The 57671-nt window shown below is 71.5% G+C and carries 45 protein-coding genes and 1 riboswitch (1 of these 46 running past the window's edge); of the genes, 33 read left to right on the forward strand and 12 right to left on the reverse strand.

Annotated features, from left to right (window positions below):
* The first annotated feature begins 184 nt into the window (after positions 1-184).
* The 10 genes from ACFY8O_RS33135 (at position 185) to ACFY8O_RS33180 (ending at position 10152) form a co-directional block, all read left to right on the forward strand.
* Positions 185-793: a CDP-alcohol phosphatidyltransferase family protein gene (locus tag ACFY8O_RS33135; protein WP_145812420.1), complete on the forward strand. Its 609-nt coding sequence runs from the start codon at positions 185-187 to the stop codon at positions 791-793.
* Positions 794-906: 113 nt separating this feature from the next.
* Entirely contained in the window at positions 907-3402 is a 2496-nt protein-coding gene (locus ACFY8O_RS33140; RefSeq protein WP_145812418.1) for a sugar phosphate nucleotidyltransferase, read from the forward strand.
* 98 nt (positions 3403-3500) lie between these two features.
* A complete protein-coding gene (locus tag ACFY8O_RS33145; RefSeq protein WP_387908951.1) occupies positions 3501-4421 on the forward strand; it encodes a DUF881 domain-containing protein in 921 nt (306 codons plus the stop codon).
* On the forward strand, positions 4418-4750 hold the full coding sequence (locus ACFY8O_RS33150; protein ID WP_003970459.1) for a small basic family protein: 333 nt from the start codon (positions 4418-4420) through the stop codon (positions 4748-4750). The genes ACFY8O_RS33145 and ACFY8O_RS33150 overlap by 4 nt, the downstream gene beginning before the upstream one ends.
* A 5-nt stretch (positions 4751-4755) precedes the next feature.
* Positions 4756-5580: a DUF881 domain-containing protein gene (locus ACFY8O_RS33155; RefSeq protein WP_145812415.1), complete on the forward strand. Its 825-nt coding sequence runs from the start codon at positions 4756-4758 to the stop codon at positions 5578-5580.
* A 190-nt stretch (positions 5581-5770) separates the two neighbouring features.
* On the forward strand, positions 5771-6559 hold the full coding sequence (locus ACFY8O_RS33160; protein WP_145812413.1) for an FHA domain-containing protein: 789 nt from the start codon (positions 5771-5773) through the stop codon (positions 6557-6559).
* 17 nt (positions 6560-6576) lie between these two features.
* Positions 6577-7314, forward strand: coding sequence for a transcriptional regulator FtsR (ftsR, locus tag ACFY8O_RS33165; protein WP_145812410.1), 738 nt, complete (start codon positions 6577-6579; stop codon positions 7312-7314).
* 53 nt (positions 7315-7367) lie between these two features.
* Positions 7368-7841 (forward strand): bifunctional nuclease family protein, encoded by a 474-nt coding sequence (locus tag ACFY8O_RS33170; RefSeq protein WP_006123076.1) that lies wholly within the window; start codon positions 7368-7370, stop codon positions 7839-7841.
* Positions 7842-8010: 169 nt separating this feature from the next.
* Positions 8011-8628 (forward strand): MerR family transcriptional regulator, encoded by a 618-nt coding sequence (locus ACFY8O_RS33175; protein ID WP_145812407.1) that lies wholly within the window; start codon positions 8011-8013, stop codon positions 8626-8628.
* Positions 8629-8703: 75 nt separating this feature from the next.
* Complete coding sequence (locus tag ACFY8O_RS33180; RefSeq protein ID WP_387908954.1) at positions 8704-10152, forward strand: DNA polymerase IV; 1449 nt, start codon at positions 8704-8706, stop codon at positions 10150-10152.
* On the opposite strand, the gene ACFY8O_RS33185 is transcribed toward ACFY8O_RS33180, so the two are convergent.
* On the reverse strand, positions 10074-10445 hold the full coding sequence (locus ACFY8O_RS33185) for a PRC-barrel domain-containing protein (RefSeq protein WP_145812402.1): 372 nt from the start codon (positions 10443-10445) through the stop codon (positions 10074-10076). The two genes, ACFY8O_RS33180 and ACFY8O_RS33185, sit on opposite strands and share 79 nt — an antisense overlap.
* Positions 10446-10578: 133 nt before the next feature.
* Positions 10579-10674, forward strand: a riboswitch (glycine riboswitch).
* A 194-nt stretch (positions 10675-10868) separates the two neighbouring features.
* Between ACFY8O_RS33185 and gcvP the strand changes: the two genes are divergently transcribed.
* The gene (gcvP, locus tag ACFY8O_RS33190; protein WP_387908956.1) at positions 10869-13754 is read left to right on the forward strand and encodes an aminomethyl-transferring glycine dehydrogenase; all 2886 of its coding nucleotides are present in this window, start codon (positions 10869-10871) and stop codon (positions 13752-13754) included.
* Between the two features lie 70 nt (positions 13755-13824).
* Here the strand turns inward: gcvP and ACFY8O_RS33195 are convergent, their stop codons facing one another.
* Positions 13825-14031 (reverse strand): DUF5999 family protein, encoded by a 207-nt coding sequence (locus ACFY8O_RS33195; RefSeq protein WP_145812397.1) that lies wholly within the window; start codon positions 14029-14031, stop codon positions 13825-13827.
* Between the two features lie 294 nt (positions 14032-14325).
* Positions 14326-14940 (reverse strand): hypothetical protein, encoded by a 615-nt coding sequence (locus tag ACFY8O_RS33200; protein ID WP_387908958.1) that lies wholly within the window; start codon positions 14938-14940, stop codon positions 14326-14328.
* Positions 14941-15430: 490 nt separating this feature from the next.
* Here ACFY8O_RS33200 and ACFY8O_RS33205 point away from each other — a divergent pair, with 490 nt between their 5' ends.
* Both ACFY8O_RS33205 and ACFY8O_RS33210 read left to right on the forward strand, forming a co-directional pair.
* A complete protein-coding gene (locus ACFY8O_RS33205) occupies positions 15431-16936 on the forward strand; it encodes a glutamate-cysteine ligase family protein (RefSeq protein ID WP_387908960.1) in 1506 nt (501 codons plus the stop codon).
* 94 nt (positions 16937-17030) lie between these two features.
* Positions 17031-17810, forward strand: coding sequence for a CPBP family intramembrane glutamic endopeptidase (locus tag ACFY8O_RS33210; RefSeq protein ID WP_387908962.1), 780 nt, complete (start codon positions 17031-17033; stop codon positions 17808-17810).
* A gap of 22 nt (positions 17811-17832) precedes the next feature.
* Here the strand turns inward: ACFY8O_RS33210 and ACFY8O_RS33215 are convergent, their stop codons facing one another.
* Together ACFY8O_RS33215 and ACFY8O_RS33220 are read right to left on the reverse strand one after the other, a co-directional pair.
* Entirely contained in the window at positions 17833-18654 is an 822-nt protein-coding gene (locus ACFY8O_RS33215; protein ID WP_387908964.1) for a PhzF family phenazine biosynthesis protein, read from the reverse strand.
* A 76-nt stretch (positions 18655-18730) separates the two neighbouring features.
* The gene (locus ACFY8O_RS33220) at positions 18731-19186 is read right to left on the reverse strand and encodes a winged helix-turn-helix transcriptional regulator (protein ID WP_387908965.1); all 456 of its coding nucleotides are present in this window, start codon (positions 19184-19186) and stop codon (positions 18731-18733) included.
* Positions 19187-19270: 84 nt separating this feature from the next.
* Between ACFY8O_RS33220 and ACFY8O_RS33225 the strand changes: the two genes are divergently transcribed.
* The 4 genes from ACFY8O_RS33225 to ACFY8O_RS33240 all read left to right on the forward strand — a co-directional run bounded on the left by ACFY8O_RS33225 (position 19271) and on the right by ACFY8O_RS33240 (position 23059).
* Entirely contained in the window at positions 19271-20476 is a 1206-nt protein-coding gene (locus ACFY8O_RS33225; protein ID WP_387908967.1) for an MFS transporter, read from the forward strand.
* 167 nt (positions 20477-20643) lie between these two features.
* The gene (locus tag ACFY8O_RS33230; RefSeq protein ID WP_145812382.1) at positions 20644-21246 is read left to right on the forward strand and encodes a PadR family transcriptional regulator; all 603 of its coding nucleotides are present in this window, start codon (positions 20644-20646) and stop codon (positions 21244-21246) included.
* A 201-nt stretch (positions 21247-21447) separates the two neighbouring features.
* The gene (locus tag ACFY8O_RS33235; protein ID WP_387908969.1) at positions 21448-21990 is read left to right on the forward strand and encodes a peptidase; all 543 of its coding nucleotides are present in this window, start codon (positions 21448-21450) and stop codon (positions 21988-21990) included.
* A gap of 67 nt (positions 21991-22057) precedes the next feature.
* Positions 22058-23059, forward strand: a complete 1002-nt coding sequence (locus tag ACFY8O_RS33240; RefSeq protein WP_387908971.1) for an EamA family transporter — start codon at positions 22058-22060, stop codon at positions 23057-23059.
* A 28-nt stretch (positions 23060-23087) separates the two neighbouring features.
* Here the strand turns inward: ACFY8O_RS33240 and ACFY8O_RS33245 are convergent, their stop codons facing one another.
* The gene (locus tag ACFY8O_RS33245) at positions 23088-23783 is read right to left on the reverse strand and encodes a pyridoxamine 5'-phosphate oxidase family protein (protein ID WP_145812376.1); all 696 of its coding nucleotides are present in this window, start codon (positions 23781-23783) and stop codon (positions 23088-23090) included.
* Positions 23784-23818: 35 nt separating this feature from the next.
* Between ACFY8O_RS33245 and ACFY8O_RS33250 the strand changes: the two genes are divergently transcribed.
* A complete protein-coding gene (locus tag ACFY8O_RS33250; RefSeq protein ID WP_387908974.1) occupies positions 23819-25150 on the forward strand; it encodes an aminotransferase class I/II-fold pyridoxal phosphate-dependent enzyme in 1332 nt (443 codons plus the stop codon).
* Here the strand turns inward: ACFY8O_RS33250 and ACFY8O_RS33255 are convergent.
* Entirely contained in the window at positions 25141-26136 is a 996-nt protein-coding gene (locus ACFY8O_RS33255) for a DMT family transporter (protein ID WP_387908976.1), read from the reverse strand. The genes ACFY8O_RS33250 and ACFY8O_RS33255 overlap by 10 nt on opposite strands.
* Before the next feature lie 73 nt (positions 26137-26209).
* Between ACFY8O_RS33255 and ACFY8O_RS33260 the strand changes: the two genes are divergently transcribed.
* The gene (locus tag ACFY8O_RS33260; protein ID WP_387908978.1) at positions 26210-27142 is read left to right on the forward strand and encodes a LysR family transcriptional regulator; all 933 of its coding nucleotides are present in this window, start codon (positions 26210-26212) and stop codon (positions 27140-27142) included.
* Positions 27143-27151: 9 nt separating this feature from the next.
* Here the strand turns inward: ACFY8O_RS33260 and ACFY8O_RS33265 are convergent, their stop codons facing one another.
* Both ACFY8O_RS33265 and ACFY8O_RS33270 read right to left on the reverse strand, forming a co-directional pair.
* Positions 27152-27640 (reverse strand): pyridoxamine 5'-phosphate oxidase family protein, encoded by a 489-nt coding sequence (locus ACFY8O_RS33265; protein WP_387908980.1) that lies wholly within the window; start codon positions 27638-27640, stop codon positions 27152-27154.
* An 87-nt stretch (positions 27641-27727) separates the two neighbouring features.
* Positions 27728-28183, reverse strand: a complete 456-nt coding sequence (locus tag ACFY8O_RS33270) for a Rieske (2Fe-2S) protein (RefSeq protein ID WP_387908981.1) — start codon at positions 28181-28183, stop codon at positions 27728-27730.
* Positions 28184-28285: 102 nt separating this feature from the next.
* Between ACFY8O_RS33270 and ACFY8O_RS33275 the strand changes: the two genes are divergently transcribed.
* The gene (locus ACFY8O_RS33275) at positions 28286-28807 is read left to right on the forward strand and encodes a hypothetical protein (RefSeq protein WP_387908983.1); all 522 of its coding nucleotides are present in this window, start codon (positions 28286-28288) and stop codon (positions 28805-28807) included.
* A gap of 144 nt (positions 28808-28951) precedes the next feature.
* Entirely contained in the window at positions 28952-29335 is a 384-nt protein-coding gene (locus ACFY8O_RS33280) for a hypothetical protein (RefSeq protein ID WP_387908985.1), read from the forward strand.
* A gap of 294 nt (positions 29336-29629) precedes the next feature.
* On the opposite strand, the gene ACFY8O_RS33285 is transcribed toward ACFY8O_RS33280, so the two are convergent.
* A complete protein-coding gene (locus ACFY8O_RS33285) occupies positions 29630-30688 on the reverse strand; it encodes an ArsR family transcriptional regulator (protein WP_387908987.1) in 1059 nt (352 codons plus the stop codon).
* Between the two features lie 709 nt (positions 30689-31397).
* Between ACFY8O_RS33285 and ACFY8O_RS33290 the strand changes: the two genes are divergently transcribed.
* The 3 genes from ACFY8O_RS33290 (at position 31398) to ACFY8O_RS33300 (ending at position 33516) form a co-directional block, all read left to right on the forward strand.
* The gene (locus ACFY8O_RS33290) at positions 31398-31736 is read left to right on the forward strand and encodes a hypothetical protein (RefSeq protein WP_145812366.1); all 339 of its coding nucleotides are present in this window, start codon (positions 31398-31400) and stop codon (positions 31734-31736) included.
* A 218-nt stretch (positions 31737-31954) separates the two neighbouring features.
* Positions 31955-32404, forward strand: a complete 450-nt coding sequence (locus tag ACFY8O_RS33295) for a universal stress protein (protein ID WP_145812365.1) — start codon at positions 31955-31957, stop codon at positions 32402-32404.
* Entirely contained in the window at positions 32401-33516 is a 1116-nt protein-coding gene (locus ACFY8O_RS33300; RefSeq protein ID WP_387908989.1) for an adenylate/guanylate cyclase domain-containing protein, read from the forward strand. The genes ACFY8O_RS33295 and ACFY8O_RS33300 overlap by 4 nt, the downstream gene beginning before the upstream one ends.
* A 41-nt stretch (positions 33517-33557) precedes the next feature.
* On the opposite strand, the gene ACFY8O_RS33305 is transcribed toward ACFY8O_RS33300, so the two are convergent.
* Positions 33558-33929, reverse strand: coding sequence for a VOC family protein (locus ACFY8O_RS33305; RefSeq protein ID WP_145812361.1), 372 nt, complete (start codon positions 33927-33929; stop codon positions 33558-33560).
* 128 nt (positions 33930-34057) lie between these two features.
* Between ACFY8O_RS33305 and ACFY8O_RS33310 the strand changes: the two genes are divergently transcribed.
* The 3 genes from ACFY8O_RS33310 to ACFY8O_RS33320 all read left to right on the forward strand — a co-directional run bounded on the left by ACFY8O_RS33310 (position 34058) and on the right by ACFY8O_RS33320 (position 35351).
* On the forward strand, positions 34058-34474 hold the full coding sequence (locus tag ACFY8O_RS33310) for a hypothetical protein (RefSeq protein WP_387908991.1): 417 nt from the start codon (positions 34058-34060) through the stop codon (positions 34472-34474).
* Positions 34471-34836, forward strand: coding sequence for a hypothetical protein (locus ACFY8O_RS33315; protein WP_145812358.1), 366 nt, complete (start codon positions 34471-34473; stop codon positions 34834-34836). The genes ACFY8O_RS33310 and ACFY8O_RS33315 overlap by 4 nt, the downstream gene beginning before the upstream one ends.
* 170 nt (positions 34837-35006) lie before the next feature.
* Positions 35007-35351, forward strand: a complete 345-nt coding sequence (locus ACFY8O_RS33320; protein ID WP_145812356.1) for a hypothetical protein — start codon at positions 35007-35009, stop codon at positions 35349-35351.
* Positions 35352-35528: 177 nt separating this feature from the next.
* On the opposite strand, the gene ACFY8O_RS33325 is transcribed toward ACFY8O_RS33320, so the two are convergent.
* On the reverse strand, positions 35529-36152 hold the full coding sequence (locus tag ACFY8O_RS33325; RefSeq protein WP_387908993.1) for a class I SAM-dependent methyltransferase: 624 nt from the start codon (positions 36150-36152) through the stop codon (positions 35529-35531).
* Positions 36153-36469: 317 nt separating this feature from the next.
* On the opposite strand from ACFY8O_RS33325, the gene ACFY8O_RS33330 reads away from it, so the two are divergent.
* The 6 genes from ACFY8O_RS33330 to ACFY8O_RS33355 form a co-directional block, all read left to right on the forward strand.
* Positions 36470-36973, forward strand: a complete 504-nt coding sequence (locus tag ACFY8O_RS33330) for a DinB family protein (RefSeq protein ID WP_387908995.1) — start codon at positions 36470-36472, stop codon at positions 36971-36973.
* 712 nt (positions 36974-37685) lie between these two features.
* Positions 37686-39320, forward strand: a complete 1635-nt coding sequence (locus tag ACFY8O_RS33335; protein ID WP_387908997.1) for an AMP-binding protein — start codon at positions 37686-37688, stop codon at positions 39318-39320.
* On the forward strand, positions 39317-40570 hold the full coding sequence (locus ACFY8O_RS33340; RefSeq protein ID WP_387908999.1) for a type III PLP-dependent enzyme: 1254 nt from the start codon (positions 39317-39319) through the stop codon (positions 40568-40570). Before ACFY8O_RS33335 ends, ACFY8O_RS33340 begins: the two co-directional genes overlap by 4 nt.
* Positions 40563-41075, forward strand: a complete 513-nt coding sequence (locus ACFY8O_RS33345) for a cobalamin B12-binding domain-containing protein (RefSeq protein ID WP_145812346.1) — start codon at positions 40563-40565, stop codon at positions 41073-41075. Before ACFY8O_RS33340 ends, ACFY8O_RS33345 begins: the two co-directional genes overlap by 8 nt.
* Before the next feature lie 80 nt (positions 41076-41155).
* Complete coding sequence (locus tag ACFY8O_RS33350; RefSeq protein WP_387909003.1) at positions 41156-42415, forward strand: methylaspartate mutase; 1260 nt, start codon at positions 41156-41158, stop codon at positions 42413-42415.
* A gap of 435 nt (positions 42416-42850) precedes the next feature.
* A protein-coding gene (locus tag ACFY8O_RS33355; protein ID WP_387909001.1) for a type I polyketide synthase crosses the window boundary here: on the forward strand, positions 42851-57671 show its 5' portion. The gene runs 2018 nt beyond the window's last position; the window shows 14821 of its 16839 coding nt (coding positions 1-14821); the start codon lies at positions 42851-42853; the stop codon falls past the right edge of the window.

A 57671-nucleotide genomic window follows, 5' to 3' on the forward strand; every position in this document is an offset into this window, starting at 1 on the left:
AGGGGGGACCCTGTGGGAGAGTAGGACGCCGCCGAACAATTATTCCGGGAAAGCCCCGTGCCCTTGTGGCACGGGGCTTTTCTGCGTTCCGGGACCAGGCCCCGTACCCCTGTGCACCGGCGCTCGGAAGCTGAGGGTAAGGTCAGGGGGCATCATTGGCACGTTCTTCACAGGAGGCCCCCGGGTGGAGGTCCAGGAGACTCGAGTTCAGACGGACCGAGTACTCACCATCCCCAACATCCTCAGCATGGCCCGCCTCGTCGGCGTACCGCTCTTCCTGTGGCTGATTCTCCGCCCCGTGTTCGGCGGGCCCAACAGTGACGGCTGGGCCCTGCTGGTTCTGATGCTGAGCGGTGTCAGTGACTACCTCGACGGCAAGCTGGCCCGTAAGTGGAACCAGATCAGCAGTCTCGGCCGGCTCCTGGACCCGGCCGCCGACCGCCTCTACATTCTGTCCACCCTGGTCGGGCTGACCTGGCGGGAGATCCTGCCGCTGTGGCTGACGGCCGCGCTCCTGGCCCGTGAGCTGATGCTCCTCGTCATGGTGGCAATCCTGCGGCGCCACGGCTACCCGCCGCCCCAGGTCAACTTCCTGGGGAAAGCTGCAACCTTCAACCTGATGTACGCCTTCCCCTTGTTGCTGCTCAGCGACGGAAGTGGTTGGCTTGCTTCGCTGGGCACCATTTTCGGATGGGCGTTCGCTGGATGGGGTACAACGCTGTATTGGTGGGCAGGGATCCTTTACGTGGTCCAGGTCCGCCGTCTGGTCAAGGCGGATGAAGCAGCCGATTAGCTCGTTGACGTGGCGCCGTGCAGTGTCGCCGGCCCGCACCGGATAGTTGTGGTGTTGCCCCGACGGGCGAAGTCGGCTGGACCGTCGTCTCTTTCGAGGAGGACGTTTCCGACATGAAGGCCGTCGTGATGGCAGGCGGTGAAGGCACCCGCCTTCGCCCCATGACCTCAAGCATGCCCAAGCCGCTCCTGCCCGTGGCCAACAGGCCGATCATGGAGCATGTGCTGAGGCTGCTCAAACGGCATGGGCTCAACGAGACCGTGGTCACCGTTCAGTTCCTGGCCTCTCTGGTCAAGAATTACTTCGGTGACGGCGAAGAGCTCGGGATGGAGCTCAGCTACGCCAACGAGGAAAAGCCACTGGGCACCGCGGGAAGCGTGAAAAACGCGGAGGAGGCCCTGAAGGACGACACCTTCCTGGTCATTTCCGGTGACGCGCTCACGGACTTCGACCTGACGGATCTCATCGCCTTCCACAAGGAAAAGGGCGCCCTCGTCACGGTGTGCCTCACCCGGGTCCCGAATCCGCTGGAGTTCGGGATCACCATCGTGGACGAGGACGGCAAGGTCGAGCGGTTCCTGGAGAAGCCGACCTGGGGTCAGGTCTTCTCGGACACCGTGAACACGGGCATCTACGTCATGGAGCCCGAAGTCTTCGACTACGTACAGGCCGACACCTCGGTGGACTGGTCGGGCGACGTGTTCCCGCAGCTGATGAAGGACGGCAAGCTGATCTGCGGGTATGTCGCGGAGGGCTACTGGGAGGACGTCGGCACGCACGAGAGCTACGTGAAGGCCCAGGCCGACGTCCTGGAGCGCAAGGTCGACGTCGAACTCGACGGCTTCGAGATCTCCCCCGGGGTCTGGGTGGCGGAAGGCGCGGACGTCCACCCCGACGCGGTACTGAGGGGGCCCCTGTACATCGGGGACTACGCGAAGATCGAAGCGGGTGCCGAGATCCGTGAGCACACGGTCGTCGGCTCCAACGTCGTCGTGAAATCCGGCGCCTTCCTCCACCGCGCGGTCGTCCACGACAACGTGTACATCGGGCAGCACAGCAATCTGCGCGGCTGCGTGATCGGCAAGAACACCGACATCATGCGCGCCTCGCGCATCGAGGACGGCGCCGTCATCGGCGACGAGTGCCTGGTCGGTGAGGAATCGATCATTCAGGGCAACGTCCGGGTCTACCCCTTCAAGACCATCGAGGCCGGCGCCTTCGTCAACACCTCGGTCATCTGGGAGTCGCGCGGACAGGCGCACCTCTTCGGAGCCCGCGGGGTCTCCGGGATCCTGAACGTCGAGATCACGCCCGAGCTCGCCGTCCGGCTGGCCGGCGCCTATGCGACGACCCTGAAGAAGGGCGCCACGGTCACGACCGCCCGAGACCACTCCCGTGGTGCCCGTGCCCTGAAGAGAGCGGTCATCTCGGCGCTTCAGGCCAGCGCCATCGATGTCCGTGACCTGGAGAACGTACCGCTGCCGGTGGCCCGTCAGCAGACGGCGCGAGGAAGCGCCGGCGGCATCATGATCAGGACCTCTCCGGGCGTGCCGGACTCCGTCGACATCATGTTCTTCGACGAACGGGGCGCCGACCTCTCCCAGGCCCGCCAGCGGAAGCTGGACCGTGTGTACGCCCGGCAGGAGTACCGCAGGGCCTTCCCCGGCGAGATCGGTGACCTTCACTTCCCGTCCAGCGTCTTCGACTCCTACACGGGCTCCCTGCTCCGCAACGTCGACACCACGGGCATCGCCGAGGCGGGCCTCAAGGTGGTCGTGGACGCCTCCAACGGCAGCGCGGGGCTCGTGCTGCCCAGCCTGCTCGGACGCCTCGGCGTGGACGCCCTGACGATCAACCCGGGGCTGGACGAGTCCCGGCCGACCGAGTCCGCCGAGTCCCGTCGTGCGGGACTGGTCCGGCTCGGCGAGATCGTCTCGTCCGCACGGGCCGCCTTCGGCGTGCGGTTCGACCCCGTCGGTGAACGGCTCTCGCTGGTGGACGAGCGGGGCCGCATCATCGAGGACGACAGGGCCCTGCTGGTGATGCTCGACCTCGTGGCCGCGGAGCGCAGGAGCGGACGGGTGGCCCTGCCGGTCACCACCACCCGCGTGGCGGAACAGGTCGCGGCCTACCACGGCACGCAGGTGGAGTGGACGACCACGTCACCCGACGACCTGACCCGGGTGGGCCGGGAGGACACGACGATCTTCGGTGGGGACGGCCGCGGCGGCTTCATCGTCCCGGAGTTCAGCAGCGTCTTCGACGGAGCGGCTGCCTTCGTCCGGCTCATCGGCCTGGTCGCCAGGACCCAGCTCACCCTGAGCCAGATCGACGCCCGTATCCCGCGCGCCCATGTCCTGCGCCGCGATCTCGCGACACCGTGGGCCGTCAAGGGCCTCGTTATGCGCCGGGTCGTGGAGGCCGCGGGAGAGCGCAGCGTGGACACCACCGACGGCGTCCGGGTGGTCGAGACCGACGGCCGGTGGGTGATGGTCCTGCCCGACCCCTCGGAAGCGGTCACCCACCTGTGGGCCGAAGGCCCCGACGACGCCTCCGCCCAGGCGCTCCTCGACGAGTGGGCGGCGATCGTGGACAGCGCGGGCGAGTGAGCCCGGAGCCGTCGGGCCGGGAACCGGGATGACCCGGCTCCCGGCCCGACGGTGGGGCCATTCGGCGGCAGCCGGCATGACGTGCGACGATGTGCGGCATGTCGCAGCCGCCCCCCGATCGGAGTAGCGCCCCGCCGCGTCCTCGCCCCGACGCGTCCATGTCGCTGCTGACCACCGTGATGGAACACAGCCTCGACGAGGGATACGCCGAGGCCTCGGCCCGTCGCAGGTCCGACGGCAGCGCGGGCATGCCGCGCACGCTCAGGGCGAAGCTCGGTCTGGCGGCAGGCCTGGTGCTGGCCGCGTTCGTGGTGACCCTCGGTGCCGCCGAGGCCCGGGTCGCCGCGCCGGTCGTGGCCAAGGAGCGCGAGGAGCTCATCGACCGGGTGAACGCCGAGACCTCCACGGCGGACACGCTCGAGGCTGATGTCGAGAAGCTGCGCAAGGACGTCAACGAGCGCCAGCGCAAGGCCCTCGAGCGCCATGGAGGCGACCAGGGCGGTCTGGTGGCGCTGCTGTCCGGCGCAACTCCCGTGGAGGGGACCGGAGTCAAGCTGGTCGTGGACGACGCGGAGGACACCGACCAGGGCGGCGGGGGCCCGCGTGAGTCCACCGGCTTCGCCGACACCGGGCGGGTCCGCGACCGCGACATGCAGCGTGTGGTCAACGGTCTCTGGCAGTCCGGTGCGGAGGCGATCGCCATCAACGGGCAGCGGCTGACGGCCCTCTCGGCGATCCGTGCGGCGGGCGACGCCATACTGGTCGACAACAGGCCGCTGGTGCCGCCGTACACGGTGCTCGCGGTGGGGGACGGGAAGCAGCTCGCCACCGCGTTCCGGGACAGCGCGGACGGCCAGTACCTCCAGGCGCTGCACGAGAGCTTCGACATCCGCACCAGCATCTCCGAGCAGGAGAAGGTGCGCCTGCCGGCCGCCCCCAGCCTGATCGTACGTACAGCAGAGCCTCAGGCCGCGGACACGGACAGTGGTGCGGCAGACACAGGGAAGGGCACATCGTGATCGCCGTACTGGGCCTCGTCGTGGGAGTCGTGGTCGGACTGTTGGTCCGGCCCGAAGTGCCGGCGGTGGTCGAGCCCTACCTGCCGATCGCCGTCGTCGCCGCGCTCGACGCCGTCTTCGGTGGTCTGCGGGCCATGCTCGACGGCATCTTCGTGGACAAGGTCTTCGTCGTGTCCTTCCTCTCCAACGTCGTGGTGGCGGCGCTGATCGTCTTCCTCGGCGACAAACTCGGGGTCGGTGCCCAGCTCTCCACCGGTGTGGTGGTCGTGCTCGGCATCCGGATCTTCTCCAACGCCGCGGCGATCCGCCGGCACGTCTTCCGGGCTTGAGGCCGATGAACAACGAACAGAACCCGAGCCGCGAGGAACCGGCCGGAGCGCTCCCGGCGGAAGCACCCCCCCAGCCGCCCCCCGCGCCCGCTCCGCCGCCTTCCCCGGGAGTGTCAGGCCGTCAGCGGCTGCGCGCGGGGCTCTGGCCGCCGAGGGTGAGCAGGGCCCAACTCATCGTGGCGCTCCTGTTGTTCGTCCTGGGACTCGGTCTTGCCATCCAGGTGAGGTCGAACAGCGACAACAGCGCCCTGCGCGGTGCCCGCCAGGAGGACCTGGTCCGCATCCTCGACGAGCTCGACAACCGCACCCAGCGGCTCGAGGACGAGAAGCAGCGGCTGGACGACCAGCGCACGGAGCTGGAGAACAGTTCCGACCAGGCGGAGGAGGCCCGGAAGCAGACGCTGGAGAAGGAGCGCCAGCTCGGTATCCTGGCCGGTACCGTCGCAGCGCACGGCCCGGGGATCACGCTGACCATCAGCGACCCGAGCGGTGCCGTCGAGGCCGACATGCTCCTCGACACCATCCAGGAGCTGCGGGCCGCGGGCGCGGAGGCGATCGAGATCAACGGCGTGCGGGTGGTGGCCGACACGTACTTCTCCGGGGACGGGGGAGAGTTGAGTGTGGACGGCAGGGAGATCCAGGCTCCGTACGAGTTCAAGGTCATCGGCAAGCCGCAGGACCTGGAGCCGGCTCTGAACATCCCCGGCGGCGTGGTGCAGACGCTGGAGAAGGAGCAGGCCACGGCGGAGGTGACCCGCGCCGACGACATCGTCGTGGACGCCTTGCGACCGGCGGAGCAGCCTGACTACGCTCGGTCGTCGCCCCAGTGAGGCAGGGGCGCGCGGCGCTCGGAGGACACCGGTTCGAGCTTGCGGGGGGTCGGCGCAACGGATCGGTGACGCGTGGTGGAAACTGTCGGGTGGATACGGACGTTGTGCAGATGTCCGGGTCGGCAGGTGTGTTCATTCAGGGTTCGTCCTGCCCCACGGGCGGGTCTATTTCGGTCAAGGGGAATCGCCCGTGAAATTGTTTGCGAAGTTGTTCGGAAAGAGTGCCCGCGAGGACAGCAACAGTGCTGCCCGCCACCGCGCACCACGCCAGGGCCAAGGCGCCGAGGAGCAGGGCTCGGAGCGCCCGCTCTTCCGCGACGAGGTGCAGGGACCCGCCGGCGGGTCCGGCGCGTCGTCCGTTGACCCTGCCGGTGCCGGACGCATAGGTTTCGGGGAACCATCAACCTCACGTACGGGTGGAGGGTTCGCCCCCGCTCCGGAGGGCTCCTCCATGCCGGTCTGCAGCAGGTGCGGGCATCACAATGCCGAGGCCAGTCGGTTCTGTTCCAACTGCGGCGCGCCGCTGAGGGGCGGAATTCCCGAGCGCGCCTCGGAGACCACCTCCACCATCTCGATCTCCGGTATCGAGGCCTACGAGGCCGAGGCGACAGGGCAGACCGCCCTCCCCTCGCTCTCCCCGGAGGCCCAGGCCGCAGTCGACGCCCTGCCGGCCGGTTCCGCGCTGCTGGTCGTGCGCCGGGGCCCGAACTCCGGAAGCCGCTTCCTGCTGGACGGCGACCTCACGACGGCCGGCCGCCACCCGCAGAGCGACATCTTCCTCGACGACGTGACCGTGTCGCGGCGTCATGTGGAGTTCCGCAGGAGTCCGGACGGTAGTTTCACCGTGGGCGACGTCGGCAGCCTCAACGGTACCTACGTCAACCGCGAGCGCATCGATTCCGTCGCGCTGTCCAACGGCGACGAAGTCCAGATCGGCAAGTACCGACTGGTCTTCTACGCGAGCCAGCGGGGCGTGTGACCCCTCAGGGAAGGTCCATGCTGCGAACACCGACAGGCGGTGCCGGTCACGGCACCGCCGCCGCGGGCGAGCGCGCGATGAGCATCGGCACGGTGCTCGTCCAGCTGCGCGACGAGTTTCCCGAAGTCACCATCTCCAAGATCCGCTTCCTGGAGACGGAGGGGCTCATCGAGCCCCAGCGCACGCCGTCGGGCTACCGGAAGTTCAGCCCGGCCGACGTCGAGCGGCTGGCGCAGGTGCTGCGCATGCAGCGGGACCACTACCTGCCGCTCAAGGTCATCCGTGAGCACCTCGAAGCCCTGGCCCGCGGTGAACAGGCCGCCCTGCCGTCCGAAGGCGCGCAGGGCGAGCTCGCCGACGGCCGCCGGGACCAGGGGGGCGCCACAGCGGCCCGCATCGGCCGTACGGAGCTCCTCGCGGCCACCGGGGTCACCGAGGAGCAGCTCGACGAGTGGGAGTCGTACGGGCTCGTCGTGCCCGCTTCCGGCGGGAGCTACGACGCCGAGGCGGTGACCGTGGCGAGGCTGGTGGCGGACCTGGGGCGCTTCGGACTGGAACCCCGGCATCTGCGCGCCGTCAAAGCCGCGGCCGAGCGTGAGGCGGGGCTGGTCGAGCAGGTGGTCGCTCCCTTGCGCCGGCACAGGAATCCGCAGACCAGAGCCCATGCGGAGGCCACGGCCAAGGAGCTCGCCGAGCTCTCCGTACGGCTTCACGCCGCGCTCGTGCAGAGTGCTCTGAAGGTGACCTTCCACTGACCCTGGAGGTGCCCGACTATCCAAACATGGCGGGCACGTCCTAGGGTTGCTGTGTGAACGAGCTCGACGTTGTGGGTGTCCGGGTGGAAATGCCCTCCAACCAACCGATCGTGCTCCTGCGTGAAGTGGGAGGCGACCGGTACCTCCCTATCTGGATCGGCCCTGGGGAAGCGACCGCGATCGCCTTCGCCCAGCAGGGCATGGCTCCGGCCAGGCCGCTGACCCATGATCTCTTCAAGGACGTGCTCGAGGCCGTCGGCCAGGAGCTCACCGAGGTCCGCATCACGGACCTCAGAGAAGGGGTCTTCTACGCGGAGCTGGTCTTTGCCAGCGGGGTCGAGGTGAGCGCGCGTCCGTCGGACGCCATAGCGCTCGCCCTGCGCACCGGCACGCCGATCTACGGCAGTGACGGGGTGCTCGACGACGCCGGCATCGCCATTCCGGACGAGCAGGAGGACGAGGTGGAGAAGTTCCGCGAATTCCTCGACCAGATCTCGCCGGAGGACTTCGGTACCAACAGCCAGTGACCGCCCTGTAGGGGGTGGCGTCAGCGCATCCGGCAAGCCGTTCCCGTAAACCGGTCACGGGAAACCACCCTCAGGGTGATTATCACTCGGCGTGCCGAGTGTGGCGATCGTTGACGCACCCCTGGTGACTGCCTACCTTCGAGATGGCAGGTCAAGGACGGAGGTCGGCGTGAGAAGCAGCGGCGACGGTACGGCTGCGGGTGGGCCTTACCGGCAGCATGGCAGTGCGGCCGACCACTCCATCAGACAGCCGGTTCAGCCGGCGGTGGTGGCAGCGGACGGTATGGCAGGGGCGGCTGACATCGGCTATCGGGGGCCGACAGCATGCGCCGCGGCCGGTATCACCTACCGGCAGCTCGACTACTGGGCGCGGACGGGGCTGGTCGAACCGAGCGTGCGTCCGGCCTACGGGTCGGGGACGCAGCGTCTCTACAGCTTCCGGGACGTGGTCCTCCTCAAGATCGTGAAGCGGTTCCTGGACACGGGGGTCGCTCTGCAGAACATCCGCACCACTGTCCAGCACCTCAGGGCCCGCGGATTCACCGATCTCGAGCGCATGACCCTGATGAGTGACGGAGCGACGGTCTACGAGTGCTCCTCGCCCGACGAGGTCGTGAATCTCCTTCAGGGGGGACAGGGCGTGTTCGGCATCGCCGTGGGTGTCGTCTGGCGGGACGTCGACGCCGCGCTCTCGCAGCTCCACGGAGAGCGGATCGACACCGGCGAGACGCTCATCGGGCACAATCCCGCCGACGAACTGGCACGGCGGCGCAACCGCGCGGGCTGACCGGCCGGAGCCGTCCCGCCCGGCCAACGCGTCGGGCGGAGCGGTTGTCAGTGGCGTAGGGCAGCATCTGTCCGTGTGAGAGCCGCGCCCACGATTCTGCATCTGGACATGGATGCCTTCTACGCCTCGGCCGAGCAGGCGGCGAAGCCCAGCCTGCGCGGCAAGCCGGTGGTGGTCGGCGGCCTGGGGATGCGCGGGGTCGTCGCGACCGCCTCCTACGAGGCCCGCCGTCTCGGCGTCCATTCGGCGATGCCGATGGCGCAGGCCAGGCGGCTCGCCCCCAATGCCGCGTACCTCGTTCCGCGGTTCGCCCTCTACCGGTCGGTGAGCGACCAGGTGATGGAGCTGCTGGGTCGGCTGTCACCGCTCGTCGAGCCGCTCAGCCTGGACGAGGCGTTCGTCGACCTGGAGGCCGGCGGGGTGGCGGACGACGCGGCGTCCGCCCGCGCGCTCGGCCGGCAGCTGCGGACGGTGATCAGGGCCGTCACCGGGCTCAGCGGCTCCGTAGGGCTCGCCGGATCCAAGATGCTGGCCAAGATCGCCTCCGAGGAGGCGAAGCCGGACGGGCTGCTGCTCATCGAGCCCGGAACCGAGCGGGAACTCCTGGCACCCATGTCGGTGCGCATCCTTCCCGGGGTCGGGCCCGCCACCGGCGACCACCTCCGGCGCGCCGGCATGACCGTGGTCGACGACCTCGCCCGGGCGGGGGAGGCGGAGCTCGTGCGGCTGCTGGGCAAGGCCCACGGCGTGGCCCTCCACCGGATGGCGCAGGGCTACGACGACCGGCCCGTCGTCGCGGAGCGGGACGCCAAGTCCGTGTCGGTCGAGGACACCTTCGACGTGGACCTGCACGACCGTGTGCGTGTCAGGAGCGAGGTGGAGCGGCTGGCGGACCGGTGTGTGGGGCGGTTGAGGAGCGCGGGGCGCTCGGGGCGGACCGTCGTCCTCAAGGTGCGCCGCTACGACTTCTCCACGCTCACCAGGTCCGAGACCCTGCGGGGGCCCACGGACGACCCCACGGTCGTCAGAGAGGCCGCAGCGAGGCTTCTGGAGGCCGTCGACACGACCGGGGGAGTGCGGCTGCTCGGGGTCGGCGTCACGGGGCTGGCGGACTTCACCCAGGAGGACCTCTTCGCCCAGGCCGCTGAGGCGGAGCACGCCGCCGAGGAGGCAGCCGCGGACGCCCCGCCGGAGGCGCCGCCCGTCGCGGCGCCGGAGACGGCCGAACAGGGCGCCGAACAGCCGGCCGCCCGGCGCTGGGCGGCCGGGCACGACGTGCGGCACGAGACCTACGGCCACGGATGGGTCCAGGGCAGCGGCGTCGGCCGGGTGACGGTGCGCTTCGAGGAGCCGTGGTCGCCGCCCGGCCGGGTGCGGACGTTCCGCATCGACGACCCGCAGCTGGAACCTGCGGATCCGCTGCCCCTGGTGAGGGAGCCTCCGGACTACTCCTCCTGGCCGGCCAGCCTGCCGAAGTCCCGGTCGGGGACCGGTCCGGCCGACGGGGCGGAGTCGAGCCCGTAATGCCGGTAGAGCTGCAGTTCCTGCTCGGGGGAGAGGTGGCGTCCCACCCCGAAGTCGGGCGCGTCCCTGATCAGGGCCCGGTCGAAGGGGATCAGCAGGGCTCCGTCGACGAACTCGCTCGGCTCCAGGGGGACGAACGCGTCCCTCGTGAAGAGACCGGTGCGCACGGCGGCCCACTCCGGCACGCCGGTGGCGTCGTCGAGATACACCTCGTCCACCGTTCCGATCTTGGCACCTTGACGGTCGAAGGCCTTGCGGCCGATCAGGCTGCGCGGATCGATGTCGGTCTGCACGGTGCCTCCCACTGGTCACAACTGCATCAGGGTGGTCGCAAGTGCTCCACAGGCTCTACGAAAGGCCAGATCCGGGGCATCGGCCACTCGAGACCGCCCTCTCCTACCCCGCTGGTAGGCTGGAACCGGCTGCTGACCCCGTGCGGGAGAGTCCTCCGGAGTGATCCGGAGGCGCCGAAGGAGCAACTCCTCCCCGGAATCTCTCAGGCCCCCGTACCGCACGGACGAGGTCACTCTGGAAAGCAGGGCGGAATCCGTGCGGCACGCGCCGTGAGGGTGCCGCCCTCACCGACGGTGAAAGCCGGCACGCCCCTGGGTGCGCCGGTGAAGCTCTCAGGTCGAGATGACAGAGGGGGAGGCCGTACGGGCAGCCACGCCGTGGCGCGCCCCTCGCAGGTCGTGGCAGACCAGGAGGCCTCCATCATGACCCCCCGACGCACTCCGCTCTCCCAGCTGGAGCAGGGCATTCCCTTCGAGCAGCGCCACATCGGGCCCGACGCCGAGGCCCAGGCGAAGATGCTCGCCCAGGTCGGATACGGCTCCCTCGACGAGCTCACCGCCGCCGCCGTGCCCGACGTGATCAAGAGTGCCGAGGCGCTGGACCTCCCCGAGGCGCGTACCGAGGCCGAGGTCCTGGCCGAGCTGCGCAGCCTGGCCGACCGCAACCAGGTCCTCGCACCGATGATCGGCCTGGGCTACTACGGCACCTTCACGCCACCGGTGATCCTGCGCAACGTCATGGAGAACCCCGCCTGGTACACGGCCTACACGCCGTACCAGCCGGAGATCTCCCAGGGCCGGCTCGAGGCCCTCCTGAACTTCCAGACGATGGTCGCCGACCTGACCGGGCTGCCGACCTCGGGTGCCTCGCTCCTCGACGAGGGCACGGCGGCGGCCGAGGCCATGGCCCTGGCACGGCGTGTCGGCAAGGTGAAGAACGGCGTCTTCCTGGTCGACGCCGACACGCTGCCGCAGACCGTCGCCGTGATCGAGACCCGCGCCGAGCCGACCGGCGTCGAGGTCGTCGTCGCCGACCTCAGCGACGGCATCCCGGCCGAGATCGCCGAGCGCGGTGTCTTCGGCGTGCTGCTCCAGTACCCCGGCGCCTCGGGCGCGGTGCGCGACATCAAGCCCGTCATCGAGCAGGCGCACGAGCTGGGCGCGATCGTGTCCGTCGCCGCCGACCTCCTGGCCCTGACCCTGCTGACCTCGCCCGGCGAGCTGGGCGCGGACATCGCCGTCGGCACCACGCAGCGCTTCGGCGTCCCGATGGGCTTCGGCGGACCGCACGCCGGCTTCATGGCCGTACGCGAGAAGTTCGCCCGCAGCCTGCCCGGCCGCCTCGTCGGTGTGTCCGTCGACGCGGACGGCAACAAGGCCTACCGCCTGGCGCTGCAGACCCGTGAGCAGCACATCCGGCGCGAGAAGGCCACCAGCAACATCTGCACGGCCCAGGTGCTGCTCGCCGTCATGGCCGGCATGTACGCGGTCTACCACGGGCCGGACGGGCTGCGGACCATCGCCCGCCGCACGCACCGCTTCGCCGCCATCCTGGCCGAGGGGCTGCGGTCCTCCGGTCTGGACGTCGTGCACGGTGCCTTCTTCGACACCCTCACCGTCCGCGTACCGGGCGGCGCGGGTGACGTGGTCACCGCGGCGCGCGAGCGCGGGGTCAACCTCCGGCTGGTCGACGCCGACCACGTCTCCCTCGCCTGCGACGAGACCACCACCCGCGCGTCCGTCGCCGCCGTCTGGGCCGCCTTCGGCGCCGACGGCGACATCGAGGCGCTGGACGCCGGGACCGCCGACGCACTGCCCGAGGCGCTGCTGCGCACCGACGCCGTCCTCACCCACCCGGTCTTCCACCAGCACCGCTCCGAGACGGCGATGCTGCGCTACCTGCGCAAGCTCGCCGACCGTGACTACGCGCTGGACCGCGGGATGATCCCGCTCGGCTCCTGCACCATGAAGCTCAACGCGACCGCCGAGATGGAGTCGATCACCTGGCCGGAGTTCGGCGCACTGCACCCCTTCGCGCCCGCCGAGCAGGCGCAGGGCTTCCTCACCCTCATCCGTGAGCTGGAGGAGCGCCTCGCCGAGGTCACCGGTTACGACGCCGTGTCGATCCAGCCCAACGCCGGTTCGCAGGGCGAGTTCGCCGGCCTCCTGGCCGTGCGCGCCTACCACCGCGCCAACGGTGACCACGGCCGTACCGTCTGTCTGATCCCGTCCTCCGCGCACGGGACCAACGCGGCGAGCGCCGTGATGGCCGGCATGAAGGTCGTCGTGGTGAAGACCGCCGAGGACGGGGAGGTCGACATAGAGGACCTCCGGTCCAAGATCGCGCAGTACCGTGACGAGCTCGCCGTGCTGATGATCACCTACCCCTCCACGCACGGTGTCTTCGAGGAGCACGTCGCCGACATCTGCGGCGAGGTGCACGACGCGGGCGGCCAGGTGTACGTCGACGGTGCCAACCTCAACGCCCTGGTCGGTCTCGCGAAGCCGGGCCACTTCGGCGGCGACGTCTCGCACCTCAACCTGCACAAGACCTTCTGCATCCCGCACGGCGGCGGTGGCCCGGGCGTGGGCCCGGTCGGCGTACGGGCGCACCTGGCGCCCTACCTGCCCAACCACCCGCTCCAGCCCGCAGCGGGTCCGGAGACCGGGGTCGGCCCGATCTCGGCCGCTCCGTGGGGCTCGGCCGGCATCCTGCCCATCTCGTGGGCGTACGTACGTCTCATGGGGGGCGAAGGCCTCAAGCGTGCGACGCAGGTCGCCGTGCTCGCGGCCAACTACATCGCCAAGCGCCTGGAACCGCACTTCCCGATCCTGTACAACGGCCCGGCCGGTCTGGTCGCGCACGAGTGCATCGTGGACCTGCGGCCGATCTCCAAGGCGACCGGCGTCAGCATCGACGACATCGCCAAGCGCCTGATCGACTACGGCTTCCACTCGCCGACCATGTCGTTCCCGGTGGCCGGGACGCTGATGATCGAGCCGACCGAGAGCGAGGACCTCGCCGAGCTCGACCGGTTCTGCGACACGATGATCGCCATTCGCGGCGAGATCGACAAGGTCGCCGACGGGACCTGGGGCGCGGACGACAATCCGCTGCGCAACGCCCCGCACACGGCTGCCGCGCTCGGTGGCGACTGGGCCCACGCCTACACCCGCGAAGAGGCCGTCTTCCCGGCCGGCGTCACGCCTTCGGACAAGTACTGGCCGCCGGTACGCCGCATCGACGGCGCGTTCGGCGACCGCAATCTGGTCTGCTCCTGCCCGCCGCTGGAGGAGTACGACCAGTAGGGGCGCGCACACGCGTCGGGGCCGGTGCGGAGAACTCTCCGGGCCGGCCCCCTCGGTCCGTCGGCCGCGCTCAGGCGGCCTTCATCACCTGACCGCTCTTCAGGGGCCGGTGCGGGGCGATGATCTGCCCGTCCGGGAGCAGCTCACCGGTGTCCTCGAAGAGCAGGACGCCGTTGCACAGCAGACTCCAGCCCTGTTCCGGGTGGTGGGCCGTCAGACGGGCTGCTTCCCGGTCGTTGGAGTCGGCGGACGGGCAGGGTGGCTGGTGCTGGCACATGGGTGGGTTCTTTCGCTGCGATGAGTCGAGTGTCCTGCGGCTGGACGTGGTGTTCATGGCCGCCCCCGTATCAAGTCGGTCCTGTCCCAGTGTTGCCCCACGGGCGTCGTTCCGCAGGGATTTCGCAGCAGCTGCTGTTCTCCTCCCATGACGCATCACCCGGCCGGACGGTTCGATCCAACTGGGCTGCCCGTTCGGATGGTTCGGGGTGACCTGACCGGACTAGTCCGCACGGGGCAGTGAGGCGCCCCCGCCGTGGAGCTCGGCGGGGGCGTCCGGCGTCCGACGCGACGGTCAGGCCGGCGAACCGAGGAGGCCCGGGAGCCCGGGAAGGCCGGGGAGAGGAGCCGGGGTGACACGCAGTGTCATGACCGGGAGCAGATCCGCGACGTGGTGGGGCCGGTGCGCCGTGATGCCCGGCGGGGCGGGGGCGAGGGGCACCAGCACGTCGGTCGGGGCGAGGGTGCCGCCGCCGGCGTCGGCCCGGGTGTCGTGGTGCAGCCACAGTGTCAGCATGTACAGCTCAGGAATGGACAGCAGGCGCGGCTGGTAGTCCGCGGAAGCCGACTCCGCCTGGCGCACGGCCAGTTCGGTGGAGGCGAGGTAAGGGCCCTCGAAGAAGTGCGAGAACGTCCAGCCGTCGGCGGTCAGCATGGTGTCCGCGGCGGCGACGGCGCGTTCGCCGTTGCGGATCAGGAAGCGCCAGCCCGCGAGGCGGGTGCGCGGAGCTGCCTCGTCGGGCACGATCCGGTCCAGCACGTGGACGGGGAGCGGGAGTTCGGGGCTCAGGGATCCCTGGACGGACCTGAGTGCGGGCGTGTGGGCCTCGCGGACCGCGGTGGGAGAACCGAGGGCCGCGAGAACGCTGCGCAGTGCGGGCGCGGGGGCCGGGGAAACATGCAGCGGCATAGTGGGTCGCCTCTCACTTCGGAGACACGGTGGTGCGTGGGCGGGTGCAGACGGCGCTGTCGGCGTGCGGGGCCAGAGGAAGGCCGGTGACGGGCGGACGGGCCGGTGCGTCAACTCTCTGCCTCGTTCGCAGAGTTTATACGACAAATGTTCACACAGTGTTTCGGCTACCTGACCCGCATATTGCGTGCAAGGTCGATTCGGGACTTTGAATTGCGGCATTTCTGGGGCTTCGGACCGCCCTGGGCCCCTGCCGTCAGGTATTTTCCCTATGCGGCGGTAGGCTGAAACCCATCGATGTTTCCACCATGCATCCCCGCCACGTGAACCGCATATGCCCATGCCTTCGGAATGTGCCTCCGGCGTCAGACGCCAGACTACTTGCCGTTCGGGGCCCGTGGGGGCGTTACGGATCATCTCGACGGGGCATTATCGATCGTGATACGAGCGGCCTGTGCCGCGGGCCGCCCACTCGAGGAGGGACCCTTCGATGGGCGAGAAGGTCGTGGCGGGCGCCTTTGCCCCGTCCGATCGGCAGGCGTACCGCGAGAAGCTCGCGCGGTGCCTGACCGGGCTGGAGAGGCTCCTGGCGGAGCGGAGGTTCGATCGTCCCAGGAATCTCATGGGGCTGGAGATCGAGCTGAATCTCGCGGGTTCGGACGGCCTGCCGAGGATGCGCAATGCCGAGGTGCTCCAGCGCATCGCCAGCCGGGATTTCCAGACGGAACTCGGGATGTTCAATCTGGAAGTAAACATTCTTCCCCACCGGCTGAGCGGCAGAGTTTTCGATCAGCTCGCCGAGGAGTTGCGCACCGGGCTCGCATATGCCCACCGCAAGGCCGCCGAGGTCGACTCCGGGATCGTGATGATCGGCATCCTGCCGACCCTGGGGCGTGACGATCTGGTCACGGCGAACCTGTCGGACGTCGATCGCTACACACTCCTCAACGATCAAATGGCGGCGGCACGTGGGGAGGAATTCGTCCTCGATATCGAAGGCGTGGAGCGATTGGTCTCCACCTCTTCCTCCATCGCCCCGGAATCGGCCTGCACCTCCGTGCAGTTGCACCTCCAGGTGACCCCGGACCGGTTCTCGGACGTCTGGAACGCCGCACAGGCCATCGCCTCCGTGCAGATCGCCCTCGGCGCCAACTCGCCCTTCCTGTTCGGCAAGGAGCTCTGGCGGGAGTCGAGGCCACCGCTGTTCCAGCAGGCCACGGACGTACGCCCGCCGGAGCTCGCGAATCAGGGAGTACGCCCGAGGACCTGGTTCGGCGAGCGCTGGATCAGCTCGGCGTACGAGCTCTTCGAGGAGAACCTGCGCTACTACCCGCCCCTGCTGCCGATCTGCGACGACGAGGATCCGCTGCGGGTCCTCGACGACGGCGGGGTTCCGACCCTGGCCGAGCTCGTCCTGCACAACGGGACGGTCTACCGGTGGAACCGGCCGGTGTACGGCCTGGCCGAGGGCGTCCCCCATCTGAGGGTCGAGAACCGGGTCCTGCCCGCCGGTCCCACGGTCGTCGACGTGATCGCCAACGCCGCCTTCTACTACGGGCTGGTGCGGGCACTCGCCGACGAATCCCGGCCCGTGTGGAGCAAGCTGCCCTTCGAGGCCGCCGCCGAGAACTTCGACACGGCGTGCCGGCACGGGATCGACGCCGAACTGCTCTGGCCGCGCCCCGGCCGTGCCGGCGGCGTGGCGAAGGTGCCCGCCGTCAAGCTCGTACGGGACGAGCTGCTGCCGCTCGCGGCGGCCGGGCTCGATGCCTGGAACATCGAGCCCACGGACCGGGACCGCTACCTCGGCGTCATCGAGGAACGCTGCCGGCTCCGCACGAACGGGGCCTCCTGGCAGGTCGACACCTATCACCGCGCGCTGGAGGCCGGTCTGGAACGGGAGGGGGCGCTTGCGGCCACCACGCGGCGGTACGGGGAGCTGATGCAGGTGGGCGATCCGGTGCACACCTGGCCGGTCGGCTTCCCCGCCCCCTGAGGGGTCGCAGCCGCCCGGTGTGCCCCCGCCCGGACGCCGTCGGGCAAGCTATGACGCGTAGCTGACGACAGGTGTACAGGTGGAGGCGGGGCGCGTGGCTGAATCCATTCCTCACGAGGTGGTGTCCCGGCGGACCCTCCGCTCGGAGACGCTGCTCGTGCTGGCCCTCTCGCTCGGGGCCAGTGGAGTGTCCGCGCTGATCAGCTTCATCGGGTCGCTGACGAAGCCGGGGGGCCTCAAGGACCAGGCCGCCACGCTGAACGGGTCGTACGCCCCCGGCCGCCCGTGGCTGGACCTGGCCTGGCAGCTGTTCGGCATCGCGTCGGCCCTGGTGCCGGTGGCGCTCGTGGCTCACCTGCTCATCCGGGAAGGCGCAGGTCTGCGCACCCTCGGCCTGGACCGCACCAGGCCCTGGCCGGACCTCGGCCGGGGCACGCTGGTCGCGGCGGGGATCGGCAGCGCGGGGCTGGCGTTCTACCTCGCGGCGCGGGCGAGCGGCTTCAATCTGACGGTGGTGCCGGAGTCGCTGCCCGACGTCTGGTGGAAGTTCCCCGTGCTGATCCTCTCGGCGCTGCAGAACTCGCTGGTGGAGGAGGTCATCGTCGTCGGCTACCTGCTGCGGCGGCTCGGCCAGCTGGGGTGGACGCCGATGGCCGCTCTGGTCGCCAGTTCCGTGCTGCGCGGCTCCTACCACCTCTACCAGGGGATCGGCGGCTTCATCGGGAACATGGTCATGGGCGTCGTCTTCGTGCTCCTGTACCGGCGCTGGGGCCGGGTCGGGCCGCTGGTCGTCGCGCACGCGCTGCTCGACATCGGGGCCTTCGTCGGATACGCCCTGCTCGCGGGGAAGGTGGGCTGGCTGCCCACCCCCTGAGCGCGGGTGGCGGGGGCCGCGCTCAGAGCCCGGTGAGCAGTTCCCCGTCGAGCACCGTCACGGCGCTGCCGGTCAGCATCGTGCGCTCACCGCGCAGCGAGGTGCGGACCAGGCCCGACCTGGCGGATGCCTGAAGTCCGGTGAGATCCTCGCGGCCGAGCCTGGCCGACCAGAACGGTGCCAGGGCGGTGTGGGCGCTGCCGGTCACCGGATCCTCGTCGATGCCGACCGCGGGGAAGAAGCCGCGCGAGACGAAGTCGTAACCGCTAGCCGGGTCCTCGGCCGCCGCCGTGACGATGACGCCACGCCTTGAGCAGGCGGTGAGCGCGCGGAAGTCCGGGCTCAGGGCGCGTACCGCCGCCTCGTCCGCCAGCTCCACGAGGAGGTCGCCGACGTGCTCACCCGTGTCATGGACGGAGAGGGGTGACGCACCGAGCGCCTCCGCCAGCCCGGCCGGAGCGGACAGCGGCGTCAGCGGCGCCGTGGGGAAGTCCAGGGTCAGGCTGCCGTCCTCGTGGGCGGTGGTGCCCAGGACGCCGGAGCGGCTGGCGAAGCGCACCGTCCTGTCCGTGACTCCTGTGGCGTGCAGGACGTGGGCGGTGGCGAGCGTCGCGTGCCCGCAGAGGTCGACCTCGGTGGCCGGGGTGAACCAGCGCAGCGCCCAGTCGGCGTCGCCGCCCGGGGGGAGCGGGTGCGCGTAAGCGGTCTCGGAGAGATTGAGCTCGGAGGCGAGGCGCTGGAGGCGCTCCGCTTCGGGGAAGGGTGCGGAGTCCAGGATCACGACTCCGGCGGGATTGCCGGTGAAAGGGCGGTCGGTGAACGCGTCGACGATGCGGATCCTCATGGCCCGACCGTAGGACGACGTCCGCTGCGGGTCCAAGGCCAATTCCGCTCGGGCGGCCCCGGCGCCGCCCACGGTCTCAGGTCTTGAGCACCTCGGTGGTGCCGGCGTCGAGCGGGGTGCCCTCGGCGTCGACCGGTACGAGGTCCGGGACCACGGTGCCGTGCTGGTCCACGAGCGTGGAGTGGGTCTCGCCCGGTGCGAAGGCATGCCGTTCCCCCCACTGCCGCAGGGTGACGATGACGGGGAAGAGGGCGTGGCCGGCGGCGGTGAGCACGTACTCCTGACGGCGGCCCGAGGGTGCGGGGCGCTGGGCGAGGAGCCCGTGAGCGGTGAGCTTGCGGAGGCGGTCGGTGAGGATGTTGCGGGCGATACCGGTCCGCCGCTGGAACTCGGTGAACGAGCGTGCCCCGTCCATCGCGTCACGGACGACGAGAAGGCTCCAGCGGTCGCCGACGAGGTCGAGCGTGCGGGCGACGGGGCAGTCGGGGTCCGTCCAGTCGGAGTTCTGGCCGCCGATGGCGGTGGGTGACATGACACCTCCCAATGAGTTGCGAATCGAAACCATCATGCCGTACGGTCAATTCGGTTGCAATCTGCTACTGATTGGGTGGGTGCGATGGATGTGTGGCGGCGATCGCTGCTCGCGGTGGTGTGTGGTGTCGCGGTGGCGGGCATCTACGCCGCCCAGCCGGTTCTGGAGCCGATGGGGCGCGATCTCAAAGTGCCCGCGGGACACGTGGGGTGGATCGTCGCGACCGGCCAGTTCGGCTATCTGGCGGGGCTGGTGCTGCTCGTGCCGCTCGGTGACGTCGTCGACAGGCGCAGGCTCATCGCCGTGCATCTGGCCGTCACAGCGGGAGGCATGCTCCTCACGGCATCGGCGTCGGCCGCGTGGGCGGCGTTGTCGGGGCTCGCCGTGGCCGGGGCCTTCGCGGTCGTGGTGCAGACGGCGGTCGCCTACACCGCGGCGCTCTCGCCGCCCGACCGGCGGGGACGGAACATCGGCGTCGTCACCTCGGGCGTCGTCGTCGGCATTCTGGGCGCGCGGGTCGTCACCGGCGCGCTCGCCGAGCTGTGGGGCTGGCGGAGTGTCTACGTCGTGCTCGCGGCGCTGTCCCTCGGGCTCGCGGCCCTCGTCCTCGCGGTGCTGCCGCCGGAGCGGCGCTCCGCCCCGTCCGTGAACTACGGGCGCGTCCTCGTCTCGCTGGGCGGGCTGTTCGGGCAGAGGACCTTCCTGGGGCGCGGGCTCGTCGCGTTCTTCCTGTTCGCGTCGTTCGGGACCCTGTGGAGCGGGCTGTCCCTGCCGCTGGCGGATGCGCCGTGGCGCCTCGGCGACGGGCAGATCGGGCTGTTCGGTGTCGCCGGCCTCGCCGGGGCCCTCGGCGCGGCACGCGCGGGCCGGTGGGCGGACGAGGGGCGGGCGGCCCCGTTCACCGGTCTCGCACTCGCGCTGCTCGTCCTCTCGTGGGCGGCGATCGCGTGGCTGCCGTGGTCGTTGTGGCTCCTGGTCGCCGGGATCGTCGTGCTCGACTTCGCCGTCCAGGTCGTCCAGGTGAGCAACCAGCACCTGCTCACCGCCGCGCGTCCGGATAATTCCGGCAGCGTCATCGGTGGCTACATGATCTTCTATGCGCTCGGCTCGGCCCTCGGCGCGACAGCGACCACAGCCGTGTTCGCCGCTCACGGCTGGGCGGGCTCCAGCCTCCTCGGGGCGGGCTTCGCGGCCTGTGCGCTGGTGGTCCAGATCGCCGACGGGGTGAGGCCGCGTTCCGGGAAGGTGTGTGCACGCCGTGCGCGGGAGGGCGTGTGCGGCGCCGCCTGAGGGGCGGTGGGAAGCGGGCGCCCCGCCCTCTCGGGTTGCGCAGGCGCGGCACGCGTGTGGCCGACGCGCGTCCAGGGCTTGCCAGGCGATAGGTGTCGATATATCGTTGAGGCATCGCGACAGATCAAAGACAAGGGTCGCGCCATGACGAAGAGAGGAGCGCGGCGATGCGTTCACATGGACACGATCACGGATACGGCCCCGGGCGCCGAGGCGCCGGCAGGGGAGACTTCGAGGGCGGCCGGGCCGCGTTCGGGCCGTTCGGACCGCCCTTCGGCGGCGGGCCCTTCGGTGGCGGAGGCGGTCGCGGCCGGGGAGGCGGCAGGGGGAGGGCCCGGCGCGGGGACGTACGCGCGTCGATCCTCGCTCTGCTCAAGGACCGCTCGATGCACGGGTACGAGATGATCCAGGAGATCGGCGAGCGCAGCGGAGGGGCCTGGCGGCCCAGCCCCGGCTCGGTGTATCCCACGCTCCAGCTGCTGGAGGACGAGGGTCTGATCGTCAGCGTCAGCGAGGGCGGCAAGAAGCTGTTCACGCTGACCGAATCGGGGCGTACGGAAGCCGAGTCCGGCTCCGAGGCGCCGTGGGAAGAGGCCGGCCGCGGAGTCGACTGGGAAGGCGTCAACGAGATCCGCCAGGCCGGCTTCGGGCTGATGGAGGCCTTCGGCCAGGTCTGGAAGACCGGGTCGGCCGACCAGCGTCAGAAGGCGCTCACGGTCATCAACGACGCCCGCAAGAAGCTGTACCTGATCCTCGCCGAGGAGCAGTGAGCCACCAGGCTCACGACGTGCTGGTGAAGGGCCCCGCGACGCGGGGCCCTTCTTTCGTCGGCCGGGCGCCGCCGTGCGCCCCCTGGAGGGCGATCTCATCCGCAAGGATGAGGAGAGGCTGCGCCGTGCCCGCCTTCCGCGGGATGGCGGATGCGCCGTACCGGGGATGTTTTCGCTCGCCGGGGCTGATGGGGTGGAGACGTGCAATACCGGACGTCGGCAACTCCCGGGCAGGCCCCGCCGCACCCGTCATGGGCCGGTGCCGGGCTGAGTGACGCGATGGCCGCCGTGGTGGGCGGTGCCCGCCGGCGGGCGGTGCGGGACGGTGACCGTCAGGTCGACACGGCCCACCTCCTGCACTCCCTCGTCGAATCGGACCTGGAGGTCAGGGGCGCCTTCGACGGAGGCCCGCAACTGGCCAGGGTGCTCGGCTACCTCGTGCAGCGCAGCATCGGGTACGGACTCCGCTGGCAGGACACGCAGGAGGGGCCGGGGGCGCTGCCGGCCGTGCGCGAACCGGGCGGCGAGGGGTGGTCGCCGGCGGCGGCAGCGGCACTGGACCGAGCCACCCGTGCCGCCCTGCGGCGCGGGGAGACCCGAGCCGATGGCCTCGATCTGCTCGGGGAACTGGTCGCGGACCCCCGGTGCCGCGCCGTGGAGGTGCTGGAGCGGGCCGGTGTCGTCACCGAACGGCTGGCGGCCCAGGTGGCGGAGCGGATCGCCGGCAGGAGCTCGGCCGGGTGATCATGAACACGCCGGAGTCAGGTGTGACGGGGGTGACGCTGCTGACGGCGGCTGCCATGATGTGCCGATGCACGCGTCTCAGGGGAGAAGTGCCGGTCTGGGCCTGGCCCTTGCCTCGGCCTTCGCATTCGGTGGTTCAGGAGTTGCGGCCAAGCCGCTGATCGAGGCGGGGCTCGCCCCTCTGCACGTGGTGTGGCTGCGGGTGGCGGGCGCCGCCCTGGTCATGCTGCCCGTGGCGTGGCGCCACCGGCACCTCGTGCGGGAACGGCCCGTCCTCCTGGCGGGCTTCGGGCTGTTCGCCGTGGCCGGCGTCCAGGCCTTCTACTTCGCCTCGCTCTCCCGCATGCCCGTGGGTGTCGCCCTCCTCATCGAGTACCTCGCTCCGGCTCTCGTCCTCGGCTGGGTCCGCTTCGTGCAGCGGCGGCCCGTCACCCGCGCCGCGGCGGTGGGAGTGGTGCTGGCGGTCGGGGGCCTCGCGTGCGTCGTCGAGGTGTGGGCGGGCCTCCGCCTCGACGCCTTCGGGCTGCTGCTCGCCCTCGGGGCGGCGTGCTGTCAGGTGGGCTACTTCGTCCTGTCGGACCAGGGAGCCGGGGGCGCGGCCGGCGCCGAACCCCCGCACCCCGTCGGCGTGATCGCGTACGGGCTGCTCGTCGGCGCCGCCGTGCTCACCCTCGTCGCCAGGCCCTGGGGCATGGACTGGGCCCTGCTCCAGGGGCGTGCGGACATGGACGGGCACGGCGTCCCGGCGTGGATGCTGCTCGTCTGGATCGTGCTGCTCGCCACCGTGCTCGCCTACGTGACCGGTGTGGTCTCGGTCCGTCTGCTGTCGCCCCAGGTCGCGGGCGTCGTCGCCTGTCTGGAGGCGGTCGTCGCGACCGTGCTCGCCTGGGTGCTCCTGGGCGAGCACCTCTCCGCGTCGCAGCTCCTGGGCGGCGGCCTCGTGCTGGTCGGCGCCTACATCGCGCAGTCCTCCGCGCCCAAGCCGCCGTCGGGGCCCGTAGTGGCGGGCCCGGGTGGGGCCGTGGCCGGGGCGCCGGAGGTGCGCGAGCGGACGGGCGGCAGCCGGTGACCCCGGCCGGCGTCCCGCCGCAGGCGGCTCAGAGCGCGCGGAGGTAGTCCGGCACCTGGACGGCGGGGTCAAGGTCGTCGGACGGCACCGGCGCCCCGTACCCGGGGGCCAGCGGGACGACGCCCGCCCAGTACGGCAGCGCGAGGTCCTCGGGGTCGTCGTTCGGTCCGCCGGTGCGGATCTTGGCGGAGACCTCGTCGAGGTCCAGGCGGATCACCGCGGTCGCCGCGAGTTCCTTGGCGTCCGCCGGACGCGAGTCCTTCGACCGGCCCGCCACCACCTGGTCGACGATGGCGTCGAGGGCGATGCGCCGCTCCTGCGGGTCCGTCACCGTACGGGCGGTGCCGTGGACCACCACGGAGCGGTAGTTCATGGAGTGGTGGAAGGCGGACCGGGCCAGTACCAGGCCGTCGACGTGCGTCACCGTGAGGCACACCGCGAGACCCGGGTCCCCCTGGCTCGTGGCGCGCAGCGGGCGCGACCCGGTGGAGCCGTGGATGTACAGGCTCTCGCCGACCCTGCCGAAGAGCGTGGGCAGGACGACGGGTGCGCCGTCGCGGACGAAGCCCAGGTGGCAGAGGTAGGCCTCGTCGAGTATCGAGTGCACCGTCTCCCTGTCGTACGAGGCGCGTGCCTTGGAGCGGGTCGGGACGGTGCGCTCCGTAGGTACGTAGGCAGCAGGACCGGAAGGGGTGGTGCTGTCGGGTGTGGCGGTGTCCGGCATTGCGTCCTCCATTGCACTAGTGCATAATCATGTTTGTGCTAGGAGAGTATCGGATCGGTGGGCGGCGTGCATCGGACATTGCCGCGAGTGTGGAGCGCGGGGTCGCGTCCGGTGACCTCGCGCCGGGCCATGTCCTGCCTCCCATGCGGGAGTTGGCGGACGACCTCGGAGTCAATCCGAATACGGTGGCCGCCGCCTACCGCACGCTCCGGGAGCGCGGGGTCATCGAGACGGCGGGGCGCCGGGGGAGCAGGGTCCGTCCGCGCCCCGCGAGTACGTCGCGCGGCTCGCTCCGGGTGGAGGCGCCGCCCGGTGTGCGTGACCTCGGCGACGGCAACCCCGATCCGGCCCTGCTTCCGTCGCTCGGCGAGGCGCTGGCCGGTGCGGCGGAGGCCTACACCCGTGCGCCGGGGCTCTACGGGGACGCCGCGGTGGTTCCCCGGCTCGCTGAGCTCGCGCGGGCCGGACTGGACGCCGACGGAGTGCCCGCCGGGGGCGTCGCGATCACTTCCGGCTCCCTCGACGCGATCGAGCGCGTACTGACGGCCCATCTGCGGCCCGGGGACGCGGTCGCCGTCGAGGACCCGGGGTGGGGCGCCCTGCTGGACCTCGTTCCCGCGCTGGGGATGCACGCCGTCCCCGTGGCGCTGGACGAGGACGGGCCGCTGCCGGGCGCGGTGGAGCGTGCTCTGGGTGCGGGGGCCAGGGCGCTGGTGGTCACCGACCGGGCGCAGAACCCCACGGGCGCGACGGTGGGAAGCGAGAGGGCGGAGGAACTGCGCGCGGTCCTCGCCCGTCACCCCGGAGTGCTGCTGATCGAGGACGACCACGGCCACGCCATCGTCGACCTCCCGGTGCACCCCCTCGCGGGGGTCACGGAGCACTGGGCCTTCGTGCGCTCCGTCTCCAAGGCGTACGGCCCCGATCTGCGGCTGGCCGTGCTCACCGGGGACGCGCTGACCGTGGACCGGGTGACGGGGCGTCAGCGCCTGGGGCCGGGCTGGGTCAGTGGGCTGCTGCAGCGGACCGTGGCGCACCTGTGGGAGTCGGGGGCCGTGGACACCGCGGCGGTGGCCCGGTCCTACGGGGCGCGCCGGGACGCACTCGTCAGGGCGCTGGCCGAGCGCGGGATCGAGGCGTACGGGCGCACCGGGATGAACGTGTGGGTGCCCGTGAGCGACGAGACCGGGGCGGTGACACGGCTCCTGCGCGCCGGGTGGGCCGTGGCCCCGGGCGCTCGGTTCCGGATGACCTCCCCGCAGGGCGTGCGCCTGACCGTGTCGTCGCTGTCCGCGAAGGACATCCAGCCCCTGGCCGACGCCGCGGCGCAGGCGGCGCGGCCCGCCCGCCCGGTCAGTTACGGCTGAGCGCCCGGCCGGCCGTCGGCGCCGCGGGGGGTTCCGCGGCCCGCCGAGGCCCGGCTCCGGGTGAGCGCGGCGCCCGCGAGGACCACCAGGGCGCCGACCGGGGTGTTCCAGCTCAGTCGTTCGCCGAGCAGGGTCACTCCTGCCGCCGTCGCGATGACGGGGATGAAGTAGGTGACCATCTGCGCGGTCGTCGGGCCGACCTCCTCGACGAGCCCGTACTGGAGGAGGACGGCGAGCCCGGTCCCCAGCGCCCCCAGAGCGATCACGGCGAGGGTGGCCGGCAGGGGGAAGTGGTCCGGCACGGTGGTGAAAACCGGCAGGACCAGACCCAGTTGCACCGTACCCAGGAAGAGCTGACTTCCCGTCAGGGAAAGCGTGGAGGAGCCCGTGCCCGCCAGGGTGCGCCGGACGTAGATCCAGCCGACGGGATAGCTGAGCGAGGCGAGCAGCGCCATGGCCGTACCGCTCGCGTCCAGCCCCGAGAAGCCCTGCCAGGCCCCCAGCACCGTCAGTACGCCGATGAAGCCGAGCCCCAGCCCGGCGACGCGGCGCCGGGTGGGCCGGTCCTCGGACAGTGCGACGAGGGACAGCGCCATGCCCCACAGGGGAGAGGTCGCGTTGCAGATCCCGGCGAGGGTGGAGGAGATGGTCAGCTCGGCGTAGGCGAAGAGCGAGAACGGCAGCGCGTTGAGGAAGAACGCGGCGACGAAGAGGTGACCCCAGGTCCGGGCGGAGCGCGGGAGCCGCTCCCGGCGCACCGCCATGGCGGCGGCGAGTACCGCGGTGCCGAACAGCAGCCGCCCGAACGTCACCTGGAACGGGGCGTACCCATGGGTGCCGACCTTGATCAGCAGGAAGCTGAACCCCCAGATGAGCGACAGTGCGAGGAAGCGCAGGCGCCAGTCCGGCGTGCGTCGGGGCGTCGCGGAGGTGCGGGGTGAGGTGCCGGAGGGCCGCAGGATTCCCGGTGCGGAGGGAGCGCTCATGGCTCCACCTTGACGACCGCGATCACGTAGGACAAGTGAGAATTCATGGACGCCATCGCGTAGCATCGCTTACATGTTGAATCTGGAGCGCCTGCGCACACTGGATGCCCTGGCCCGGCACGGTTCGGTGAGCGCGGCTGCCGACGGGCTCCACGTGACGACCTCGGCCGTCTCCCAGCAGATGTCCAAACTGGAACGCGAGGTCGGCCAGCAGCTGCTGGCCAGGAACGGCCGGGGCATCCGCCTCACCGACGCCGGCCGGCTGCTCGCGGACCACGCCGCGAAGATCCTCTCCCAGGTGCAGATCGCGCAGTCCGACATCGAGGCGCAGCGGGGCCAGGTGGTGGGCGAGGTCAGGCTGGCGGCCTTCCCGACGGCCGCCCGGGGGCTCTTCCCCGCCGCACTCACCACGCTCCGGGCCGAGCATCCCGAGCTCAAGCTGCGCACGACGGAGCTGGAGCCCGAGAGAGGCATCCGCGCGGTCCTGCGCGGGGACACCGACCTCGCCGTGGTGCTGAAGTGGAGCAACAAACGCCTTCCGACCCCCGGCGGCCTGGCCAAGGCCGAACTCCTCGACGACGCACCGGACATCGCCATGCCGGCGGGCCACCCCCTCGCGGACCGCGACGAGGTGGACCTGGAGGACTTCGCCGACGACGACTGGGTGTCCTGGCCGGAGGGTGAATTCTGTTACGACTGGCTGATGTTCACCTTGCGGTCCAAGGGCATCGAACCCCGCATCGCGCACCTCGCCGGTGAGCACCACACCCAACTCGCTCTGATCGCAGCAGGGTTCGGGGTCTGTGTGGCTCCCCGGCTGGGGCGCGGACCGGTGCCCGAGGGGGTGCGGCTGGTGCCCGTACGCCAGCAGATGCGACGCCATGTCCACGCGGTGTGGCGGAAGGACGCGGACCGCAGGCCTTCGATCAGGGCCGCCGTCGCCGCCCTGCGTGCCGCGGGCCGGGCCCTGCACGAGCCGGTCACCCCGGAGTCCCCGATGCCCTGATGACGGGTGTCAGCCCGGGGGAGCCTGCCCGTTCGCGGCGGACAGCTTGCGGAAGTCCCACGACGTCACGGCGTCGGGGGTGAGCCGGAGCCAGCCGTGCCGCGCGTCGTGCGGCAGCGCGTCCAGACCGAAGTACTTCGAAGCGAACAGGCGCTCTGGACGGTCGAGTTCGGCGTCGGGCTCGCCCGTACGCGGAATCTCGCCGACGAAGGAGACCTCGCCCGACAGCTCCACGCCCCGCAGTTCGCCGTACTCCACACCGTCGTCGACCACCACGGCCACCCGCGGATCACGCCGCAGCTGTGACCAGCGCAGGCTACGGGTGAGGGAGTAGAGCCAGAGCGAGGTGCCGTCCCAGACGAACCAGAGTGCGCCGACGTGCGGCCGGCCCTCGGGGGAGACGGTCGCCACGCGGCAGGTGCGCTGCGCTTCGAGGTAGGCGTCCCGCTCCGCGTCGGTCATCATGATCCGACGGCCACGGCGCTGGGCAACGGTCACGGGACGCCCCTCTCGTGCTGTTCGGCCGGTTCCCGGAATCATGGATCCTTCTCCGCGATCACGCAACGGTCCCGGCCGGGCCCGCTCTCACACCAGCGTGATGGAATCACCCTCCACGCGGATCTGCTTCTCCGGCAGCGGCAGGGTCGCGGGACCACCCGTCGCCTCTCCGGTCGCCGCATCGAACGTGCTGTTGTGGCAGGGGCAGTTGATGACGCCGTCCGCGATGCCCTTCACCGCGCAGCCCTGATGGGTGCACTTCGACGAGAACGCCTTGAACGTGCCGGCCGTGGGCTGCGTCACCACGACGCCCTGGTCGGCGAAGACCACACCCCCGCCCTCCGGGATGTCGGCCGTCCTCGCGAGAACGCCGCCCGCCCCGTCCGCGCCGTCGCCCTCATCGGCGACCCGCGCGGAGTCCGAGCCTTCCTGGTCCTGCGAGCCGCCGCACGCGGTGAGAGCGGCGGCCACGCCCACCGCGCCGACCGCTGCGACGACGGTGCGGCGCCGGAAGTGGACCTGACTCTCCTGCGATGCGCTCATGCGTGCTTTCCCTTCGTCGACTACGACCTCGGGTGAGGATACGGACCGGCGGAGCCACGCGTTCAGGGGCGGACGGGCTTCCCGTCGCCACGGCCGAGCAGCATGTCGAGGTCGACGGCGTCGGCCACCGCGCGAGTGCCCGCGTCACCCGGGTGCAGGCCGTCGCCGCTGTCGTGGGAGGGGTCCGTCGTCCGTCCCCGCCGGGCATCGTCCGTCCCCGCCGGGCAGGCTCTGACCCACTACAAGGGCGAGGGCGCGGTCGAGCGCAGATACCACGACTTCAAGGGCCCGCTCGCGGTCGCACCGGTCTCCGTGCAGCACAACCGGCGCGTTGCCGCCCTTGTCCAGGTCATCTGCCTGGCCCTGCTGATCTTCTGCCTGATCGAGCGGCAGGTCAGACGGGCACTCGGCCCCGAGCAGACCATGAGCGGCCTCTACCCAGACAACCGCCGCGTCCGCCCCACCGACCGCATGATCTTCTACCACCTCGGCGAACTCACCCTGCGGATCGGCAGCATCACCGACCCGCCCACCGTCCGGATCACCTGCGGCGCCCAACTCCACCTCCTCGACCTCCTCGACACCGGCATCGGACAAAACCGCTGGCCCCAGACCTGTGACTGAGCGCTTCAGCTGGCCCGTGAGTGCGAGAGCCGGCCCTCTGCCGAGCACGGAATCCGTCACTGACGGCGGCGGCGTACGACCGGCGATCACCGTCACCAGAGGCCGGCGCACCGCCCCGTTACCGGACGCGGGCAGACTACGCACATGCAACTCCCCGCCGAAGCCGTAGCCACCACTGTGTTGCTGGAGGTCGTAAGGATCTCCGAACTCCCGACAAAGCGGGGCGCCCCGTATCCCGGCAGGACGGGCGCCCACTTGATCGGGAGCGAGGCAGCCGGCGTCCTGGCCTTGATCGAGAGCCTGCCCGGCAGCGAGCAGCACCGCTGCGGCTTCTCGCCAGGCTGGAGCGTCCGGGCGTACGCGGACACTCTCGACCTGGCGCTGTTCGAGGCCGCGTTCTGCTTCAGCTGCCATGAAGTCCGCATGCACGGAACCGCCGTGCCACCCGTACTGGCCACGCAGTTCTTCGACGCGGGCGCCCTGCAGGCGCACGCTCTCCTGGCTCTCTTCCGGGAGGCAGCCCCGTAGCCGGCCGGCCCCAGTCACCACACCTGAGACGGTGACCTGCGAAGTCCGGGCCTGCCGCTGGGGGGTCCGGACGAACAACCCCGGAAGGGCAGCCGCGTGCCGCCATACACAGGTACCCCTCGGGCGTGGGCCTTCCCGATGAACGTCCGGTACCCGGCGATGATGTCCGCGGCCGGGGCGTCGAACCCGATGCCGATGTCGTCGATCCCGGGCGGGTGGACGCCCACGGTGGCGTGCCGGCACACCCCACGGCGGACGCGGCCTGTCCGTGCGGGGGCACCGGCACGGACAGGCTCACCGGCCCGTGTCACCACCGGCCGCGCTCGTGGCGCACTCGTCGGCCGCACGTGAGGCGGCTCGGAGCAGGCCCGCCCCCACGCGCGTGAGCGTGTGCAGCACGGTCGGCCCGTTGCGGACGCTGGTGATCAGTCCCGCGTCGCGCAGCGCCGTGGCGTGCCTGCTGGCGGAGGACGCCGAGACGCCGGCGGCGCGGGCGATCTCGCCGGTCGTGGCGCCCGCGGACGCCGCGTACAGGGCGACCGCCCGGGAGCGCCCGAGCAGGCTGGTCAAGGGCCGGCCGGGCTCGGCGAAGCCGTGTGCGGAGCCGTACGCCGCGCTGCGGGCGTCGGGCTCGTGGAGCAGTGAGTACCAGAGCACGGGAGGCAGTTCGGGATCCGCGAAGGCGACCGGCTCGCCCCAGTTGAAGTACGAGGGGACGAGCGTGATGCCGCGGCCGTTGAGGTGCAGGTCCCGGTCGGCTGCTTGTGTCGGGTAGGCGGCCTCCAGTACGGGGGGCCGCCAGTTCATCATCGGGCCGAGTCCGGCGAGCATGCCTTCCACGCCGCCGTCCAGGATGCCGCGGCAGCGCACCGCCCGCTCGGCCTCGATCCGCGCCTGCACCTGTTCCTCGACGGGGGCGACGGCTGCCTCGTGGTAGGCCCGCAGCATTCCCACGAACTCCTTGCGGGCATCGAGTCGTGCCAGTTGCCCGGCCCACGGAGGGGCGCCCACCGTCCGGTCGAGGATGGCCATCTCCTCCAGCACCCGCTGGGGAGGCGTGGCGAGGATGGACTCCATGCCGGCCTCGAATCCGTCCCTGGCGTGGACCGGGGTCAGAAAGTCCGGAAAATACGCCGCCCTCGGGTACAGGGGCAGGAGAACGGACAGGACGCGTCGCTCCAGTCCTTTGTCGCGAAGTCGCTGTCGTGCCGTGCGATACCACCCGGCGTAGGCCCACCGCCCTTTCCTCGACTGCAGTCGGTGCAGGCTCGCGGCGATCTCCCACAGCGGATCGGGAGCGGCGGCAAGCCTGGTTCTGCCCAGGTCGACGTCACCGAAATGAATGCGGAGCATCGCGTTCTCCCCCGTTGAGCTCAGCTATTGCTCTCAGCCGCACCAGCATGGCCCAGCGCGTGTCGCGTCGGCAATCGTGGAGCGTGCCGATCAAGCCTTTCCCCGCGTCCTTGTCTTCGGAATTCCGTTCGGTGTCCGCTCGGGTCTGCGGGGTGAGGGTGAGAGGGCCCAGGAGCCCGGGGGCGCCCCAGCACGGTCTGCCGGGGCCCGGCCCGGCGCGTCCACGGGGGATGTGGATCGCAGCGCCGTGCACCCCCACGCCGACAGAAGCGGTGAGCCGTCCGCGCCCTCCGTTTTCGTCGTCGTGGGGTCCACACCTGCCCCTGATTCAGGAGTGCGGCAATCGGGACGTCGTCGCCCTCGCGGCAGACGCCCGAAGATCTCCGACGGGTGTGCAAACCCTGGCCGGGTGGCCTCTGCATTCATCGCATGGGGAAAGGCGGATGATTCTCCTCGGGTTCGGAGACGGTCCGCCGAAAGGAGGCCGCCCCGAAGTTCCCGGGCCATGACGACGAGATCGAGGGCATCCTGTACCGCTTTCCGGTCTGCCCGCACGGGTCCTTTTCGGGGGGCGCGGTCACGAACGGGAGAGGGCGACGGAGGCGCCCGTTTCGACCCGGGAGGCCGCGCACTCGGCCGGACACGGACGGCCCACGGATGCCGCGTGTCCTGATGCCGCCCGTCCGGCCCACCGGGCAGCATCGGCCGTATGAACCCTCCCGCGGATCCGGAGCGGACCCCGGACGGCCGATACGTGGTCGTCAACCACCGCAAGTGGCGTGCGACGGATCCGGAGATCCCTGAAGACGTCGCTGCCCGTCTGCGGCACCACCTCATGGCGGCGCGTCGCGCGGTGGCCGCCGCGAGGCGCACGGCTGACGCTGAAGCGGAGGGCCGGGCGCGGGGGCGTGTGCACACCGCGAAGGTGGCCCTGGGCGAGCGGGGGACCCCCTGGTGGGAGCAGCCGCGCGAGGCACGCCGCCGGCGCTGGGAGAGCGGGGTGCGGCAGCTCGACCTCGCGGACCAGGAGGAGGGCCCCACCCCATGAGGCGGGTGCCTCGCGGGTCCGCCGCGTCCCGGATCCGGAACCCTGGGGAAGGGCGCCTTCCGGGTCGGGCCGCGCCGCCCGGGGCCGGCTCCCGCTGTCGGACGGCCGGCGGTGTGCCCGCCCCTGCCGACGGGTCGGCCGTACGCCCTCTTGCCCTGCGGGCGCGCTCCGGCCTAGCTTACTCTCCGGTAAGTTTACTTTCTGGTAAGGAGGTTGGCGTGACTGCCTACCGGACGGTCATGGTCGGCACGGACGGCTCGGAGTCGTCGTACCGCGCGGTCGAGGGGGCGGCCAGGCTGGCCGCCGCCTGTGGAGCCGAACTGGTCATCGCCTGCGCGTACCTGCCGATGCGTGGGCCCGAACTCGACCGTGCGCGGGACCAGTTGGGCGCCGAGGCCTACCAGGTCGTGGGTTCGGCGCCCGCGGAGGAGACCCTGCGTACGGCCAAGGAGCGCGCCCGCGCCCAGGGAGCGGAGACCATACGCACGACCGCGGTGGAGGACGAGCCCGTGCCCGCGCTCGTGACGGTCGCCCGGGAGTGCTCGGCCGACCTCGTGGTGGTCGGCAACCGGGGGCTGCGCTCGCTCGCCGGCCGCATCCTCGGTTCCGTACCGGCGGACATCGCCAGACGAGCGGGCCTCGACGTGCTGATCGTGCACACCACGTGAGTGCGGCAGGACCGGCAGACGCAGCGACGGACCCGCCCGGCGCCGACGAACTGCGGCGGGCCGTGGAGGCCGTGCTGCTCGGGGGCGACCGTACCTGGACGAGGCGCGACATCGGCGAACGTTCCGGGGTGAGTCCCGAGCGCACCGCGCAGATCTGGCGCGCCCTCGGGTTCCCCGTGGTGGACGACGACGCGAGGGTGTTCACCGACGCCGATGTCGAGGCGCTGCGCGCGGGGGAGCGGCTCGTCGGGGCGGGCCTCATCACGGAGGAGAGCGAGACGGCGATGGCGAGGGCCCTGGGGCATCACCTGTCCCGGCTCGCCGAGTGGCAGGTGCACACCCTCTGGGCCTGGCTGACCCGCGACTCCGGCTCCCTCACCAGCGGCGAGGCACTGGTCCAGCAGGCCGCGGCCCTCCTTCCGGAGATGGAACTGCTGCAACGCCACGTGTGGCGCCGGCATCTCGCCGCGAACGCGGGACGCGTCCTCGCGGAGACGGAGGAGGACGCGCGTGAGGGGCGGGCTCGGGGCGAGGCACGCGACGGCGGCGAGCCGGGAGGTGACGCGGCCGGCGGGCGGGTCGCGCCGTCCGGGGCGGCCGACGTCCGCGAGCGCGCGGTGGGCTTCACCGACATGGTCGGCTACACCCGGATGACCCGAGGCCTGGACAGTGCCGAACTCGTACGGGTCATCGACCGGTTCGAGAGCCTGACGGGCGATGTGGTCGCCGAGGGCGGGGGCCGGGTGGTCAAGACGATCGGCGACGAGGTCCTCTTCGTCTGCGAGTCCGCTGCCGATGCCGCCGACACGGCCCTGGAACTCACGGCCCGGGCCACGGCGGAGCAGAGGTTGCCCCAGGTACGGACCGGAGTGGCACACGGCCCCTTGCTCAGCCGGTTCGGAGACGTCTACGGGGCCACCGTCAACATCGCGGCCAGGCTCACCGCGGTGGCCCGCCCCGACACGGTGCTGGTCGACACGGCGCTGGCCGGCGAACTGGCCGGCCTGGCGGCCTACGAACTCAGAGCGCTCCGGCCTGTGTCGGTGCGGGGGTACAGCCGGTTGCGTCCGGTGCTTCTGCGGTCGAGGAGGGCACGTCGGACGGCGTCGTAGCGATGGGCGCGACGGGACGTGGTGACGAGGTGCCGGCGTGGTCAGGCGCCCGGGAGGAAGAGGCAGAACGGGTGACCATGGGGGTCGCGCAGCACGCGCACGTCCTCCTGCGGCTGGTAGCTCTCCAGCGTCGCGCCCAGCGCACAGGCGCGCTCGGTCCCGACGTCCAGATCGTCGACCTCCACGTCCAGATGGGCCTGCATCTGCTGCGTGCCGGGCCCCTGCGGCCACACCGGGGGAGTGTGGTCGGTCTCCAGCTGGAAGCTGAGGCCGGGCCGTTCCCGCTCGGGAGCGCGCAGGCGCACCCACTCCGGAGTGCGCTCGACCTCCTGCCAGCCGAGCAGCGCACGGTAGAAGTCGGCCAGCGCGGGCGGATCGGGCGTGCCGAGGACAAAGGCTCCGAGCGTCGTCATGACTCCACTGTGCCCTGCGGCTCGGCCGCCATGCGCCCGCACGCCGCCGACTCCCGCCCTGGGGGAGCGGAGAGCCGCGCAGCCCGGAAGCGGCGGCCATCTGTTGTGGAGGCGGTCGTGATGACAGCATGGACGAGTTCGTTCAGCGTGGTCCGGGGGAGGACGACAACGTGACGGTGATCGAATACATGCTGATCGGAGGGGCCGGCGGGGCGCTGATCGAAGCGGTCGCCTTCTTCAACCGGCTGGGTGAATGGCGCGCTGCGCGGCTGACGTCGAACGGAAACAGGCGTACCAACCCTCCTTCCTTCCTCAGTTTCATCGATCTGCCGCCTGTGCTGGCCATCGCTGTCACCCGGCTGGTGCTCGGTGGAGCCGCAGCCCTCGCATTCGGGACCAGCGGTCAGGCGACCGGTGCACTCGGAGCCCTGACTGTCGGGGCCGCGGCACCCGCCCTGCTCCAGCAGCTGGGGCAGATCCGTCAGATCAGGGAGGCCGTCACGCGGTCGGCCCAGGAGACCGGTGAAGGGAGCGGACCCGCATGAGCAGGAACAACGAGGGCGAACTGAACTTCGGGCAGAGGTTCTTCGGCGGTCTGATCGGAGCGAACGCCAACATCCAGACGAACTCCAGCAGCCACACGGGTACATCCGATCCGCACGTCGCCGACCTCCTGGCCGGGGTGCTTGCCCTGCGGGAGGACCTGGGGCGCGTGCGGTCGAGTCCTGAGGCCGCACACCTGGACGAGGTCCTGGCGGGCGTCGAGGACGAAATCACCGGGACAGGTCAGGTCGGACCAGACCGGTTGGCACGGCTGCGGCATGCCCTGGAGGCCGCAGGGGCGGTGGCGGATCTGCTGGCTTCCGCGGCTGCCGTGAGGGCGGTGATCGAGGTGCTCGCCGACTGAGTCATTCCCCGAACCCGTGGGCGTCGGGGGCGGTCCTCCTCCTTCGAAGGCCCGCATCGAGGGGCGGTCCTGCCGCGTTCGCCGGAAGCCACCCCTCCGCCGAGGACCTCTTCATATGATCGCGTTCGGCTCTCGCGGACCGCGGGAGATCTTCAGGAGGAGGGGGCCACATGTCGAACATGTCGAGACGTTCGCTGCTGGGGTATTCGGGGACGGCGGCAGCCGGAGCCGTGTTCGCTTCGGCCGGAACCGCCGCGGCCGACGACGCGAACGCGACACAGACGCCTGCGGTGTTCGCACCGGGTACGAAGTTCGAGACCAGCGCGAGCATGGCCGAATCGGACCTCATGATGGAGATGACGTTCAGCGTCCGGGTGGACTGGCCCAACGGCAATCCGTCGGCGCAGGACATCACTCCGCTGGAGGTCGCCAACGCGCTGTCGGCGATCGCGGAGTCCAAGGGCTGGCCCCCGCTCACGTTCTACGGCGCCCAGCCCCCCGCTCCGCTGACCTGAGCCATCCGTACGGAGGGCCGGGGGCAGGCCCGTTCCCGGACGGGCTCCCCGGCCGCTCCCGGCCGACCGGCCACCGCCGGCTTCGGCGACGGCGGTGTGAGAGGCGTCGCACCCACGTGGGCGACCCCCGCAGCCGGAGGCCGGGGCGCTCCGTCCGCCGAGGAGCCGACCGCTCTGTCACAACGGACGACGGGCCCAGAACAACGCGTGTCCGCCGTCTCCTTCGGGGACGATCTCCTCGTGATCGACTGTCAGGCCCGCGCGCGCGATCCAGGAACGATTCGTGTCGGCATCCGCGTGGCTCCACCACATCGTGACCCCGCTGCCCAGCCAGTTCTCGTCCGTGCCCGTCCACGCGTGCTGACCGGTGACGCAGAGAAACCAGCCGCCCGGCCGGAGCCAGGACGCGATTTTCTCCAGCAGCGGAGGCTGTTCCTCCAGCGGGACATGAATCAGGGCGTAGAGCGACACCACGGCATCGAACGTTGCGACGGGAAAAATCACCGAGGTCGCGTCCGCCCTGGTGAACTCGGCCTGCGGCACCTGTTCCCGAGCCCGGTCGATTTGCGTCTCGCTGATGTCGACGCCGGTGACACGGTGACCCGCTCGCACCAGATCACGCACGACGGGCACTCCGCTGCCGCAGCCAAGGTCCAGTACCCTGCTCCCTGGCGCAAGGCGGGCGTGCAGGTCGGCGACCCAATGACGGTACTTCGTGTCGGAGTCGTAGGCTTCGTCGTAGCGCAGTGACAAGGCGTCATAGCCGCGCCGCACCAGGTCCTTGGGTTCCTCGACAGTCACCGCACGGGACGCTAGCGCCTTCGCTGCGCCGTCGGCGAATTCTTTTCGCCCCTCAGCCCGGCTTCGCTCTCGCGGCCGGTCCACCCGAGCCCCGGGTGGTCCTCACGCCCGTCCCTCCCGGCTCGTCGACAGCGGACACCGCACCGCCGGACGGTCCGGACGGCCGGTTGTGGAACCCGGTGGCACGCCCGCGACGACGCGCGCGCCGTACGTCCACCGACCGCTCCCGTCCCGCGGGCGGGAGGCCCCCGTCGGACGTGCGCACGGCCGTCGGGATGCGGCTGTCGAGGCAGAGACCGATCATCTACCGTTCCGCCATGACGACTTCGGAGCCCCGTCCCGACCTTCGGCCCCCCGGCCTGAACGCCGACGAGAAGACCACACTGCTGACCTTCCTGAACTACCTCCGCGAGGCCGTCCTCGCGAAGGCGGCCGGCGTCCCGGAGCCCGCGGTCCGCGCGGCCGGCGTCCCTTCCGGGACCAGCCTGCTCCAACTGGTCAAGCACCTGACGGCCGTCGAACTCAACTGGTTCGTCTGGGCCTACGCCGGCGCCGACGGCGAGCGCTGGGACGACGAGGGTGAGGTCTCCGCCGACGAGACCGCTTCGGACCTGGCGGACGCCTATCGCGAGGCGATCGCCCGGGCCGACGAGATCGCTCTCGCCTGCACCGACCTCGACCGCCCCGGTGCCCGTTCGCTTCGCGAGACCCCACCGCCGTCGATGCGCTGGGTGCTGGTCCACATGATCGAGGAGACCGCCCGCCACGCCGGGCACGCGGACATCCTGCGCGAACAGATCGACGGCTCGGTCGGACGGTGACACGCGGGCCCCGCCGATGTGGTGATCCACGGGCAGGCCGCGGCTCGCCCGGCGCAGTTCCCGGTGTTCTCCGGTCCTCATGCACGCGGCCGACGTGGTGTTCCCTGCCGGACCGTTACAGGCCGGGGCGCGTGAAGGGGCGAGCGGTCGGCCGGGACACATCTGCCCGGCGACCCGAATCCGGCGCCCTGCTCGTGGGCCGGACTCGGGCTTCTCGACCGGGAGGCGTACGACGTTGTGCTCGCCCTTAGCCCTGCCGCACACGTCGTGGCCCTGCCGTACGCCGTGTCGGGACGCAGGGGCCCTACGCGGGCGCATGAAACCGCTGACCCTGTGGTGATGGGCGTGGCTCCTGCGGTCACCTTCGGCCATCGGCCGCAGCGCGGGGCCGTCATAGGTGTGCGTAAGGGTTTCGGGCGGTCCGGAGGCGAAAGGGCCGGGGCCGCCACCGGTGGAACCGTCGGTACGGGTCTGCGGGGCCTTCCCCGGCCCGGAGCGGCAGCCATGGAACACACCCGCACGATCGCCCCGCCACGTGCGCAGATGTGCATTTTCTCTGCCGCGATCACCTCCCATTCGGTACTTCAGCGGGCGTTGTCGCGGCGCAGTTACCCAGGGGTGATTAAGGGCGGCTAGGGGTGTGGAGCGCGGTTCGAATATCTCTACGGTTTGCCCGTCGCCAGTTTTCGGGGCTATGAGACGGGGTCTGGAAATGGACAGCCATGCGCACGTGGGCGGCAGCCGGCCGGCGGGCACTGCCACGGATACCGAAGATACGGACGAGATACCGGTGGGCGGAGCCGCGGAAGCGGCCGGTGGCCCTGGTGAATTCGTCCATGAACTGCTCGACAAAGCCGTAGCCGCCACCCCCGACGCCCCGGCTGTCCGGGACGCGGACGAGAGGTGGAGCTACGCCGAACTGGACGAGGCGAGCCATGCCGTGGCCGTATGGCTGGAGCGGCGTGGTCTCGGTGCGGGGGACCGGCTCGTCGTGCAGCTGCCCACCGGGCGGGAACTCGCGGCGATGTTCTACGGAGCCTCCCGCCGCGGAGTGATCTTCGTACCCCTCAACCCCGCGATGAAGCCGTTCCACCTGCGGTCCGTGGTGGCGAACTGCCGTCCTGCCCTGTTCGTCACGGACCACGACGGCGATGCCCGCGCGGGCGAACTCACCCTCCCCGCCGAGGGTGACACCCCCGCCGGACCGGTGGCCCGTACAACGTTCGAGGAGATCTGGCCGGAGATCGCCGCGCTGCGTGCCGACGGGGTCCGCTCGGCTCCGGTTCCGCTGCGGGTCGATGACCCGGCGGCCCTCATCTACACCTCGGGCAGCACCGCGGCCCCGAAGGCCGTGATCTGTCCGCACGCCCAGGTCACCTTCGCCACCCGGGCGCTGGTGAGCTCCCTCGGCTACCGCGCGGACGACGTGGTGTTCTGCCGCTTCCCGATGTCCTGGGACTACGGCCTGTACAAGGTCCTGATGAGCTGCGCCGTCGGCAGCGAGATCGTGCTCGCCGACCGCGCGGAGGACCTGCTCCTGCTGCGACGGATGCGCGAGGTCGGCGCGACCGTGGTCCCGACCGTCCCCTCCCTGGCCAGCATGATCGTCAAGCTGGGCCGCCGGGCCGACGGCCAGGTGCCCCCGGTCCGGATGTTCACCAACACCGGTGCCGCGCTGCCGCCCTCGGTGATCGCCGAGCTGCGGGACCTCTTTCCCGGCACACGGGTGGTCCGCCAGTACGGCCAGACCGAGGCCAAGCGGATCACCGTGATGCCCCCGGAGGAGGACCAGGAGCGACCCGACGCGGTCGGGCTGCCCCTGCCCGGCACCAGGGTCCTGATCCTGGACGAGGAGGGCCACCCGGTCCCGGCCGGCGAGACCGGCGAGATCGTGGCCGAGGGCGGGCACGTGATGCCCGGCTACTGGGGCGCCCCCGAGCTGAGCGCACGGACCTTCCGCCGCGACGCGGAGTCCGGGCAACTGCGGCTGCACACGGGCGACTACGGCAGCCTCGACGCGGACGGCTACCTCTACTTCCGCGGCAGGCGTGACGACATGTTCAAGCGCAAGGGTTTCCGCATGAGCACGCTGGAGATCGAGGCCGCCGCCATGGACATCCCCGGCGTCCGCGCCGCCGCGGCGGTACCGCCCGGTGAGCAGCACGATCTCGCGCTCTTCGTGGAGACCGCACTCGACCCCAGGGTCGTCATCAAGGAACTCGCGGTCCGTCTGGAGCCGGCCAAGGTGCCGGCGATCTGCCGTGCGCTGGCCGAGTTCCCGCTGACCCAGCACGGCAAGAACGCCCGCCAGGAACTGGCCCGGCTGCTCGACGGGAGAGACAAGTGAACGCCCCCACCGGTCCGGATCCCGAGGATCTGGCCAAACGCTACGGCACCCCCCTCTACATCTACGACCTGGAGAAGGTCCGGGCCGCCCGCCACGACCTCTTCCGGTCACTGCCGGAGGGCTTCGAGGTCTACTACGCCTTCAAGGCCAACCCGCACGTCGATCTCGTACGCACCCTGCGCGAGGGCGACGGCCCCTCCTGCCGCGCCGAGATCAGCTCCACCGGCGAACTCGCAGCGGCTCTCGAAGCGGGCTACGCGGGTAGAGACGTCCTCTACACCGGGCCCGGCAAGACCTACGAGGAACTGCGCACCGCCCTGGAGAGCGGCGTGCGCCTCTTCTCGGCCGAGTCGCTGGGCGACCTGCGGCACATCGGCGCGGCGGCCTGCGAGCTCGGTGTGACCGCCGACTGCCTGCTGCGCATCAACAGCGCCACCGGGGCGGCCGGAACGGGCATCCGGATGACCGGCAAGCCCACCCAGTTCGGCATCGACAGCGAGACCGTACCGGAGGTGGCGGAGCAGCTGCGGAACGTGCCGGGGACCGACATCGTCGGCCTGCACCTCTTCTCCCAGAGCAACGCGGCCGACGAGGAGGCGCTGCTCGGCGAGTTCCGCCACACGATCACCGCCGCCGCACAGATCCAGGAGCAACTGGGCGTCCCCCTGCGGCTGCTGGACATCGGCGGCGGGTTCTCCGTGCCGTACGCCACGGCCGGTGAACGCGCCCGCTACCCGGGCCTGGCCGCCGGTCTCGCCGAGGCCCTGGACGAGGCGTTCCCCGGCTGGCGCGAGAACAGTCCCAAGGTCGCCGTGGAGTCCGGCCGCTACCTGGTCGGAGACAGCGGCACGCTGGTCGCGGGCGTCAGCAACGTGAAGGTCAGCCGCGGTCAGAAGTTCGTCATCCTGGACACCGGGATCAACAGCTTCGGCGGGATGTCGGGTCTCGGCCGCCTGCTGCCGGTCACGGTCCAGGTCGCCGTCGGCGCGGAGACCGAACGCGCCACCCTGGCGGGGCCGCTGTGCACCCCGGGTGACCTCCTCGGCCGCCAGGTCGAGGTGCCGCTGCTCACCGAGGGCGACATCGTCACCGTGCCCAACGCGGGTGCCTACGGGCCGACGGCCAGCCTCCTGATGTTCCTGGGACGCCCGGCGCCCACCGAAGTCGTGCTCGACCGGGACGGGGTGGTCTCCGTCTCGCGGATCGAGCACGTCCGCCGCAGCCGCGAACAGGAGCCGACGGATGTCTGACGGGGCGGCGGCGGCCCCCGCCGAACGCACGCTGCCCGCGCGGGGCAGCAAAGGCACCGTCGTGGTCACCACGGTCGCCTCCGACTCCCACACCTGGAACCTGGTCTACCTCCAGCTGCTCATCGAGGAGCTCGGTTACCGGGTGATCAACCTGGGCCCGTGCGTCCCCGACGACCTGCTGGTGCGGGAATGCCTGGAGACCGCCCCCGACCTGCTGGTCGTCAGCTCGGTCAACGGACACGGCCATCAGGAGGGGATGCGGATGATCCGCCGGCTGCGCGAGCAGCCGGAACTCGCCGCGACCCCCGCCGTGATCGGCGGCAAGCTCGGCATCACCGACCAGGCCGACACGCTCTCCGAGCAGCTCGCCGAGGCCGGATTCGACGCCGTGTTCCCCGACGACGCCGACCCGGTGATCGCCTTCCGTTCCTTCGTCGACGTCCTGGAGAGTTCCGCCAGGACCGCCGGGAGCCGGGCCCTGCCCGAGCCCCGGATCACCGCGTGAAGCCAGCCCGGCGGCCGGCGCCCTCCCGCCCCGTACCGACGAGGGAACCCGGGCAGCAGTCCGCCGACTTCGGTGCCTTCGTGCGGGCGCACGGGGCGCGGGGCCGGCTCGTGGTGCAGCCCCGCATGGGGTTCGGCGACCCGGCCCGCATGCGGGCCGGGCTGCTCGCCACCCGCCGCGCCGACGCCCACACCGTGGGCACCATCACCCTGGACAGCCACACCCGCGTCGGTCATCTGCAGGCCGTCGAGGAGGCGCTGCGCGCCGGCTTCGACCTCAACGGCTACCCGGTGGTCAGCCACCCCGCCGAGACGACCGAACAGGTCCTGGACGGCATCCGTGGCCCCGACTTCCCCGTACAGGTGCGGCACGGGTCCGCCGTCCCCCGGGACATCTTCGCCGCCCTCGCCGCTCTCGGCCTGACCGCCACCGAGGGCGGTCCCGTCTCCTACTGCCTTCCCTACGGCCGCACCCCGCTCGCGGAGGCGGTCAGGGAATGGGCCGTGTGCAGCGAACTGTTCGCCGAGCTCAGCGGCACCGGTGCCGAACCGCACATCGAGACCTTCGGCGGCTGCATGCTGGGACAGCTCTGCCCGCCCAGCCAGCTGGTCGCCCTCAGCCTCCTGGAGGCGATGTTCTTCGTCCAGCACGGAGTGCGCAGCGTCTCCCTCAGCTATGCCCAGCAGACCCATCTCGGCCAGGACCAGGAGGCGGTCGCCGCGCTGCGCCGCCTGTGCCGTGAACATCTGCGCACCGATGACTGGCACGTGGTCGTGTACGCGTACATGGGGGTCTACCCGCAGACCGACGACGGCGCGCTGCGGCTGCTCCGCCAGGCCGCCGAACTCGCCGTCACCACGGGCTGCGAACGGCTCATCGTGAAGACCGTCGCGGAAGCCCGGCGCATCCCCACGATCGCCGAGAACGTCCAGGCACTGGAGTACGCCGCGGACGTGGCCGCACGCACCGCCCGGCCCGCCGCCGGTGCCGGCACCGGGGTGGAGGCCGACTCCGAGACGTACCAGGAGGCCCGGGCGCTGGTGGAAGCGGTGCTGTGCCTCCATTCCGACATCGGCACCGCCCTGATGCGTGCCTTCCAGCACGGTTACCTCGACATCCCCTACTGCGTGCACCCCGACAACTGCGGGCGCACGCGCAGCTACCTGGACAGCGCGGGCCGGCTGCGCTGGGCCGACATCGGCTCCCTGCCGCTCGGGCACCTGGTGACCGGCCTGAGTACCGGGCGCGTCACCGCCCCGGGGCTTCTCGGCGACCTCTCCTACGTACGCAGCACCTTCGACGAACCTCGGAACCCGCCGGTCCTGCTCGACGGTGGCTGAGCGTCCCCGGGCGCGGCACGCCGAGCGCCCGGCAGGACGCGCGACGCGGAATGTGGCCGTGTGCCCGACTCCGGCCGCGATATCCGCGCCGCTCGCCGTGCCGGGCAATGGCGCGCCGCTCGGGAAGAGGGCCATTACCGGGCGCCGTCAACGGCAACCGGGGTCACTAGGGGGTGTCAGCCGGAACCCCGCCCCCTTACGTTGGCGATATACCGGCCGGAATTTCCGGCCCGGCCGTCGCCGATGCAAGCGACAGCAACGGATTCGACAACGGATCTGACCACCGATTCGACACCGGATCCAGAACAGCCATGACGAACGACGAATCCAAGACATGTATTCCGTAATGGCCGGCACACCGTAACAAGGCCGGGTGTAGGCATATTCGCGCGCCGTCGACCGCGTGCGAACCAGTGATGACCGTGGAGTGCGCTGATGACCGAGCCCGGTTCCCTTTCCTCTTCTGCCGACAACGTGAATGCGTCGCACGCCCAAGCGGGTGACCATTCCGAACTGGTGCGCCGGCTGGAGGCGCTTCCGGTCGCCGAGCAGACCCGGCAGCTGACGGACCTGATCTGCCGCGAGGCCGTGGCCGTGCTCCGGCGCCTGCGCCCGGACGAGAAGCGGGTGGCCGTCGACGCGCGCCGCCCCTTCCGCGAACAGGGCCTGGACTCCCTCGGACTCGTCGCGCTCCACACCGGGGTCAACACCGCGACGGGGCTCGCGCTGCCGCCCACGGTCGGCTTCGACCACCCCACCCCCGCCCTCCTCGCCGAACACCTGCGCACCGAGGTCCTCGGACTGCCCTCCACCGCCGCGGCCGTCGACGGCCCGGCCGCCCGGCCGGTGGACGACGACGACCCCATCGTCGTCATCGGCGTCGCGTGCCGGTTCCCCGGCGGGGTCACCAGCCCCGAGCTGCTGTGGCAGCTGCTCCAGGAAGGCGGGGAGGTACTCGGCGAGTTCCCCCGCAACCGCGGCTGGGACGTCGACGGGCTGTACGACCCCGACCCGCAGGCGCAGGGCAAGAGCTACGTCAAGCACGGCGGCTTCCTCGCCGACGCCACCGACTTCGACGCGGACTTCTTCGGGATCAGCCCCCGCGAGGCGCTGGCCATGGACCCGCAGCAGCGGCTGATGATGGAGACCACCTGGGAGGTGCTGGAGCGCTCCGGTATCGACCCGCACCGGCTGCGCGGCACGCGCACCGGGGTCTTCGTCGGAGCCGAGGTCCACGAGTACGGCGTCCGCGTGCACGAGGCCCCCGACGGCCTCGACGGCTATCTGATGACCGGGAACGCGCCGAGCCTGGCATCCGGGCGCGTCGCCTACACCTTCGGTTTCGAAGGCCCGGCGATCACCGTCGACACCGCCTGCTCGGGATCCATCGTCTCCCTGCACCTCGCCGCCCAGGCACTGCGCCGCGACGAGTGCTCCCTCGCGGTCGTCGGTGGTGTCACCGTCATGGGCAGCCCCGGCATGTTCACCGCGTTCAGCCGTCAGCGCGGCCTGGCCCCCGACGGGCGCGTCAAGGCGTTCGCCTCCGCCGCCGACGGCACCGGCTTCTCCGAAGGCATCGGCCTGCTGGCCGTCGAGCGGCTCTCCGACGCCCGCCGCCACGGCCACCAGGTCCTCGCCGTCGTCCGGGCGACCGCGGTCAACCAGGACGGCGCCAGCAACGGCCTCACCGCGCCGAACGGCCTGTCGCAGCAGAGGCTGATCCGTGACGCCCTGGCCACCGCCGGACTGACCGCGGCCGACGTCGACGCCGTCGACGCGCACGGCACCGGCACCACGCTCGGCGACCCGATCGAGGCCCAGGCGATCATCGCCACCTACGGGCAGGGGCGCCCGGAGGGCAGCCCGCTCTGGCTGGGCTCGGTCAAGTCCAACCTGGGTCACACCCAGGCCGCGGGCGGTGTCGCGAGCATCATCAAGATGATCCTCGCCATGCGGCACGGGGTGCTGCCCAAGACGCTCCACGTCGACGCGCCGTCCCCGCACATCCGCTGGGAGGCCGGCGACGTCCGGCTGCTCACCGAACCGGTGGAGTGGCGCACCGGCGACCGCCCCCGCCGCGCCGGCGTCTCCGCGTTCGGCATCAGCGGCACCAACGCCCACGTCATCCTCGAGGAAGCCGCCGAGGAACAGGCCGCCGCGGCTGCCGATCCCGCTTCCGCGAAGAGCCCGGCCACCGACTCCGAGGGCGACCACGGCGACGCCCTCGACGCCGACGCGACGGCGACCGCCGGCGGACTCCTGCCGCTGTCCCTCTCCGCCCACAGCGCACCCGCGCTGCGCGCCCAGGCCGAGCTGCTCCGCGCCCACCTCGACACGCACCCCGGCACTCCGCTGCCGCACCTCGGCCACGCGCTCGCCACCACCCGCGCCGCACTCAGCCTCCGTGCCGTCGTCACCGTCAGCGACCACACCGGGCTCGACAGCGCGCTGCGCGCCCTCGCCGAGGACACCGCCCACCCCGACGTGGTGCGCGGTGAACCCGCCACCGGCCGACTCGCGTTCCTCTTCACCGGCCAGGGCAGCCAGCGCGCCGCCATGGGGCGTGAACTGTACGAGCGGTACCCGGTGTTCGCCGAGGCCCTGGACGAGGCCATCGGCCATCTCGACATCCAGCTGGAGCACTCCCTCTGGGACGTCCTCCTCGCCGACGAGGGCACCGAGGACGCCGCACTGCTCGACCGGACCCAGTACGCCCAGACCGGCCTCTTCGCGCTGGAGACCGCCCTGTTCCGGCTGCTGGAATCGTGGGGCGTACGGCCCGACTACCTCGCCGGCCACTCCCTGGGTGAGCTCTCCGCGGCCCACGCCGCCGGAGTGCTCTCCCTGGAGGACGCCGCGACGCTGGTCGCCGCGCGGGCCCGCCTGATGCAGGAACTGCCCGCGGGCGGTGCCATGGTCGCGGTCCAGGCCACCGAGGCGGAGGTCCTCGCCGCCCTCGCCGACGGCGACGGCACGGTCTCCCTCGCCGCCGTCAACGGCCCGAATTCCGTCGTCGTCTCAGGCGCCGAGCAGGCCACCCTCGCCCTGGCCGAACGCCTGGCCGCGGGCGGCGCCAAGACCAAGCGGCTGCGCGTCTCCCACGCCTTCCACTCGCCCCTCATGGAGCCGATGCTGGAGGAGTTCCGGGGGATCGCCCGGCTTCTGGAGTACCGCGCACCCCTGATCCCCGTCGTCTCCAACGTCACGGGCGAGATCGCCACCAGCGCCGAACTCTGCGACCCCGACTACTGGGTGGGCCACGTCCGCCGGGCCGTCCGCTTCGCCGACGGTGTCGACACCCTGGCCGGCGCCGGCGTCACCACCTTCCTGGAGCTGGGCCCCGACGCCGTACTCACCGCCATGGCGCAGCAGGCTCTGACCGATGCCGGTGACACCACCTCCGCCGACGACGCGCCCGCCTTCCACTGCCTGATGCGCCGTGGCCACGACGAGCAGCGGGAGCTGCTGACCGCCCTCGGCGCGGTCCACGTCCGCGGCTTCGACGTGGAGTGGGGCCCTGCCTGCGCGCCCGAGGGCGCACCCCGCGTCGAGCTGCCCACCTACGCCTTCCAGCGCCGCCGCTACTGGCTGACCCGCGGCATCACCGACTCCGGCGACCCCACGGGCCTCGGTCAGGTGGCCGCCCGGCACCCCCTGCTCGGGGCGGTGATCAGCCGCGCGGGCGAGGACGGCATCATCCTCACCGGCCGCGTCTCGCTGCGCTCCCACCCCTGGCTCGCCGACCACGCCATCGCCGGCACCGTGCTGCTGCCCGGCACGGCCTTCGTGGAGCTGGCCGTCCGGGCCGGTGACCAGGTGGGCTGCGACGCCATCGAGGAACTGACCCTCGCCACCCCCCTCACCGTCCCCGCGGACGGCACCGGCATCGCCCTGCAGATCCAGGTCGCCGCCCCCGACAGCGGCGGACGCCGTGCCATCTCGTTCTTCTCGAGGCCCGAGGACGCCACCGACGACGAGCCGTGGTCCCAGCACGCCGACGGCCTGCTTGCCCCTCTCGGTGCCCCCGCCGCCGACCGCGCGGGCTTCGGTCTGGCCGAGTGGCCCCCGCACGGCGCCGAGCCCGTCGACCTCACCGGCCTCTACGAGGACATGGCCACGAAGGGCTACGGATACGGCCCGGCCTTCCAGGGACTTCGCGCCGCCTGGCGGCACGACGGCGAGGTCTACGCGGAGGTCACCCTCCCCGAGGGCGTCCACGGCGACGCCGGGGCGTTCGCGCTCCACCCCGCCCTGCTCGACGCGGCGCTGCACGCCACCGACTTCACCCAGGACGGCACCGCCGACGACGTCACCCGTCTGCCGTTCGCGTGGCACGGCGTGACGCTCTACGCCACCGGTGCGTCCGCCGTCCGGGTCCGGATCGCCGCCACCGGCACCGACTCCGTCCTGCTGCGTCTGGCCGACACCACGGGCGCCCCGGTGGCCGCCGTCGACGGATACCTCGTACGCGCCGTCGACACCGCGCGGCTCGCCGCCGCCACGCGCACCGACAGCCTCAAGCGCGTCAACTGGGTCGAGGCGACCGCCGGTTCGCCCGTGGACGTACAGAACTGGGCGATCGCGGGAGCGGACCCGCTGGGACTGGCCGACACCCTCGGGGTGCCCGGCCACCCGGCGCTCACCGAGCTCGGCGCGGCGGTCGACGGCGGCGCAGCCGTACCCGACGTCATCCTGGTCACCCACGGTACGCAGGGCACCGGCACGGATCCCCTGACCACCGCTCGTACGGCCCTCGCCGGGCTCCTCGGCACGGTCAAGAGCTTCCTCACCGACGAGCGGCTCGCCGGCTCGCGGCTGATGCTGCTCACCCAGGGCGCCGTCGCCGCCACCGACGACGACCTTCCGCCCGCCCTCGACATCGCCCCGTTGTGGGGTCTGGTGCGGGCTGCGGAGGCGGAGAATCCGGGCCGGTTCGTGCTGGTGGACCGGGATGCGGTGGAGGTGTCCGCCGGTGTGCTGTCCGCGGTGCTGGCGACCGGTGAGCCGGAGGTGGCGTTGCGTGGTGGTGCGGTTCTGGTGCCGCGTCTGGTCTCGGTCGCTCCGGTGCCTGAGGGCGCTGAGGGCGCTGAGGGTGTCGCGGGTGCGGCTGGTGGTGCTTTTGGTGCGGGTACGGTGCTGGTGACGGGTGGTACGGGTGGTCTGGGTGCGTTGGTGGCCCGTCATCTGGTGTCTGAGCACGGTGTGCGCCGTCTGGTGCTGACGAGTCGTCGTGGTGCCGATGCTCCGGGTGCTGCGGAGTTGGCGGCGGAGCTGGAGGAGTCCGGTGCGGTCGTCACGGTCGCCGCGTGTGACACGGGGGACCGGGACGCGCTGGCCGCGCTGCTTGACGGCATCGACGCGGACCACCCCCTCACCGGCGTCGTCCACCTTGCCGCACTCCTTGACGACGGTCTCACCGAGTCCCTCACCCCCGAGCGCATCGACGCCGTGCTGCGGCCGAAGGCCGACGGAGCCTGGCATCTGCACGAGCTGACCCGGGACCTCCCGCTGAAGCAGTTCGTGCTCTTCTCCTCGACCGCTGCGTTCCTCGACGCCGCGGGACAGGGGAACTACGCGGCGGCCAACGTGTTCCTGGACGCCCTCGCCCTCCACCGGAGTGCCGCCGGGCTTCCCGCGACCGCGCTCAACTGGGGCCTGTGGACCGGGGACCACGGCATGGGCGCCGGCCTCGACCACGCCTCCGTGCAGCGCATCGCCGACCTCGGCCTCACCCCCCTGAACGCGCAGGAGAACCTCGCGCTGTTCGACACCGCGGTGAGCGAGGGCACCCCCGCCTCCGTGGTGCCCGTACGCCTCGACACGAGGGCGCTCCAGCGCCGGGGGGACTCCCTCCCCGCCGTACTCCGCGGCCTGGTCCGCACCCCCGCCCGACGCACCTCGGCCGACAGCGGTCCCGGCGCCGTTCCCGTCGAGCAGACCCTCGCCCAGCACCTGGCGACGCTCCCCGCCCCCGACCGCGCCGACGCCGTCCTCGGCCTCGTCCGCACCCATGTCGCGGGGGTGCTCCGCCACAGCGACGCCGAAGCCATCAGCCCGCAGCGCGCCTTCAGCGACATCGGCTTCGACTCCCTCGGCGCCGTCGAACTCCGCAACCGTCTCAACTCCGCCACGGGCCTGCGCCTGCCGGCCACCCTGATCTTCGACTACCCCACACCGCGCGGTCTCGCCGAACACATCGGCAGCAAGCTGCTCGCCGTGGAGACCGCCGCCCCCAAGGCCCCGGTCGCACCCAGCACGCCCGCCGACGAACCCATCGCCATCGTCAGCATGGCCTGCCGCTTCCCCGGCGGAGTCACCTCCCCGGAAGAGCTCTGGGAGCTCGTCGCCCAGGGCCGCGACGGTGTGTCCTTCTTCCCCACCGACCGTGGCTGGGACACCGACGGTCTGTACGACCCGGAGCCCGGCACGTCCGGAAAGTCCTCCACCCGTGAGGGCGGATTCCTCTACGACGCGGCGGACTTCGACCCCGAGTTCTTCGGCATCAGCCCCCGCGAGGCCCAGGCCATGGACCCCCAGCAGCGACTGCTGCTGGAGACGGCCTGGGAGGCTTTCGAACGCGCGGGCATCGATCCTCACAGCCGGCGGGGCTCGGACACCGGCGTCTTCGCCGGCGTGATGTACCACGACTGGAGCACCCGCCTCACCGATGTCCCGGAGGACGTCGCCGGGTACCTCGGCAACGGCGGCCTCGCCAGTGTCGTGTCCGGCCGTGTCGCCTACGCCCTGGGCCTCGAAGGCCCCGCCGTCACCGTCGACACCGCCTGCTCCTCCTCCCTCGTCGCCCTGCACTGGGCCCTCCAGGGGCTGCGCCGCGGCGAATGCTCCCTCGCGCTGGCCGGCGGCGTCACCGTGATGTCGACCCCGGACACCTTCATCGACATGAACCGGCAGCGCGGGCTGGCGTCCGACGGCCGCTGCAAGTCCTTCTCCGCGGCGGCGGACGGCACCGGCTGGGGTGAGGGCGCGGGCCTGCTGCTCCTGGAGCGGCTGTCGGACGCGCGGCGCAACGGTCACCCGGTGCTCGCGGTCGTACGCGGCTCGGCCGTCAACCAGGACGGTGCCAGCAACGGGCTCACGGCCCCCAACGGCCCCTCCCAGCAGCGCGTCATCCAGCGAGCCCTGCACGACGCCCGGCTCAGCCCCTCCGAGATCGACGCGGTGGACGGCCACGGCACCGGCACCACGCTCGGCGACCCGATCGAGGCCCAGTCGCTCCTGGCCGTCTACGGGCAGGAGCGCCCGGACGACGCCGAGCCGCTGTGGCTGGGGTCCGTCAAGTCCAACGTGGGCCACACCCAGGCCGCCGCGGGCGTGGCGGGAATCATCAAGATGGTCATGGCCATGCGCCACGGCCAGCTGCCGAAGACCCTCCACGTCGACCGTCCCTCCGACGAGGTGGACTGGTCGGAGGGCGCGGTGGAGCTGCTGACCGAGGCGCGCGCCTGGCCGGTGACCGGGCGCCTGCGCCGGGCCGCCGTCTCCTCCTTCGGCATCAGCGGCACGAACGCCCATGTGATCGTCGAGCAGGCACCCCTCAGCGCCGCACCGGCCGCCGCGACGACGACCGCCTCTGCTCCGTCCGTCCTGCCCTGGACGCTCTCCGGCACGTCCCCGCAGGCGCTCAGCGCCCAGGCCGAACGCCTGCTGCGGCACCTGGACAGGCTGCGGGACGACGAACTCGCCGCCGCCGGCCGCACCCTCGCCACCGGTCGCGCCGCCCTGGACCACCGAGCCGTGGTCGTGGGGGGCAGCAAGGCCGAGCTGGTCGAGGGGCTGCGGACGCTCGCTGCGGGTGGCTCGGGCGGTGTTGCCGTGGGTGCTGTGCGTACGGGCAGGTCGGCTTTCCTGTTCACGGGGCAGGGTGCGCAGCGGGTGGGGATGGGGCGTGAGCTGCATGCTGCCTTCCCGGTGTTTGCTGAGGCGTTCGATGCGGTGGTGGCGGAGCTGGATGGTCATCTGTCCGCGCCGTTGCGTGAGGTGGTGTGGGGCGAGGATGCCGGGGTTCTTGAGCGGACGGAGTTCACTCAGCCGGCGTTGTTCGCTTTTGAGACGGCGTTGTTCCGTCTGCTGGAGTCGTGGGGTGTGCGTCCGGACTTCGTTGCGGGGCATTCGGTGGGTGAGCTGACGGCCGCGCATGTGTCGGGTGTGCTGTCGCTGGCGGACGCGGCGCGGCTGGTCGCGGCCAGGGCCCGGTTGATGCAGGCGCTGCCGGAGGGCGGCGCGATGGTTGCCATCCGTGCCTCGGAGGACGAGGTCCTTCCGTATCTCACCTCGGGCGCGGTGAGTGTCGCGGCGGTGAACGGTCCGGAGGCGGTGGTGATCTCCGGTGCCGAGCACGATGTGCTGGAGGTTGCGGCCCGGTTCGAGGCGGAGGGTCGTAAGACGAGTCGTCTGCGGGTCTCGCACGCGTTCCACTCGCCGCTGATGGAGCCGATGCTCGCCGAGTTCCGTACCGTCGCGGAAGGCGTGACGTTCGGCGAGGCGCGTATTCCGGTGGTCTCCAACCTCACCGGCCGGCTGGCGACCTCGGACGATCTGCGCACGGCCGAGTACTGGGTGCGCCATGTCCGTGGGGCAGTTCGTTTCGGCGACGGGGTGAGTGCGCTCTCCGCCGCCGGGGTCTCGGTGTTCCTGGAGGTGGGTCCCGACGCGGTCCTCACCGCCATGGCACAGAACGCCCTCACCGAGGAGAGCGAAGCCGGTGACGCCGCGGTCTTCGCCCCGCTCGTGCGTCGTGAACGCTCCGAGACCCGTGAGCTGTTGCTCGGCCTCGGCCGCGCCACCTCCCACGGCGCCCGGCTCGACTGGGAGGCCCTGTTCGCCGCCTACGGTCCGGCAACAGGGGTCGTCGACCTTCCCACGTACGCCTTCCAGCGCAAGCGCTACTGGCTGAACGCCACCGTCAGCACGGCACCCGGCGTCGGGGGAGCCGGCCTGGAGCCGGTGAACCACCCGCTGCTCAGCGCCGCGGTGGTCGTCCCGGACTCCGACGGTGTGATGCTCACCGGGCGGCTCGCCGCCGGTACGCACGCCTGGCTTGCCGATCACGAGGTGCTCGGGAGCCTTCTGCTGCCCGGCACGGGCTTCGTGGAACTGGCCGTACGCGCCGGTGACGAGGTCGGCTACGGCCGGGTCGACGAGCTCACCCTCCAGGCCCCGCTGATCATTCCGCGCCGCGGCGCCACCGACCTGCGCGTCACCGTCGGCGCGACGGGCAGTGCCGCCGGTGCGGAGGCGGAGGGCCCCGCGGGCGCCCGTACCGTCACCGTCCACTCCCGACCGGAGGGGGCGGCACCCCACGAGTGGACGCTGCACGCCACCGGTGTGCTCACTGCCGCGCCCGCCGCACCGGACTTCGATCTGGTCCAGTGGCCGCCGCCGGGGGCCGAGCCGATCCCGGTGGAGGGTGCCTACGAGCGCCTCGTGGGACGCGGTTACGGTTACGGCCCCGTCTTTCAGGGGCTGAAGGCCGCCTGGCGCAAGGGCGAGGACGTCTACGCAGAGGTCGCGCTGCCCGAGGACGCGGGGACCGAGGCCGGACGCTTCGGTCTTCACCCCGCACTGCTGGACGCCGCGATGCACGCCGACCTGCTGGACGAGCAGGGCGCGGCGGACGGTGCCACCCTCCTGCCGTTCTCCTGGAACGGCGTCACCCTGCACGCTTCCGGCGCCACCGACCTGCGCGTGCATCTCAGCCGACTGCGCGGCGACGAGCTCTCCGCGCTCCGGGTGGCGGACGCCGCCGGGCGCCCCGTGGCGACCGTGGAGTCGCTCGTGTCGCTGCCGGTCTCCGCAGGCCAGCTCGACGGCTCCGCCGGCCGGACCGACGCCCTCCGTCGGATCGACTGGAGACCGCTGCCTCTCGCCCAACCCTCGAGCGAGCCGACCGCGGCACTCGTGCCGGCCTCCCTGGGCGCCACGCCGTTCGCCGCCGGCACGGTCACCGAGTACGCGGACCTGGCGGCGCTTCAAGCTGCTCTGGACACCGGGGCTCCGGCCCCGGAACACGTGCTCTGCCCGGTCCCCGACCTGAGCGGCGACGCCGCTCTGCCGGACGCGGTCCGCTCCACGGCCAACTGGCTGCTCGCGACCGTCCAGCAATGGCTCGCGGACGAGCGCCTCGCCCTGTCCAGGCTGGTCGTGGTCACCCGTGGTGCGGCCACCGCGCCGCCTGCGGCGGCAGCCGACCTCCAGGCTCCGGCCGCACTCGTCCAGGCCCCGTTGTGGGGTCTGGTGCGGGCTGCGGAGGCGGAGAATCCGGGCCGGTTCGTGCTGGTGGACCGGGATGCGGTGGAGGTGTCCGCCGGTGTGCTGTCCGCGGTGCTGGCGACCGGTGAGCCGGAGGTGGCGTTGCGTGGTGGTGCGGTTCTGGTGCCGCGTCTGGTCTCGGTCGCTCCGGTGCCTGAGGGCGCTGAGGGCGCTGAGGGTGTCGCGGGTGCGGCTGGTGGTGCTTTTGGTGCGGGTACGGTGCTGGTGACGGGTGGTACGGGTGGTCTGGGTGCGTTGGTGGCCCGTCATCTGGTGTCTGAGCACGGTGTGCGCCGTCTGGTGCTGACGAGTCGTCGTGGTGCCGATGCTCCGGGTGCTGCGGAGTTGGCGGCGGAGCTGGAGGAGTCCGGTGCGGTCGTCACGGTCGCCGCGTGTGACACGGGGGACCGGGACGCGCTGGCCGCGCTGCTCGCCGGCATTGACGCGGACCACCCCCTCACCGGCGTGGTGCACGCCGCGGGGGTGGCCGACAACGGGCTCACCGGTGCCCTCACGGCCGAACGACTGGACGCCGTGCTGCGGCCGAAGGCCGACGGAGCCTGGCATCTGCACGAGCTGACCCGGGACCTCCCGCTGAAGCAGTTCGTGCTCTTCTCCTCCGCCGGTGGCCTGGTCCTCGCCGCCGGACAGGGGAACTACGCGGCGGCCAACGTGTTCCTGGACGCCCTCGCCCTCCACCGGAGTGCCGCCGGGCTTCCCGCCACCTCCCTGGCGTTCGGCATGTGGGCCGTGGACACCGGCCTCGGCGGGTCCCTCTCCGAGGCCGACCTCGACCGGATGAACCGTCTCGGCACGCCCGCCTTCGCCGTCGAGGAGGGACTCGCCCTCTTCTCCGCCGCGCTCGGCACCGGACTGCCCGCCCTCGTCCCGCTGCCCGTGGACGCCGTCGCTCTCTCGGCCCGCTCCGGGGAGCTTCCCGCCCTCCTGCGCGACCTGGCGCACCGTCCGGGCCGTACCCCTCGCCGGGCCGCTGCCGGCGGCGCCGGGGTGGATGCCGGGCTGGGCGGACTTCTCGTCGGTACCGCGGCGGAACGCTCCCGGGCCCTGCTCGAACTGGTCAGGAGCGAAGCCGCCACCGTGCTCGGCCACAGCGGAGCAGATGGTGTCAGCCCGGACCGGGCGTTCAAGGACATGGGATTCGACTCCCTGGCGGCGGTGGAATTCCGTAACGCCCTCACGGGTGCCACCGGCGTCCGGCTGCCGGCCACCCTCGTCTTCGACCACCCCAACTCGCGTGCGGTCGCCGACTTCATCGGGGCGCGGCTGTCCGGCGTCTCCGCCCCTGCGGCACCCGCCGTACGGGCCGCCGTGCCTGTTGCCGCCGACGACCCGATCGCCATCGTCAGCATCAGCTGCCGCTTCCCCGGCGACGTCAGAAGCGCCGAGGACCTGTGGCAGTTGGTCGCCGAAGGCCGCTCGGCCATCACGGGCTTCCCCGCCGACCGTGGCTGGGACGCAGACGCCCTGTACGACCCCGAGCCCGGCACACCCGGCAAGACCTACGCCCGTGACGGCGGATTCCTGCACGACGCAGCCGACTTCGACCCCGAGTTCTTCGACATCATGCCGCGTGAGGCACTGGCCATGGACCCCCAGCAGCGGGTGCTGCTCCAGGGGGCCTGGGAGGCCATCGAGCGCGCCGGGATCGCTCCGGACTCACTGCGCGGCTCCCGCACCGGCGTCTACGTCGGCATCATGTACCACGACTACGGCTCCCGGGCCGGCACCGTGTCCGACGAGCTGACCCCCTACCTGGGCAACGGCAGCGCGGGCTCCATAGCCTCCGGGCGCGTCTCGTACGCTCTGGGCCTGGAAGGCCCGGCCGTCACCGTGGACACCGCCTGCTCGTCGTCCCTCGTGGCCCTGCACTCGGCGATCCAGGCCCTGCGGTCCGGTGACTGCGACATGGCACTGGCCGGTGGCGTCACCGTCATGCCCAACCCGGACATCTTCGTCGACTTCAGCCAGCAGCGGGGCCTGGCGGCCGACGGCCGCTGCAAGTCCTTCTCGGCCGGCGCCGACGGCACCGGCTGGTCCGAAGGACTCGGCCTGCTGCTGGTGGAGCGGCTGTCGGACGCCCGGCGCAACGGTCACCCGGTGCTCGCGGTCGTACGCGGCTCGGCCGTCAACCAGGACGGTGCCAGCAACGGGCTCACGGCCCCCAACGGCCCCTCCCAGCAGCGGGTCATCCAGCAGGCCCTGGCCTCCGCCGGCCTCACCACGGCCGACGTCGACATGGTCGAGGGCCACGGCACCGGAACCCGTCTCGGGGACCCGATCGAGGCACAGGCCCTGCTGGCCACCTACGGCCAGGAGCGCCCGGAGGGGCAGCCGCTGTGGCTGGGATCCATCAAGTCCAACATCGGCCACGCCCAGGCAGCGGCCGGCGTCAGCGGCCTCATCAAGGCCGTCATGGCACTGCGCCACGGCCAGATGCCCGCCACCCTGCACGTGGACCGTCCGACGGACCAGGTGGACTGGTCGGAGGGCGCCGTGGAACTGCTGACTGAGGCGCGTGACTGGCCGGAGACCGGGCGCCCGCGCAGGGCCGCCGTCTCGTCCTTCGGGCTCAGCGGTACCAACGCCCACATCATCCTGGAGCAGGCTGCGGAGCCCTCGGCCCCGCAGACGCGCGAGCGCCTCTCCGATCCCGCGCCGGACGCCGTGCCCGTACCGCTCGCCCTGTCCGCGGCCAGCGCTTCCTCGCTGGCCGCCCAGGCGGAGCAGCTCCACGCCCACCTGTCGGACAACCCGGAACTCGACCTGTACGACCTCGGGTTCTCCCTCGCGACCTCACGTGCGGTGCTGGAACACCGCGCGGTGGTGCTGGCAGGCGACACGGAGCAACTGAGCGCCGGGCTGGTTGCGTTGCAGGACGGCCGGGAGAGCTCGTCGGTGGTGCAGGGCCTTGCCCGATCGGTCGGTGCCTTGGCCTTCCTGTTCACGGGGCAGGGTGCGCAGCGGGTGGGGATGGGGCGTGAGCTGTACGGCGCGTTCCCGGTGTTTGCTGAGGCGTTCGATGCGGTGGTGGCTGAGCTGGATGGTCATCTGTCCGCGCCGTTGCGTGGGGTGGTGTGGGGCGAGGATGCGGATGTGCTCGCTCGGACGGAGTTCACTCAGCCGGCGTTGTTCGCTTTTGAGACGGCGTTGTTCCGTCTGCTGGAGTCGTGGGGTGTGCGTCCGGACTTCGTTGCGGGGCATTCGGTGGGTGAGCTGACGGCTGCACATGTGTCGGGTGTGCTGTCGCTGGCGGATGCGGCGCGGCTGGTGGCGGCCAGGGCCCGGTTGATGCAGGCGCTGCCGGAGGGTGGCGCGATGGTCGCCGTCCGTGCCTCGGAGGACGAGGTCCTTCCGTATCTGACCTCGGGTGCGGTGAGTGTCGCGGCGGTGAACGGTCCGGACGCGGTGGTGATCTCCGGCGACGAGAACGATGTGCTGGAGGTTGCGGCCCGGTTCGAGGCGGAGGGGCGCAAGACGAGTCGTCTGCGGGTCTCGCACGCGTTCCATTCGCCGCTGATGGAGCCGATGCTCGCCGAGTTCCGTACCGTCGCGGAAGGCGTGACGTTCGGCGAAGCCGGTATCCCGGTGGTCTCCAACGTCACCGGTGAGCTGGCGACATCGGATGATCTGCGCACGGCCGAGTACTGGGTGCGGCATGTCCGTGAGGCGGTGCGTTTCGGCGACGGGGTGAGTGCGCTCTCCGCCGCCGGTGTCTCGGTGTTCCTGGAGGTGGGTCCCGACGCGGTGCTCACCGCGATGGCGCAGAACAGTGCGGCCGATGCGGTGTTCGTGCCCGGTCTGCGGCGTAACCAGAGCGAGCCCGAGGCGCTGGTCACCGCGCTCGCCCGCCTGCACACGGTGGGGCACGTCCCGGACTGGGCGGCGTTCTACGCGCCCACCGGCGCCCGCCGCGTCGACCTGCCCACCTACGCCTTCGAGAAGCGGCACTTCTGGCTGGACACCGTCGAGGCACCCGCCGTCGACGCTGCCGGTCTCGGTCAGGTGGCCGCCGGGCACCCCCTGCTCACGTCCGTGGTGGTCTCGCCCGAGGGCGGCAGCGTGGTCCTCACCGGCCGGCTCTCGGTGACCACGCACCCGTGGATCGCCGACCACGACGTGCTGGGCACCGTGCTGCTGCCCGGGACCGGCTACGTCGAACTGGCCCTCCGCGCCGCCGAGGAGGTCGGCTGCGATCTGGTCGAGGAACTCGTCATCGAGGCGCTGATGCCACTGCCGGAGAACGGTGACGGGGTCGCGGTGCAGGTGGTCGTCGGCGCACCCGACGATGCGGGCCGTCGTTCGCTGGCCGTCTACTCGCGCGTCGAGGACGCTCCGCCGCAGGTGGAGTGGACCCGGCACGTCTCCGGGTATCTGGCCGTCGAGAACCGTGAGCCGGTCACCCCCGAGCAGTTCGACGTCGGCTACGGGGTCTGGCCCCCGGCCGGCGCCGAACCGGTGGACGTCAGCAACGTCTACGACTACCTGACCGCGCAGGGCTATCACTACGGCCCGATGTTCCGCGGGCTGAAGGCGGTCTGGCAGCGTGACAAGGAGGTCTTCGCGGAGGTCGCCCTCCCGGACTACGCGCGGGACGAGGCGGCGCGTTACCGCATGCACCCCTCGCTGCTGGACGCGGCGCTCAGTGCCACGGACTTCCTCGGCGGACGCAAGCCCCAGGACGTCGGTGCCTCGATGCTGCCGTTCTCGTGGTCCGGTGTGTCCCTGCACTCGGGCGGCGCCGCCTGCTTCCGTGTACGGATCAACTGGACGGGATCCGACGAGGCCGTCGGCTCCGACGCGGTACGGCTGGAGCTCGCCGACGAGCACGGCACCCCCGTCGCGAGTGTGGAGTCCCTGGTGGTCCGTGCCGTCACGCCCGACCGGGTGTCGGCAGCCGCCGCGGCCTCCACGGGAACCCGTCACCTGGAGTCGATGTTCCGGCTGGGCTGGAGCCAGCTGCCGGTCG

The organism is Streptomyces argenteolus, from assembly GCF_042902585.1.
GTDB classification, from domain to species: domain Bacteria; phylum Actinomycetota; class Actinomycetes; order Streptomycetales; family Streptomycetaceae; genus Streptomyces; species Streptomyces argenteolus.

Excerpts from the sequence above, each read along its gene's own strand:
- ACFY8O_RS33140 (WP_145812418.1), top strand. The coding sequence starts at position 907 with ATGAAGGCCGTCGTGATGGCAGGCGGTGAAGGCACCCGCCTTCGCCCC.
- ACFY8O_RS33145 (WP_387908951.1), top strand. The coding sequence starts at position 3,501 with ATGTCGCAGCCGCCCCCCGATCGGAGTAGCGCCCCGCCGCGTCCTCGC.
- ACFY8O_RS33155 (WP_145812415.1), top strand. The coding sequence starts at position 4,756 with ATGAACAACGAACAGAACCCGAGCCGCGAGGAACCGGCCGGAGCGCTC.
- ftsR (WP_145812410.1), top strand. The coding sequence starts at position 6,577 with ATGCTGCGAACACCGACAGGCGGTGCCGGTCACGGCACCGCCGCCGCG.
- gcvP (WP_387908956.1), top strand. The coding sequence starts at position 10,869 with ATGACCCCCCGACGCACTCCGCTCTCCCAGCTGGAGCAGGGCATTCCC.
- ACFY8O_RS33195 (WP_145812397.1), bottom strand. The coding sequence starts at position 14,031 with ATGTGCCAGCACCAGCCACCCTGCCCGTCCGCCGACTCCAACGACCGG.
- ACFY8O_RS33200 (WP_387908958.1), bottom strand. The coding sequence starts at position 14,940 with ATGCCGCTGCATGTTTCCCCGGCCCCCGCGCCCGCACTGCGCAGCGTT.
- ACFY8O_RS33205 (WP_387908960.1), top strand. The coding sequence starts at position 15,431 with ATGGGCGAGAAGGTCGTGGCGGGCGCCTTTGCCCCGTCCGATCGGCAG.
- ACFY8O_RS33215 (WP_387908964.1), bottom strand. The coding sequence starts at position 18,654 with ATGAGGATCCGCATCGTCGACGCGTTCACCGACCGCCCTTTCACCGGC.
- ACFY8O_RS33220 (WP_387908965.1), bottom strand. The coding sequence starts at position 19,186 with ATGTCACCCACCGCCATCGGCGGCCAGAACTCCGACTGGACGGACCCC.
- ACFY8O_RS33225 (WP_387908967.1), top strand. The coding sequence starts at position 19,271 with ATGGATGTGTGGCGGCGATCGCTGCTCGCGGTGGTGTGTGGTGTCGCG.
- ACFY8O_RS33230 (WP_145812382.1), top strand. The coding sequence starts at position 20,644 with ATGCGTTCACATGGACACGATCACGGATACGGCCCCGGGCGCCGAGGC.
- ACFY8O_RS33240 (WP_387908971.1), top strand. The coding sequence starts at position 22,058 with ATGCACGCGTCTCAGGGGAGAAGTGCCGGTCTGGGCCTGGCCCTTGCC.
- ACFY8O_RS33245 (WP_145812376.1), bottom strand. The coding sequence starts at position 23,783 with ATGCCGGACACCGCCACACCCGACAGCACCACCCCTTCCGGTCCTGCT.
- ACFY8O_RS33255 (WP_387908976.1), bottom strand. The coding sequence starts at position 26,136 with ATGAGCGCTCCCTCCGCACCGGGAATCCTGCGGCCCTCCGGCACCTCA.
- ACFY8O_RS33260 (WP_387908978.1), top strand. The coding sequence starts at position 26,210 with ATGTTGAATCTGGAGCGCCTGCGCACACTGGATGCCCTGGCCCGGCAC.
- ACFY8O_RS33270 (WP_387908981.1), bottom strand. The coding sequence starts at position 28,183 with ATGAGCGCATCGCAGGAGAGTCAGGTCCACTTCCGGCGCCGCACCGTC.
- ACFY8O_RS33275 (WP_387908983.1), top strand. The coding sequence starts at position 28,286 with ATGTCGAGGTCGACGGCGTCGGCCACCGCGCGAGTGCCCGCGTCACCC.
- ACFY8O_RS33280 (WP_387908985.1), top strand. The coding sequence starts at position 28,952 with ATGCAACTCCCCGCCGAAGCCGTAGCCACCACTGTGTTGCTGGAGGTC.
- ACFY8O_RS33285 (WP_387908987.1), bottom strand. The coding sequence starts at position 30,688 with ATGCTCCGCATTCATTTCGGTGACGTCGACCTGGGCAGAACCAGGCTT.
- ACFY8O_RS33290 (WP_145812366.1), top strand. The coding sequence starts at position 31,398 with ATGAACCCTCCCGCGGATCCGGAGCGGACCCCGGACGGCCGATACGTG.
- ACFY8O_RS33305 (WP_145812361.1), bottom strand. The coding sequence starts at position 33,929 with ATGACGACGCTCGGAGCCTTTGTCCTCGGCACGCCCGATCCGCCCGCG.
- ACFY8O_RS33310 (WP_387908991.1), top strand. The coding sequence starts at position 34,058 with ATGGACGAGTTCGTTCAGCGTGGTCCGGGGGAGGACGACAACGTGACG.
- ACFY8O_RS33315 (WP_145812358.1), top strand. The coding sequence starts at position 34,471 with ATGAGCAGGAACAACGAGGGCGAACTGAACTTCGGGCAGAGGTTCTTC.
- ACFY8O_RS33320 (WP_145812356.1), top strand. The coding sequence starts at position 35,007 with ATGTCGAACATGTCGAGACGTTCGCTGCTGGGGTATTCGGGGACGGCG.
- ACFY8O_RS33330 (WP_387908995.1), top strand. The coding sequence starts at position 36,470 with ATGACGACTTCGGAGCCCCGTCCCGACCTTCGGCCCCCCGGCCTGAAC.
- ACFY8O_RS33335 (WP_387908997.1), top strand. The coding sequence starts at position 37,686 with ATGGACAGCCATGCGCACGTGGGCGGCAGCCGGCCGGCGGGCACTGCC.
- ACFY8O_RS33345 (WP_145812346.1), top strand. The coding sequence starts at position 40,563 with ATGTCTGACGGGGCGGCGGCGGCCCCCGCCGAACGCACGCTGCCCGCG.